Source organism: Pseudomonas sp. 210_17 TE3656, assembly GCF_054821965.1.
Genome location: NZ_JBTRBC010000001.1, coordinates 5,293,264 through 5,350,125 on the forward strand (window position 1 = coordinate 5,293,264; position 56,862 = coordinate 5,350,125).

Annotated in this window: 52 protein-coding genes (1 of these 52 only partly in view); 37 read left to right on the forward strand and 15 right to left on the reverse strand. The window is 62.2% G+C overall.

Features of this window, described 5'->3' with window-relative positions; all coding sequences use genetic code 11:
* The 4 genes from ACVI9W_RS24350 to ACVI9W_RS24365 all read left to right on the forward strand — a co-directional run.
* On the forward strand, window positions 1-162 hold the final stretch of the coding sequence (locus tag ACVI9W_RS24350) for a glycosyltransferase (protein WP_461531541.1). Its footprint begins 1,041 nt before the window's first position; 162 of the gene's 1,203 nt are visible here — the last part of the coding sequence; the start codon falls outside the window, past its left edge; the stop codon is at window positions 160-162.
* Window positions 159-1,346: a glycosyltransferase family 2 protein gene (locus tag ACVI9W_RS24355; RefSeq protein ID WP_461531542.1), complete on the forward strand. Its 1,188-nt coding sequence runs from the start codon at window positions 159-161 to the stop codon at window positions 1,344-1,346. The genes ACVI9W_RS24350 and ACVI9W_RS24355 overlap by 4 nt, the downstream gene beginning before the upstream one ends.
* Window positions 1,346-2,116 carry a WecB/TagA/CpsF family glycosyltransferase gene (locus ACVI9W_RS24360; RefSeq protein WP_461531543.1) on the forward strand — a complete coding sequence of 257 codons (771 nt, stop codon included), beginning with the start codon at window positions 1,346-1,348 and terminating at the stop codon, window positions 2,114-2,116. Before ACVI9W_RS24355 ends, ACVI9W_RS24360 begins: the two co-directional genes overlap by 1 nt.
* Before the next feature lie 162 nt (window positions 2,117-2,278).
* A complete protein-coding gene (locus tag ACVI9W_RS24365; RefSeq protein WP_422419001.1) occupies window positions 2,279-3,697 on the forward strand; it encodes an undecaprenyl-phosphate glucose phosphotransferase in 1,419 nt (472 codons plus the stop codon).
* Between the two features lie 4 nt (window positions 3,698-3,701).
* Here the strand turns inward: ACVI9W_RS24365 and ACVI9W_RS24370 are convergent, their stop codons facing one another.
* Window positions 3,702-4,640, reverse strand: a complete 939-nt coding sequence (locus ACVI9W_RS24370; RefSeq protein WP_461531544.1) for a LysR substrate-binding domain-containing protein — start codon at window positions 4,638-4,640, stop codon at window positions 3,702-3,704.
* Window positions 4,641-4,786: 146 nt separating this feature from the next.
* On the opposite strand from ACVI9W_RS24370, the gene ACVI9W_RS24375 reads away from it, so the two are divergent.
* The 3 genes from ACVI9W_RS24375 (at window position 4,787) to ACVI9W_RS24385 (ending at window position 8,141) form a co-directional block, all read left to right on the forward strand.
* The gene (locus ACVI9W_RS24375; protein WP_461531545.1) at window positions 4,787-6,163 is read left to right on the forward strand and encodes an L-serine ammonia-lyase; all 1,377 of its coding nucleotides are present in this window, start codon (window positions 4,787-4,789) and stop codon (window positions 6,161-6,163) included.
* Window positions 6,164-6,307: 144 nt separating this feature from the next.
* Window positions 6,308-7,606, forward strand: coding sequence for a serine/threonine transporter (locus ACVI9W_RS24380; protein WP_461531546.1), 1,299 nt, complete (start codon window positions 6,308-6,310; stop codon window positions 7,604-7,606).
* 127 nt (window positions 7,607-7,733) lie between these two features.
* A complete protein-coding gene (locus tag ACVI9W_RS24385) occupies window positions 7,734-8,141 on the forward strand; it encodes an OsmC family protein (RefSeq protein ID WP_461531547.1) in 408 nt (135 codons plus the stop codon).
* Here the strand turns inward: ACVI9W_RS24385 and ACVI9W_RS24390 are convergent.
* From ACVI9W_RS24390 to ACVI9W_RS24405, 4 genes are all read right to left on the reverse strand, one after another.
* On the reverse strand, window positions 8,138-8,815 hold the full coding sequence (locus ACVI9W_RS24390) for a DUF3313 domain-containing protein (RefSeq protein ID WP_461531548.1): 678 nt from the start codon (window positions 8,813-8,815) through the stop codon (window positions 8,138-8,140). The two genes, ACVI9W_RS24385 and ACVI9W_RS24390, sit on opposite strands and share 4 nt — an antisense overlap.
* Before the next feature lie 124 nt (window positions 8,816-8,939).
* Window positions 8,940-9,686 (reverse strand): enoyl-CoA hydratase, encoded by a 747-nt coding sequence (locus ACVI9W_RS24395; RefSeq protein ID WP_461531549.1) that lies wholly within the window; start codon window positions 9,684-9,686, stop codon window positions 8,940-8,942.
* A 30-nt stretch (window positions 9,687-9,716) separates the two neighbouring features.
* Window positions 9,717-10,313, reverse strand: coding sequence for a cupin domain-containing protein (locus tag ACVI9W_RS24400; protein WP_461531867.1), 597 nt, complete (start codon window positions 10,311-10,313; stop codon window positions 9,717-9,719).
* Between the two features lie 65 nt (window positions 10,314-10,378).
* Window positions 10,379-12,328: an oxidoreductase gene (locus ACVI9W_RS24405; protein WP_461531550.1), complete on the reverse strand. Its 1,950-nt coding sequence runs from the start codon at window positions 12,326-12,328 to the stop codon at window positions 10,379-10,381.
* A 184-nt stretch (window positions 12,329-12,512) separates the two neighbouring features.
* Here ACVI9W_RS24405 and ACVI9W_RS24410 point away from each other — a divergent pair, with 184 nt between their 5' ends.
* From ACVI9W_RS24410 to ACVI9W_RS24470, 13 genes are all read left to right on the forward strand, one after another.
* Window positions 12,513-13,550, forward strand: a complete 1,038-nt coding sequence (locus tag ACVI9W_RS24410; RefSeq protein WP_038610542.1) for an ABC transporter substrate-binding protein — start codon at window positions 12,513-12,515, stop codon at window positions 13,548-13,550.
* Between the two features lie 71 nt (window positions 13,551-13,621).
* Window positions 13,622-14,383 carry a class II aldolase/adducin family protein gene (locus tag ACVI9W_RS24415; RefSeq protein ID WP_191831725.1) on the forward strand — a complete coding sequence of 254 codons (762 nt, stop codon included), beginning with the start codon at window positions 13,622-13,624 and terminating at the stop codon, window positions 14,381-14,383.
* A gap of 124 nt (window positions 14,384-14,507) precedes the next feature.
* Window positions 14,508-15,152, forward strand: a complete 645-nt coding sequence (locus ACVI9W_RS24420; protein WP_038610546.1) for a TetR family transcriptional regulator C-terminal domain-containing protein — start codon at window positions 14,508-14,510, stop codon at window positions 15,150-15,152.
* Between the two features lie 69 nt (window positions 15,153-15,221).
* A complete protein-coding gene (locus ACVI9W_RS24425) occupies window positions 15,222-15,938 on the forward strand; it encodes a response regulator (protein ID WP_461531551.1) in 717 nt (238 codons plus the stop codon).
* A 5-nt stretch (window positions 15,939-15,943) separates the two neighbouring features.
* The gene (locus tag ACVI9W_RS24430; RefSeq protein ID WP_461531552.1) at window positions 15,944-16,717 is read left to right on the forward strand and encodes a substrate-binding periplasmic protein; all 774 of its coding nucleotides are present in this window, start codon (window positions 15,944-15,946) and stop codon (window positions 16,715-16,717) included.
* A complete protein-coding gene (locus ACVI9W_RS24435; protein WP_461531553.1) occupies window positions 16,714-18,969 on the forward strand; it encodes an ATP-binding protein in 2,256 nt (751 codons plus the stop codon). Before ACVI9W_RS24430 ends, ACVI9W_RS24435 begins: the two co-directional genes overlap by 4 nt.
* A gap of 204 nt (window positions 18,970-19,173) precedes the next feature.
* Window positions 19,174-20,577: an amino acid permease gene (locus tag ACVI9W_RS24440; RefSeq protein ID WP_191831721.1), complete on the forward strand. Its 1,404-nt coding sequence runs from the start codon at window positions 19,174-19,176 to the stop codon at window positions 20,575-20,577.
* A gap of 603 nt (window positions 20,578-21,180) precedes the next feature.
* A complete protein-coding gene (locus tag ACVI9W_RS24445) occupies window positions 21,181-21,972 on the forward strand; it encodes an enoyl-CoA hydratase/isomerase family protein (protein WP_461531554.1) in 792 nt (263 codons plus the stop codon).
* A 31-nt stretch (window positions 21,973-22,003) separates the two neighbouring features.
* Window positions 22,004-23,164, forward strand: coding sequence for an acyl-CoA dehydrogenase family protein (locus ACVI9W_RS24450; protein ID WP_038610556.1), 1,161 nt, complete (start codon window positions 22,004-22,006; stop codon window positions 23,162-23,164).
* Window positions 23,165-23,182: 18 nt separating this feature from the next.
* Entirely contained in the window at window positions 23,183-25,282 is a 2,100-nt protein-coding gene (locus ACVI9W_RS24455) for an acetate--CoA ligase family protein (protein ID WP_461531555.1), read from the forward strand.
* A gap of 10 nt (window positions 25,283-25,292) precedes the next feature.
* A complete protein-coding gene (locus ACVI9W_RS24460) occupies window positions 25,293-26,900 on the forward strand; it encodes a 5-guanidino-2-oxopentanoate decarboxylase (protein WP_461531556.1) in 1,608 nt (535 codons plus the stop codon).
* A 27-nt stretch (window positions 26,901-26,927) separates the two neighbouring features.
* Complete coding sequence (locus ACVI9W_RS24465; protein ID WP_461531557.1) at window positions 26,928-28,118, forward strand: pyridoxal phosphate-dependent aminotransferase; 1,191 nt, start codon at window positions 26,928-26,930, stop codon at window positions 28,116-28,118.
* Window positions 28,111-29,526: an aldehyde dehydrogenase family protein gene (locus ACVI9W_RS24470; protein WP_461531558.1), complete on the forward strand. Its 1,416-nt coding sequence runs from the start codon at window positions 28,111-28,113 to the stop codon at window positions 29,524-29,526. The genes ACVI9W_RS24465 and ACVI9W_RS24470 overlap by 8 nt, the downstream gene beginning before the upstream one ends.
* Window positions 29,527-29,547: 21 nt before the next feature.
* On the opposite strand, the gene ACVI9W_RS24475 is transcribed toward ACVI9W_RS24470, so the two are convergent.
* Entirely contained in the window at window positions 29,548-29,988 is a 441-nt protein-coding gene (locus ACVI9W_RS24475; protein ID WP_133213102.1) for an Rrf2 family transcriptional regulator, read from the reverse strand.
* A gap of 262 nt (window positions 29,989-30,250) precedes the next feature.
* Here ACVI9W_RS24475 and ACVI9W_RS24480 point away from each other — a divergent pair, with 262 nt between their 5' ends.
* From ACVI9W_RS24480 to ACVI9W_RS24525, 10 genes are all read left to right on the forward strand, one after another.
* The gene (locus ACVI9W_RS24480; protein ID WP_461531559.1) at window positions 30,251-31,852 is read left to right on the forward strand and encodes an ABC transporter substrate-binding protein; all 1,602 of its coding nucleotides are present in this window, start codon (window positions 30,251-30,253) and stop codon (window positions 31,850-31,852) included.
* A 52-nt stretch (window positions 31,853-31,904) separates the two neighbouring features.
* Entirely contained in the window at window positions 31,905-32,864 is a 960-nt protein-coding gene (locus ACVI9W_RS24485) for an ABC transporter permease (RefSeq protein WP_157192460.1), read from the forward strand.
* 3 nt (window positions 32,865-32,867) lie between these two features.
* Window positions 32,868-33,695: an ABC transporter permease gene (locus ACVI9W_RS24490; protein WP_461531560.1), complete on the forward strand. Its 828-nt coding sequence runs from the start codon at window positions 32,868-32,870 to the stop codon at window positions 33,693-33,695.
* 2 nt (window positions 33,696-33,697) lie between these two features.
* On the forward strand, window positions 33,698-35,344 hold the full coding sequence (locus ACVI9W_RS24495) for an ABC transporter ATP-binding protein (protein WP_461531561.1): 1,647 nt from the start codon (window positions 33,698-33,700) through the stop codon (window positions 35,342-35,344).
* Between the two features lie 11 nt (window positions 35,345-35,355).
* On the forward strand, window positions 35,356-36,057 hold the full coding sequence (locus ACVI9W_RS24500) for an NAD(P)H-dependent oxidoreductase (protein ID WP_461531562.1): 702 nt from the start codon (window positions 35,356-35,358) through the stop codon (window positions 36,055-36,057).
* A 183-nt stretch (window positions 36,058-36,240) separates the two neighbouring features.
* A complete protein-coding gene (locus tag ACVI9W_RS24505; protein ID WP_461531563.1) occupies window positions 36,241-37,344 on the forward strand; it encodes a polyamine ABC transporter substrate-binding protein in 1,104 nt (367 codons plus the stop codon).
* A gap of 33 nt (window positions 37,345-37,377) precedes the next feature.
* Complete coding sequence (locus tag ACVI9W_RS24510; protein ID WP_422422110.1) at window positions 37,378-38,796, forward strand: aminotransferase; 1,419 nt, start codon at window positions 37,378-37,380, stop codon at window positions 38,794-38,796.
* Between the two features lie 47 nt (window positions 38,797-38,843).
* Window positions 38,844-39,665: a helix-turn-helix transcriptional regulator gene (locus ACVI9W_RS24515; RefSeq protein ID WP_461531564.1), complete on the forward strand. Its 822-nt coding sequence runs from the start codon at window positions 38,844-38,846 to the stop codon at window positions 39,663-39,665.
* Between the two features lie 79 nt (window positions 39,666-39,744).
* Window positions 39,745-40,200, forward strand: coding sequence for a carboxypeptidase regulatory-like domain-containing protein (locus tag ACVI9W_RS24520; protein WP_461531565.1), 456 nt, complete (start codon window positions 39,745-39,747; stop codon window positions 40,198-40,200).
* Between the two features lie 9 nt (window positions 40,201-40,209).
* The gene (locus tag ACVI9W_RS24525; RefSeq protein WP_461531566.1) at window positions 40,210-40,968 is read left to right on the forward strand and encodes a phytanoyl-CoA dioxygenase family protein; all 759 of its coding nucleotides are present in this window, start codon (window positions 40,210-40,212) and stop codon (window positions 40,966-40,968) included.
* A gap of 3 nt (window positions 40,969-40,971) precedes the next feature.
* On the opposite strand, the gene ACVI9W_RS24530 is transcribed toward ACVI9W_RS24525, so the two are convergent.
* Together ACVI9W_RS24530 and ACVI9W_RS24535 are read right to left on the reverse strand one after the other, a co-directional pair.
* Window positions 40,972-41,868 (reverse strand): universal stress protein, encoded by an 897-nt coding sequence (locus ACVI9W_RS24530; RefSeq protein ID WP_461531567.1) that lies wholly within the window; start codon window positions 41,866-41,868, stop codon window positions 40,972-40,974.
* A gap of 105 nt (window positions 41,869-41,973) precedes the next feature.
* Complete coding sequence (locus tag ACVI9W_RS24535) at window positions 41,974-43,368, reverse strand: aldehyde dehydrogenase family protein (RefSeq protein WP_461531568.1); 1,395 nt, start codon at window positions 43,366-43,368, stop codon at window positions 41,974-41,976.
* A 103-nt stretch (window positions 43,369-43,471) separates the two neighbouring features.
* On the opposite strand from ACVI9W_RS24535, the gene ptrR reads away from it, so the two are divergent.
* The 3 genes from ptrR (at window position 43,472) to ACVI9W_RS24550 (ending at window position 45,755) form a co-directional block, all read left to right on the forward strand.
* Window positions 43,472-44,356, forward strand: a complete 885-nt coding sequence (gene ptrR, locus ACVI9W_RS24540) for a putrescine utilization regulator PtrR (RefSeq protein WP_038610608.1) — start codon at window positions 43,472-43,474, stop codon at window positions 44,354-44,356.
* Window positions 44,357-44,429: 73 nt separating this feature from the next.
* Window positions 44,430-44,792, forward strand: a complete 363-nt coding sequence (locus ACVI9W_RS24545) for a DUF3302 domain-containing protein (RefSeq protein ID WP_461531569.1) — start codon at window positions 44,430-44,432, stop codon at window positions 44,790-44,792.
* Window positions 44,793-44,795: 3 nt separating this feature from the next.
* On the forward strand, window positions 44,796-45,755 hold the full coding sequence (locus ACVI9W_RS24550; RefSeq protein WP_461531570.1) for an HlyD family secretion protein: 960 nt from the start codon (window positions 44,796-44,798) through the stop codon (window positions 45,753-45,755).
* A gap of 82 nt (window positions 45,756-45,837) precedes the next feature.
* Here the strand turns inward: ACVI9W_RS24550 and ACVI9W_RS24555 are convergent, their stop codons facing one another.
* From ACVI9W_RS24555 to ACVI9W_RS24575, 5 genes are read right to left on the reverse strand one after another with little or no spacing between them, the layout of a single operon-like run.
* Window positions 45,838-46,947, reverse strand: a complete 1,110-nt coding sequence (locus ACVI9W_RS24555) for an AI-2E family transporter (protein WP_461531571.1) — start codon at window positions 46,945-46,947, stop codon at window positions 45,838-45,840.
* 25 nt (window positions 46,948-46,972) lie between these two features.
* Complete coding sequence (locus ACVI9W_RS24560) at window positions 46,973-47,536, reverse strand: PqiC family protein (protein WP_461531572.1); 564 nt, start codon at window positions 47,534-47,536, stop codon at window positions 46,973-46,975.
* 17 nt (window positions 47,537-47,553) lie between these two features.
* Window positions 47,554-49,209 (reverse strand): PqiB family protein, encoded by a 1,656-nt coding sequence (locus tag ACVI9W_RS24565; RefSeq protein ID WP_461531573.1) that lies wholly within the window; start codon window positions 49,207-49,209, stop codon window positions 47,554-47,556.
* Window positions 49,190-49,834 (reverse strand): paraquat-inducible protein A, encoded by a 645-nt coding sequence (locus ACVI9W_RS24570; RefSeq protein WP_461531574.1) that lies wholly within the window; start codon window positions 49,832-49,834, stop codon window positions 49,190-49,192. Before ACVI9W_RS24570 ends, ACVI9W_RS24565 begins: the two co-directional genes overlap by 20 nt.
* Complete coding sequence (locus tag ACVI9W_RS24575) at window positions 49,831-50,430, reverse strand: paraquat-inducible protein A (protein WP_038610625.1); 600 nt, start codon at window positions 50,428-50,430, stop codon at window positions 49,831-49,833. The genes ACVI9W_RS24570 and ACVI9W_RS24575 overlap by 4 nt, the downstream gene beginning before the upstream one ends.
* 183 nt (window positions 50,431-50,613) lie before the next feature.
* Between ACVI9W_RS24575 and ACVI9W_RS24580 the strand changes: the two genes are divergently transcribed.
* Both ACVI9W_RS24580 and ACVI9W_RS24585 read left to right on the forward strand, forming a co-directional pair.
* Entirely contained in the window at window positions 50,614-51,531 is a 918-nt protein-coding gene (locus ACVI9W_RS24580) for an aldo/keto reductase (protein ID WP_461531575.1), read from the forward strand.
* Between the two features lie 6 nt (window positions 51,532-51,537).
* A complete protein-coding gene (locus tag ACVI9W_RS24585; RefSeq protein ID WP_461531576.1) occupies window positions 51,538-52,806 on the forward strand; it encodes an NTP/NDP exchange transporter in 1,269 nt (422 codons plus the stop codon).
* 766 nt (window positions 52,807-53,572) lie between these two features.
* Here the strand turns inward: ACVI9W_RS24585 and ACVI9W_RS24590 are convergent.
* Together ACVI9W_RS24590 and potE are read right to left on the reverse strand one after the other, a co-directional pair.
* Window positions 53,573-54,466, reverse strand: a complete 894-nt coding sequence (locus tag ACVI9W_RS24590) for an amino acid ABC transporter substrate-binding protein (RefSeq protein WP_461531577.1) — start codon at window positions 54,464-54,466, stop codon at window positions 53,573-53,575.
* Window positions 54,456-55,799, reverse strand: a complete 1,344-nt coding sequence (potE, locus tag ACVI9W_RS24595) for a putrescine-ornithine antiporter (protein ID WP_461531578.1) — start codon at window positions 55,797-55,799, stop codon at window positions 54,456-54,458. The genes ACVI9W_RS24590 and potE overlap by 11 nt, the downstream gene beginning before the upstream one ends.
* Before the next feature lie 201 nt (window positions 55,800-56,000).
* On the opposite strand from potE, the gene ACVI9W_RS24600 reads away from it, so the two are divergent.
* Both ACVI9W_RS24600 and ACVI9W_RS24605 read left to right on the forward strand, forming a co-directional pair.
* Entirely contained in the window at window positions 56,001-56,318 is a 318-nt protein-coding gene (locus ACVI9W_RS24600) for a DUF2388 domain-containing protein (protein WP_422422015.1), read from the forward strand.
* A gap of 89 nt (window positions 56,319-56,407) precedes the next feature.
* Window positions 56,408-56,857: a hypothetical protein gene (locus ACVI9W_RS24605; RefSeq protein WP_461531579.1), complete on the forward strand. Its 450-nt coding sequence runs from the start codon at window positions 56,408-56,410 to the stop codon at window positions 56,855-56,857.
* Window positions 56,858-56,862 lie beyond the last annotated feature (5 nt).

Consider the following 56,862-nt stretch of genomic DNA (forward strand, 5'->3'; position numbering starts at 1 on the left):
GGGGCTGTGGAGGAGTTGGCCGCAGCCATGGCCGATTGCCTTGCGCAACCTGTCGACACCTTGCAGCGCATGGGGGAGGCGGCCTATCAGCGCGTGCTGCAACGCCACGATATCGACACTGAAGCGGCCAGGCTGGCCGGCTACTTTAAGGCATCCGCATGATTACTTTACTGGCTTGGCTGCTGGGAGCAGTGGCGCTACTCGCTCTGCTGCCGGTGTTGGTGCTGTTCGCCCAGGTGCTGCTGGCCTGCTTGCCTGCGCGACCTGGGTTGCAGCTGAACGGCGCGCGGCCGCGCGTGGCGGTGTTGGTACCCGCGCACAACGAATCCTCGGGCATCGTGTCGACGCTCAACAGCATTCTCCCGCAGCTGCTGGAAGGTGACCGGCTGTTGGTGGTCGCCGACAACTGTAACGACGACACTGCCGCGCTGGCCCGCTCGGCTGGCGCAGAGGTGGTGGAGCGCCGGGATGAGCAACGACGTGGCAAGGGCTACGCGCTGGATTGTGGTGTGCGTCATCTGGCCGGGGCGGCGCCTGAGGTGGTGATTATCATCGACGCCGATTGTCAGGTAAGTGAGCGCGGCATTGATCATCTGGCGCGTAGCTGCGCCAGTGCCGGGCGGCCAGTGCAGGCCCTCGATCTGATGTGTGCACCTGCAGGCGCGGGGCTGAAAGTCCAGGTCGCCGAGTTCGCCTGGCGGGTCAAGAACCTGGTACGGCCAAGCGGGTGGGCGCGAGTGGGTTTGCCTTGCCAATTGATGGGAACGGGAATGGCGATCGACTGGCGAGACCTGGCACTGGTCGATCTGGCCAGCGGTCACCTGGTCGAAGACTTGAAAATGGGCCTGGATTTCTGCCGCAACGGCAAGCCGCCGTTGTTTTGTCCGGATGCGCAGGTCACCAGCTTCTTCCCACGTAGCGCTGAAGGGCTGACTAGCCAGCGCGCACGCTGGGAGCGTGGTCATCTGGGGGTGCTGCTGGGCGATGCGCCGAAGTTGCTGGGAGCATCGATCACCCGGCGCAATTGGAACCTGCTGGCGATGACGGTGGATCTGATGGTCCCGCCGCTGGCCTTGCTGACCTTGACCTTGCTGGCTGTGTTCAGTGCCTCATGGTTGGCATTTCTGCTGTTCGCTGTATGGGTGCCGGCGTTGATCAGCACGGGCGCGATGGTCCTGTTGGTTGCCGCTGTGCTGTTGGCGTGGAAGCGGTTCTGCCGTGAGCTGATCGGGTTTTCCGTGCTGCTGTATGCACCGTTCTATGCGGTGAAAAAGATACCGCTGTATCTGGGCTTTCTGATCAAGCGCCAGGTCGAATGGGTGCGTTCGAAACGGGATGACAGCTAATGGATGAAGGCGCTGCGCAGAAAAGCTGGAAAACGATTATCGGCAAATTGCGGGTGGTCGATAGCGCAGGTGACAAACAGGGATTGCTACAAGCGTTGTCCGCACCCGAAGCACCGACCGTGCTGGGGTTCGTCAATGCCCATGCCATGAACCTGGTGGCCGGCGATGCGGAATACTTCAAGGCCCTGTCGGCGGCTGATGTGCTGTTACGCGATGGTATCGGTATGGCGCTTCTGTACCGTCGCCTGGGCCTGGATCCCGGGTTGAACATGAATGGCACGGACTTCATTCCGCAACTGCTGGCGACATTCAAGGGCCGCCGTGTAGCGTTCTGGGGGACAGAAGAGCCGTTTCTGAGCCAGGCGGCGCAGCGTAGCGAAGCCCTGTCCGGTGTGCAGGTGGTATCGGTTCATCATGGCTTTGCCGAGGTGCAGACCTACATCGACCTGGCACGGCAAACCCAGCCTGAGCTGATTGTGCTGGGTATGGGCATGCCCAGGCAGGAAGCCGTTGCCGCACAACTCAAAGCCGTTGGCGTGCCCTGCCTGATCATCTGCGGCGGGGCGATCCTGGATTTTCTCGGCGGCAAGGTAACGCGGGCGCCACAGTGGCTGCGCAGGCTAGGGTGCGAGTGGGTCTACAGGTTGCTCAGAGAACCAAAGCGGCTATTTCTGCGCTATGTGGTGGGCAATCCATTGTTTCTGTTACGGATGCTTTTCTGCACCAGGGTTGCGGTAGGGAATTCACAGAACACGCCCCGGCCTTCCTAGGAAATACCCTGACCAGCGGATCGTCCGATTCAGCCAAAATCAACGGCAGGGATGACTCGGTCAGCGGTGATGGCTTGGTACTGCTACAGTGATATCACAAGCTTCTTCAGGGCTGGGAAATATTGGGAAAGCGTGTGGTATCTCAATTGACGAGGTCTAGTAATGGTTTTCGAACCCAGAAGCAGCCGCTCCCTACTCCAGCGCAGAAGCAGTGTCAGTAACGCCATTCAGGCGGGTCTCGACGGTATTGCGGTGACCGGCGTTGCCTGGTACCTGATCAATGACCAGATCGGTTACATCACCTCTGATTACGTCATCATGATGTTGCTGTTGATTGGTGCATTGGCCGTCATTTACGACCACTACGCCATTTACCGCAGCAATGTCGGGCTGTCCATCAAGGCCTTCAGACTGTTTAAAGCATGGTCGGCCACCTTTTGTTTTCTTGTGGTCATGGCGTTCCTGACCAAGCAGAGCGAGAGTTATTCGCGCATGCTGGTGGGGGAGCTGTTTGTCATCGGCTATTTTGTTCAGCTATTCCTGCACTTTGCCGTGCGCGAGGTGCAAAAGCGCTTTTTTGCGCACGCCTATCGCCTGGAAAATGCCCTGATTATTGGTGCTGGTGACCTCGCTCATTTTCTGCATCAGAAGATAAGCAACAACCCCTGGTTCGGTGAGCGGATTGTTGGTTGTGTCTTGACCGGTGAGGGGGATAGCGGCGATTACGCAGAAGGGAAGAATCGCCTGTCAGTGTTGGGGCATATCTCCGATCTGGATGAGATCGTCGTGCAGCATGCGATCAGGACTGTCTATCTGGTCACGCCGCTAAGCGGTTCTGCGGTCATTAATGACGTGTACTTGAAGTTGCTCGACAAGTGCATTGCGGTTAACTGGGTGCCCGACATCTTTTCCCTGCGTTTGATCAATCACAGTGTCCGTGAAATTTCCGGCATTCCCGTGCTGACCTTGTCTGAAACGCCGTTGACGGGGACGAGCCTGTTCCTGAAAAACCTGGAAGACAAAGTCCTCGCAGCCCTTATCCTGCTGTTTGCGTCACCGGTGCTGCTGGCTGTTGCCCTGGCGATCAAACTCGACAGCCCGGGCCCGGTGTTCTTCAGGCAGGAACGCATGGGCTGGACCGGGGAGTCCTTCCGTATCTGGAAATTCAGAAGCATGGTTGTTCATGAGCCGGAAGATGGCGTGGTCAAACAAGCGCAGAAAAATGATGCGCGGCTGACCCGGGTTGGCGCCTTCATCCGCCGCACCAGCCTCGACGAACTGCCCCAGCTGTTCAATGTGCTGATGGGCGAAATGTCCCTGGTGGGGCCGCGCCCGCACGCCCGGCAACACGATACGCAGTACTCTCAGGACATCGTCGACTACTTTGCCCGGCACAACATCAAACCCGGCATGACCGGCCTGGCGCAGGTCCGTGGTTTCAGAGGTGAGACCAAAGACATCGAGCAAATGATCCAGCGTGTCGACTCTGACATCGAGTACATCAACAACTGGTCGCTGTGGCTCGATTTCGTGATCCTGGTGCGTACGCTCAATGCCTTCACTGGCAAGCATGCTTACTAGCGATTCACTGTGCCTGGGCGTGTAAAGAGCGGAAGCTCTCGGCTTCCTCAACCAGCCAGTCATGCACCGCGCGGGCGCTTGGATGCGCCAGGCCACCGGGCGGATAGAGCAGCACGTAGCGCTTGTGGTTGGCGATTGGCAGGCCGAACGGCACGATCAGGGTGCCGCGCTCCAGCTCGTCATTGAGCAGGGTACGTCGGGCGATGGCCACGCCGATGCCGGCGATTGCCGCTTCAATGGTCAGGTGGTTGCGGTTGAAGGTGTGCCCGCGGCGCACATCCAGGCCACTGGCACCAATGCCTTCCAGATAAAACTCCCATTCCGCGTATTCCGAGCTGCCACGCCAGGCGGTGATGTCGTGCAGCAACGGATAGTGCGCAAGATCGCCAGGGCCATGCAGGGGCGGGCGGCCACGCAGCAGGTTCGGCGAACACACCGGGAAGATCTGTTCATCGAGCAACGGTGTTGAGTGCATGCCCGGGTAGCTGCCGTCGTTGAGGTCGATGGCCAGGTCGAAGTCGCCTTCATGCAAGGCCTGACTGCTGTCTTCGGCCACCAGGCGCAGCTGGATGTCCGGGTAGCGTTGCTGCAGGCGGGGCAGGCGCGGGGTCAGCCATTTGGCCAGAAACGAGGGGATCGAACGCAGGCGCAGGGTGCCGCGAATTTCGCCGGCGTCCAGGCGCAGCAGTTCGGCATCGATGCTGCCGTAGGCTTCGCTGACCGTCTGTGCCAGGCGCTGGCCTTCGGCGCTCAGTTCCACGCCACGGGCGCGGCGCAGGAACAGACGAAAACCCAGGCGCTCTTCCAGCTGACGAATCTGCTGGCTCACGGCACCTGGGGTGATGTGCAGTTCTTCGGCGCAGCGGGTGAACGACAGGTGCCGCGCCGCACAGGAAAACACGTGCAGCCAGACATACATCTGGCCATTCATCTGTCGTCTCATCGTTTAGTTCTGCTAAAGGCTTGCTTAGAAAGTTTCGTTGGTCAATGCCACGGTGACCGGGCAGTATCGCGCAACTTCGCGAAACCCTTCAATTTTTTCATAACGCCGCAGGGCGACATTCGTCGCTTGAGCGTGCAGGCATTAGCATGGCTATCAGTGTTTTCGACCTTTTCAAGATTGGCATCGGGCCCTCCAGCTCCCATACCGTGGGCCCGATGCGGGCGGCTGCGACCTTTGCCCAGACCTTGCGTGAGCAGGGCGTGCTGGAGCAAGTCAGTCGGGTAGAGGTTCGTCTGTATGGCTCGCTGTCGGCCACCGGTGTCGGCCACGCCACTGACCGTGCCACCTTGCTCGGGCTGATGGGCGAATGGCCCGACCAGATCGATCCGCAGCGTATCGAACCGCTGATCACGCAGTTGCAGGACAGCCAGGTGCTGCAGCTCGATGGTCGTCATGCCGTGGCCTTTGATTGCAGTCGCGACCTGCTGCTGCTCGACGAAAGCCTGCCGTACCACCCCAATGCCATGACCCTGGAGGCCAGCAGCGCAAGCGGTTCATTGCTGCAGCAGACCTACTATTCGGTCGGCGGTGGTTTTATTGTCGAGGCTGCGCAGATTGGCGCTGGCGGCGACAGCAGCGAGCAGGTCAGGTTGCCCTACGACTTCGACAGTGCCGCTGAGCTTCTGGCGCTGTGCAAACAGCACCAGTTGCGCGTCAGCGAGCTGATGATGGCCAACGAACTGGCCTGGCGCCCGGAAGCAGAAGTGCGCAGTGGTTTGCTCAAGCTGTGGGCTGCCATGCGCGAGTGCGTCGACAATGGTTTGCGCAACGAAGGCATCCTGCCCGGTGGGCTCAAGGTCAAGCGCCGCGCCGCCAAGCTGCACCGCAGCCTGCAGGAGCTGGGCAAGCCCAATGTGATCGGCTCGACATTGAGCGCGATGGAGTGGGTCAACCTGTTCGCCCTGGCGGTCAACGAAGAGAACGCTGCGGGCGGGCGCATGGTCACCGCGCCCACCAACGGTGCTGCCGGGATTATTCCGGCGGTGCTGCATTACTACATGAAGTTCAACCCTGATGCCTGCGACAACGATGTTGTCGATTTCCTGCTCAGTGCTGCCGCCGTGGGCATCCTGTGCAAGAAGAACGCCTCGATCTCCGGTGCTGAAGTGGGGTGTCAGGGTGAGGTGGGCTCGGCGTGTTCCATGGCTGCGGCGGGGCTCGCCGAAGTGCTGGGGGCGACGCCGATGCAGCTGGAGAACGCTGCCGAAATCGCCCTTGAGCATAACCTCGGCCTGACCTGCGACCCGGTTGGCGGTCTGGTTCAGGTGCCGTGCATCGAGCGCAACGCCATCGCGGCGGTCAAGGCCATCAACGCTGTGCAGATGGCCTTGCGCGGTGATGGCGAGCACTTCATTTCCCTGGACCGGGTGATCCGCACCATGCGCGATACCGGTGCCGACATGCATGCCAACTACAAGGAGACTTCGCGCGGCGGCCTGGCTGTCGCTTTTGTCGAGTGTTGAAGCCTGTAGGAGCGGATTCATCCGCGATGGACTGCGCAGCAGTCCCTCTTATGGGGCCGCTCCGCGACCCTTCGCGGATGAATCCGCTCCTACAATCGTTCCAAGTTATTCATAAGCAACAAAAACAACTACAAGGCAATATCGATGACTGATGTAAACACCACCACCCACCTGGGTGCGAGCACGGCTGCGCCGGCGCAAAGCAAAACCTGGAATCGCCACGACACCACCTGGGTCCTGGGCCTGTACGGCACCGCCATTGGCGCCGGTACCCTGTTCCTGCCGATCAACGCCGGGGTAGGGGGCTTCTGGCCGCTGCTGGTGCTGGCACTGCTGGCATTCCCGATGACCTATTACGCGCACCGTGGCCTGACCCGCTTTGTGCTGTCCGGCAAGCGCGGCGCCAGCGAAGACATCACCGAGGTAGTAGAAGAGCACTTCGGTGTCGGCGCCGGCAAGCTGATCACCTTGCTGTACTTCCTGGCCATTTTCCCCATCCTTTTGGTCTACAGCGTGGCGCTGACCAATACCCTGGGCAGTTTCATGGAGCACCAGTTGCACATGACTCCGCCACCGCGAGCCTTGCTGGCCTTGCTGTTGATCTGTGGCCTGATGATCGTGGTGCGCAGCGGCCAGGGCATCATCGTCAAGGTCATGAGCCTGCTGGTCTACCCCTTTGTGGCCGCACTGTTGCTGCTGGCCCTGAGCCTGATCCCCAACTGGAACGGCGCGTTCTTCGCCCAGGCATCCGAAGGCATGCCGCTGGACCTGTTCTTCAAGACCCTGTGGCTGGCGATCCCGGTGATGGTCTTCTCGTTCAACCATTCGCCGATCATCTCGGCCTTCGCCGTTGACCAGAAGCACCGCTACGGCGAACAGGCCGACCAGAAGAGCAGCCGCATCCTGGCCAGCGCTCATGTGATGATGGTGCTGACGGTGATGTTCTTCTGCTTCAGCTGCGTACTGGCCCTGAGCCCGGCCGATCTGGCGGCGGCCAAGCAACAGAACATCTCGATCCTCTCGTACCTGGCCAACCACTTCCAGACACCGGTCATTGCCTTTGTCGCGCCGTTGATTGCCCTGGTGGCGATTACCAAATCGTTCCTCGGTCATTACATCGGTGCCAGCGAAGGCTTCCAGGGCATGATCGTGAAAAGCCTGCGCAGCCGCGGCAAGCAACTGCCGGCCAAGCGCCTGGAACAACTGACCGCGCTGTTCATGGTGCTGACCTGCTGGGCCGTGGCCACCCTCAATCCGAGCATCCTGGGGATGATCGAGAACCTTGGCGGGCCGATTATTGCCTGCCTGTTGTTCCTGATGCCGATGTACGCCATCCACAAGGTGCCGTCGCTGCGCAAATATTCGGGCAAGGTGTCGAATGTCTTCGTGGTGCTGATCGGCCTGATTACCCTGTCGGCGATTCTTTACTCGTTCTTCGCCTGAGTCGCGTTCCAGGGACAGGACGCTGCGGTTCGTTGCCGTGACTTCCCTTGCAAGGGGCCTGACGTTAGTGTGAACGCACTCGCGTCAGGCCCTTTTGGCTTGACCCTCGCAAAGGAAGCCACTGCAGATGACCGATTCGACCGTTCACGCCGAGCTGGGTGAGATCCCTTATACCGTCAACTTGTCCGCGGGTGTGAACCAGTGGCTGGCGGATGAAAACCAGGCCCTCGGTGGCCGCGACGCCGGCCCCAATCCTCACCAGCTGCTGCTCTCGGCACTGGGGGCGTGCACCGCAATCACCTTGTCGATGTATGCCCGGCGCAAGGAATGGCCGCTGCAGCATGTGCATGTGCGGCTGGATATCGTCAAGGAAGAGAAAACCACACCGATGAGCACCGAGATCAAGCGTGTCATTGAACTGCACGGTGATCTCGATGCGGCCCAGCGTGAGCGTCTGCTGGGCGTGGCCAACGCCTGTCCGGTGCACAAGCTGCTCAGTGGCAGCATTGCGATCGACAGTCAGTTGAGTGACTAACGCGACTCGCTCCTGAATTTGACCAGGCTGCGGCGCATGTCTGAGGCCCAGCCGTCGAGTACTGGCTGGACGTCTTTTACGGTCAGCTTGGTGGTCTTGTTCTCAAGCTCCGTGCCGGCGCCTTTGCGTACCACCTGGGCGACCACCGTGTTGTTGCCGCCATCGAGAATTGCCGCTTCGGTGGCGATGTCGACATCCTGGTCACGACCACCGGCAGCAGTCATGACGGCTGCCGTCACCAGGGCGATCGGGATCACCTCATAAGGCTTGAGCCCTTCGGTGTGGGTTGCCACCGCGGTAATCGCCGGGCGCACCACCAGCACGTTCGGGCCCGGACCTGTGGCCAGCGGTACGACCGCACCCAGTTCGCGCTTGAGCGCGGTGTCGTAGTAGTGGGTGATCTGCTGCAGTGTTTGTGGGGTGATCACGTCGGTGGGCTGCGGTTTGGGATAGAACTGGCTCGGCTCGATGTACACCTGTTTGTAGTTGGCGGCCTTGAAATTGGGGGAGATCCAGCGCATTACCGGTGCGCCGGAGATACTTTCGGCCTCTTTCAGGCGGCTGTAGTCCTTGAGAAAACCGGAGTATTCACTGGGGTCGACCCTGGAGCTGGCGCATCCGGCCAGTACGATAAGTGCGGAGCAGAGTAAGGTTGAACGCAGTGCAGATTTCATCGGCTTTCGTTCCTTGGCAATGATTGCGATGACACGTGTGAGATGACTTCAACAAAGCTAGCAGCTCCCGGCTTGCGCGCCAGAGCGTCCTGTTGTTTTTCAGGGAGGGATCGATGCGCGCGGGTCAATCCTTCACCAGCGCACGCAACGCCGCCTTCGCCTCGGGTGTATGCAGACGTTCGATAAACAGCAGACCCTCGCGACTCACGCAGGCTTCCAGTTCTGCCCGATGCGTATCCTTGAGTAACCGTTTGCTGACCCGCAGCGCTTCCTGCGGCAGGCTTTGCAGGCGCTGCGCCAATTGCCGGGCGGCGCTCAGGCACTGTTCGCCGTCCTCATGCAGCTCATTGGCCAGGCCCCATTGTACGGCCTGCTCACCTGTCAGCAGCTCATTGCACAACAGCAGCCGGGCCGCCCGGGCGTGTCCCAGCAAGCGTGGCAACAACAGGCTGGAACCAAACTCCGGGCACAAGCCCAGAGGTACGAACGGCATGCGCAGTTTGGCCGAGCGGCTCACCAGTACCTGATCGCAGTGCAGCAGCAAAGTAGTGCCGATGCCGATGGCAGCGCCGCAGACGGCGGCAATCAGCGGCTTGTCCAGGGCCATGACAATACGCATCAGGCGAAACACCGGGCTGTCCATGTCGACGGGCGGGTTGTCGAGAAAATCCTTGAGGTCGTTACCGGCGCTGAAGCACTGGGCGCCACCGGTGATGACGATGACCTCGACCTGCGGGTCATCGGTGGCCGCCAGCAGCAAATCGCCAAGCGCGCTGTACATGGCACTGTTCAGGGCATTGAGCTTGTCTGGCCGGTTGAAGGTCAGGGTCAGCAAGCCGTTGTTCAGGTCACGGATAATCAGGTCGGTCATGGCAAGCCTTTATTGTTCTTGTCTTGGGGTTCAGAAGGTCGGTGGCGTGATCACCCAGATGACCACGGCATCGACCTCGCCAGGGTTGCCGTAGCGGTGCGGTTCCTGGCTGGAAAAACTGAAGCTGTCGCCTTCGCTCAACTGAAAGTAGCGATCGCCCACCCACAGCTCGAAACTGCCGGACAGCAGGTAACCGGCTTCTTCGCCTTCATGGCTGTAGCTCTGCTGGCTGTAGGTGCCAGGCGGGAAGCGCGAGTGGAGCATTTCCAGCTCACGGTTTGGCTGCGGAGTCAGTAGCTGGTCAACGATGCCATCTTCGTAGTGGACACTCAGGCGGCTGTTTTTGCGTACCACGTAGCCGTTGTCTTCAGGGTCGGTACTGGTTTCGCTGGCGAAAAACCACTGGATGGTCACGCCCAGGCTGCGGGCGATGTTGAACAGCGCCGGAATCGACGGGTAGGACAGGTTGCGTTCCAGCTGGCTGATGTAGCCAGCGGTCAGCTCGCTCTGCTGGGCCAGTTCGGCCAGGGTCATGCCCCGGCGTTTGCGCAGGCCGCGAATACGCGTACCGAGAAACTGCGGGGCGGCGGCGCCTTCCTGGCTGGGAACGGCGCCGGCGGGCGGCATCTTGATGCTGTTGCTCATGGGGTGCTCCGAACCGCACGCTGCAAAGCCCCGGAGTATAAACAGGCTCAGAGCGTCCAGGCGACCTTCAATCCTTCGTAAATGGCTTCTTCGGCGGTGCGTGGGGCCAGACAATCGCCGATCCGCTTCACTTGCACCAGGCCGCTGAGCTCGTCTACCAGGGTATCGACCGGTTGATGACCCTGGCACAACACCAGGGTGTCGATGTCCTCGAAGATCATCGGCTCGCCGCTGGCGGTGTGTTGCAGGTACACGGTGTTGTCATCGCAGCCGTAGAGGCGGGCGTAGGGGGTGATGGGGATGCCGAGTTTATGCAGTTCACCGGCCAGCTGGTCGCGTACATACAACGGCAGGTTTTCGCCGCAGTGGGTGCCATTGACCGCCAGCTGCACCTGGTGCCCGGCGCGCACCAGCCGTTCGGCGATGCCCGGGCCGATCCAGTCGCAGCGCCAGTCCACCACCAGTACCGAACGCCCGAGGGTGACCTCATCGCGCAGCACCTGCCAGGCATCGACGACCTGCAGTTCTCCCCCACGCTCGAAGGCCGGCCAGTAAGGCTCGGCCCCGGTGGCGACGATCACCAGGTCGGGCTGTTCACGTTCCACCAGAGCGCGATCGACCCGGGTGTTGCGCACTACCTCGACGCCGGCCAGTTGCATTTCGCGCTGCAGGTTGGTGCTGGCGCCGCCGAATTCGGCACGGCGCGGCAGCAATTGCGCCAGCAGTACCTGGCCGCCCAGTTGCGAACTGGCTTCGTACAGGGTTACCTCATGCCCGCGTGCTGCCGCCACTGCGGCAGCCTTCATGCCAGCCGGGCCGCCACCGGCGACCATGATGCGCTTGCGTTGCGGCGCTTTCTGAAGCTGGCCGAACTGCTGTTCACGCCCGGTTTCCGGGTGCTGGATGCAGGAGATCGGCAGGCCGCGATGGAAATGGCCGATGCAGGCCTGGTTGCAGGCGATGCACGCACGCACATCCTCGGCGCGGCCGCTGTCGGTCTTGTTGGGCATCTCTGGGTCGCAGATCAGCGCGCGGGTCATGCCGCAGACATCGGCCTGGCCACGGGCGAGGATCAGTTCGGCTTCCTGGGGCTGGTTGATGCGTCCGGTGACGAACAGCGGAATCGACAGGCTGGCCTTGAAGGTCCCGGCTTCGCGCGCCAGGTACGCCGCTTCGATGGCCATGGGCGGGACGATATGCACCGCGCCGCCGAGCGAGGCCGAGGTGCCGGCGACGATATGTACATAGTCGAGCGCCGACTGCAGCGCCTGTACCGCCGCCAGTGATTCGTCCTCGGTCAGGCCCTCGGCATCACGCTCGTCGGCGCTGATGCGCAGGCCGATGATGAAGTCGGGTGCGGTGGCGGCGCGTACCGCCGCAATCACTTCGCGCAGAAAGCGCAAGCGCTGTTCCAGCTCACCGTTGTAACCATCGGTGCGGCGGTTTACCCGTGGGTTGATGAACTGCGCCGGCAGATAGCCGTGGCTGGCAACCACTTCGACGCCGTCGATCCCGGCCTGATACAGGCGTCGGGCGGCATCGGCATAGCCCTGCACAATCTCGTCGATCATCGCCTGGTCGAGGGCTCGCGGCATTACCCGGAAGCGTTCGTTGGGCACCGCCGAGGCCGAGTAAGCCACCGCCAGCAGGCCGTCGCTGGACTCCATGATTTCCCGGCCGGGGTGAAAAATCTGCGACAGCACCACCGTGCCATGGGCATGACAGGTCTCGGCCAGTTGGCGGTAACCCTCGATGCAGGCATCGTCGGTGGCCATCAGCACATGCGAGGTGTAGCGCGCACTGTCGTGCACCCCGGCGACCTGCAGCACGATCAGACCGACGCCGCCTTCGGCGCGGGCCTTGTGGTAGGCGATCAGGCGGTCGTTGACCAGGTTGTCGGTGGGGATCGAGGTGTCGTGGCCGCTGGACATGATGCGGTTCTTCAGGCGTTTGCCCCGGATTTGCAGCGGTTCGAACAGGTGCGTGAAGGTCGACATGCTGTGCAGGCTCCAGCGGGTTGTTGTTTTTATTTTTCTATAGAAGTGTACCGCCAGTAAAAAATCAACTTGTTTTTTTACTTGGCATTGACTAGTTTTCGATTCACCCCGAGTCCTGGGGCACACCTCACAACAACAAGAAAACGGACTGCGCCTGGCGCGGTACCAGCATGAGGAACCACGAATGAAAGCGAACCTGCTCAAACTCTCGCCCTGGCTGCTTGCCCTTGGCCTTGGCAGTGCCCAGGCAGCACCGGACATGGTGGTCGTCGCCTACGGCGGCGCCGGTCAGAAAGCCCAGGATGCGGCGATCTTCCAGCCTTTCAGCGCCCAGGACGGCAGCAAACTGATCCAGAGTGAATACAACGGCGAAATGGCCCGGATCAAGGTGATGGTCGACACCGGTAACGTCGACTGGGACCTGGTCATGATCGAGGCCCCGGACTTGATGCGCGGCTGCGAGGAGGGCATGTATGAACGCCTCGACTGGGCGCAGATCGGCCGCGCCGAGCAGCTTATTCCCGATGCCGCGCAGGAATGTGGTTCGGCGGTGCTGGTGTGGAGCGTGGCGATTGCCTACGACAAGAACAAACTGGCCCAGGCGCCGGCATCATGGTCGGATTTCTGGGACGTGCAGAAGATCCCCGGCAAGCGCGGACTGCGCAAACGTGCGGTGTACAACCTGGAGTTCGCCCTGATGGCTGACGGCGTCAAAGCCGAAGATGTCTACAAGGTGCTGGCGACCCCGCAAGGCGTCGACCGCGCCTTCGCCAAACTCACCGAACTCAAGCCCTACATCCAGTGGTGGGAAGCCGGTGCGCAACCGGCGCAATGGCTGAGCGCCGGCGACGTGGTGATGACCTCGACCTACAGCGGCCGGATTGCCGTCGCGGCGCAGGAGGGTAGTTCATTGGCCGTGGTCTGGCCGGGCAGCCTGTACGGTATGGACTACTGGGCAATCATCAAAGGTTCCAAGCATGTCGACCAGGCCAAGCGCCTGATCGCCTTCGCCAACCAGCCCGACACCCAGGTGCGCTACGTCAATGCGATTCCTTATGGGCCAACCAACACCGAGGCGGCCGCCGAGCTTGATCCGAAGCTGGCCAACTGGGTGCCGACCTCCAAGCAGAACCTTGAAGGCGCCTTGGCGATGAACGTCGAGTTCTGGGTCGACCACGGCGATGAACTCGAAGAGCGCTTCAACGCCTGGGCCAGTAAGTAATTCCCATGGCTGGACACCGCCGGGTGTCCAGCCCTATTGTCTGGCCAGCCATTTGCCTGAGAACAACAACAATGAATCCGACTGAAACCGAACTGCGCCTGCGCCAGGAACTGGCCGCCTGCTACCGGCTGATCGCGCACTTCCGTATGACCGATCTGATCTTCACCCATATTTCGGTGCGCATTCCTGGCCCCGAGCACCACTTTCTGATCAATCCCTACGGCTTGATGTTCGATGAAATCACCGCCTCCAACCTGGTGAAGATCGACCTGCAAGGCAATGCCGTCGAGCCGTCGCCGTATCCGGTCAACCCTGCAGGCTTCGTGATCCATAGCGCCATTCACGGCGCCCGTGAAGATGCCCAGTGCGTGCTGCACACCCACACCAAGGCCGGTTGTGCGGTGGCCGCGCTCAAGTGCGGGTTGCTGCCGGTCAACCAGATCTCCATGGAGTTCTACGGCAAGGTCGCTTACCACGACTACGAAGGCGTGGCCCTGGACATGGACGAGCAGCAGCGTCTGGTTGCCGACCTTGGCGACAAGCCGGTATTGATGCTGCGTAACCATGGTTTGCTGACCGTGGGCGAGAATGTCAGCGAAGCCTTCCTGCGCATGTATTACCTGGAAAAAGCCTGTGAAATCCAGCTGGCAGCGCAAGCGGCCGGTGAGATTGTGCTGCCGTCGGATGCGGTCTGTGCCCATACCGAGCGCCAGTTCAACGATCACGCGCGGCAGCTGAAAGAAGGCGAGCTGACCGATAGCGGCGCGATGCAGCTGGCGTGGAAGGCCTTGTTGAGGATGCTGGAACGGGTGGCACCGGACTATCGCGACTGAACGGAACTTGTTGTACAGTCGTTCAATAGCATCGCGGGGCAAGCCCGCTCCCACCGGGAGAAGTGCAATCTCGGTGGGAGCGGGCTTGCCCCGCGAAAAGGCCCCCACCCGAAGAGAACCGCCAATGAGCCAGGAAGCCCGTTACAGCCGTATGGTCCCGGAGTTGCGCAAGGCCAACCTGGTCGAAGCAACGCTGGTGTGTCTGAAGCGGCACGGCTTCCAGGGCGCCTCGATTCGCAAGATCTCGGCCGAGGCGGGGGTCTCGGTGGGGTTGATCAGCCACCACTATTCGGGCAAGGACGAACTGGTGGCAGAAGCCTACATGGCGGTCACCGGGCGGGTCATGGGCCTGATCCGCGAAGCCATGGCCCAGGCTGCCCCCAATGCCCGCGAGCGCCTGTCGGCATTCTTTCGCGCCTCGTTCTGCGCCGAACTGCTCGACCCGCAACTGCTCGATGCCTGGCTGGCGTTCTGGGGCGCGGTGAAAACCGCCGAGGCGATCAACCAGGTGCACGATCACTCCTACGGGGAATACCGCAATGAACTGGGCCGCCTGCTCAGCGAGCTGGCCCGGGAGGAGGACTGGCAAGCCTTCGATGCGGACCTTGCGGCGATCAGCCTGAGCGCCTTGCTCGACGGTTTGTGGCTGGAATCCGGGCTTAATCCCGGCACCTTCACTCCCGAGCAGGGCGTGCAGATCTGTGAGGCCTGGGTCGATGGCCTGCAAGCCGGTGGACGGCGGCGCTTCACCCTGACCGAGGGCTGTTGATCGGTCGTTCAGTAATGGGTAGGCTGCTGTCGCGAGTTACATAACAACGACTATAAGAGACAACACGCAATGACGCCTCGGGTACTGATCGTCGACGACGATCCGCTTATTCGCGACTTGCTGCACGCCTACCTGTCCCAGGAAGGCTACGACGTTCACTGCGCCGACACCGCCGAACAGGCCGACAGTTTTCTGGCCAGCCACAACGTCGACCTGGTGATGCTCGACATCCGCCTGCCGGGCAAAGACGGCCTGACCCTGACCCGCGAGCTGCGGGTGCGCTCGGAAGTCGGGATCATCCTCATCACCGGTCGAAACGACGACATCGACCGTATCGTTGGCCTGGAGTGTGGCGCCGACGACTATGTGATCAAACCCCTCAATCCCCGTGAACTGGTGTCCCGGGCGAAAAACCTGATACGCCGCGTGCGCCATGCCCAAGCCTCGAAACCAGCAGCGGCCAGTACCCAGGCCCTCAAGCAGTTCGCCGACTGGGCACTGGACACTGACCGCCGGCGCCTGATCGATCCGCAAGGCGGCGAAACCCTGCTGACCCATGGCGAATTCCAGTTGCTCAGTGTGTTCCTGCGCAACAGTGGCCACACCCTCAGCCGCGACCAGTTGATGGACCAGATCCGCAACCGTGAATGGGTGCCCAACGACCGCTCCATCGACGTGCTGGTCGGTCGCCTGCGGCGCAAGCTGCACGACGACCCGGCCGAGCCGCAGCTGATCATCACCATTCACGGCGCCGGTTACCTGTTTACCGCCAGCGTGGCGGCCTGATCGCCATGGGCCGCTGGCTGGGCCTGCTGATGCTGGTGCTAGCCCCGTGGCTGCAGGCCGCCGAGCGCATCCGCTATTGCGACTATCCGGTGTACCCGCCAGTGTCCTGGAGCGATGGCAAGCAGGTGCGCGGCCTGGCGCCAACCGTGGTGCGCGAGCTGTTCGGGCGTCTGGGCTACGAGGTCGAGATGGTTGTGCTGGGCAACTGGAAGCGCTGTTTGCTCGACGCCGCCGAAGGCCGGGTAGACGTGGTGCTGGCCTACAACAGTGACCAGCGTGATCAGGGCATGCGCTTTTCCCGCGTGCCGGTGCTGCGCGAAGAAGTGGCGGTGTTCGTCAATCGCCAGCGGCCGGTGAAATTCGAGCGCCTGCAAGACCTGGCCGGCTATCGCGGCGGCTTGCTGTTTGGTGAAAGCTACGGCCCGGCGTTCGACCAGTTTGTTGCCAAACACCAGAACATCGAATGGGTGTCGTCCAGCCAGCAGAACTTCGGCAAGCTGATTCGCGGCCGTATCGACTTCGTCATTCAGGAGCGACGCACCGGTCAGCTGTTTGTTGAACGCCTGCCCGGTGGCGAGGATATCCAGGCGTTGCCTGCGGCCCTCAGCGTGGATTACCTGCGTGTCGCCGTTTCGCGTCACTCCAGATTGAGTCAGCACATGGCGCAAATAGACGAGCAACTGCAACGCATGACCGACACCGGTGAGATCGAGCGTTGGTTGCACCAGAGCGAAGTGACCTACCGCGACATGATCAACCTGCCGGCAGACGCGCGATGATCCGCCTGCACGCTGATGGCCTGCTGCGCCGCCTGTTGCTGTTCATTCTGCTGTTCAGTCTGTGCTTCACGGTGTTGGCCAGCACCGTGCAGCTGTATTTCGAGTACCGCCGGGAAATGCGCGATATCGATGCGCGCATGGCGCTGATCCGGGTTGGTTACCTCGCCAGCCTTGAGCGCAGCCTCTGGGATCTGAACCAGGAGCAGATCAGCGTGCAACTGCGCGGTCTGGTGGACTTCTCCGATGTCGCCCGGGTGCGTCTGAGCAGCGCCGACTTCAACCTGTTGCAGGGTGAGGCCAACCCGCCGGGGCCGCTGCGCATTGAGCGATTCCCCCTGGATTTCCAGCCGCCGTCGGGGCCGCTGCGCCATCTCGGTGAACTTGAGGTGAGCATCGATCTGGGTGCGGTGCATCGGCGTCTGTTCGCCACCGGGCTGACCAGCCTGTTATGGATGAGCGTGTTTCTTTGTGGCTTGGCGGTGGCCTTGTCGGGCCTGTTCTATCGCCTGGTCACCCGTCATTTGCAGGTCATGGCCGAATTTGCCCGGCGCATTGGTGCCGGCGACTGGCAGGAGCCGCTGCGCCTGCATAAGCGTCGCTCAGCCCGATTAGATGAGATCGACACCGTGGCCCATGCCCTGGATGACATGCGCCGGGCGATTCTCAGCGATATCGAGCGGCGCGAAGTGGACCGCCTGGCCTTGCAGGACAAACGCGACGAGCTGCAAAAGATGGTCGAACGGCGTACCGCCAGCCTGATGCGCGCCAAGGATGAGGCCGAGGCGGCGAACCTGGCCAAATCGCGTTTTCTGGCGACCATGAGCCATGAACTGCGCACGCCGCTCAACGGCATTCTCGGCATGGCTGAACTGCTGCGCGGCGCCGGACTCAATGTGCAGGACGGCAAGCGTCTGGATGCCTTGTACAAGGCCGGGGAAGGGCTGCTGACCATCCTCAACGAAGTGCTGTATTTCGCCCGCCTGGAAGAAGGTGAAACCCATCCCGAAGCCGTGGTTTTTTCCCTGCGTCAGCTGTGCGACGAAGTCATCACCCTGCTTGAACCCAAGGCGACGGCCAATGGCAGTACGCTGACGTGCCATATCGATCCGCAGTTGGCCGAGCGTCAGCAGGGCGCCGAGCAGTTTCTGCGCCAGGTGCTGAGCAACTTGCTGGCCAACGCGATCAAGTTCACCGAAGGCGGACAGGTCAATGTCGAGGTTAAGGTGCTGGGCGAGCAGGACGGCCAGCAGCAGGTGCGGGTGAGCGTCACCGACAACGGCATCGGCATCGCCGAGGCGGTGCAGGCGAAAATCTTCGACCGCTTCACCCAGGCCAGCGAAGCTGTGGCACGGCGCTATGGCGGGACCGGTCTGGGGTTGGCGATCAGCAAGCATCTGGTGGAAAAACTGGGGGGACGGATTGGCCTGCAAAGCACCGAGGGGCAGGGCAGTTGTTTCTGGTTCGAACTGAGCCTCGCACCCGGACAGCAACGCACCCTGACACTGGCACCGACACAGGTGGTCGCGTCCCTGGACATCCTCGTGGTCGAGGATGTGGCGTTGAACCGTGAAGTGGTGCAAGGCCTGCTCAAGCGTGATGGTCACCGGGTCTGGTTGGCCGAAGAAGCCGGGCAGGGCATGGCGCTGTGCAGTGAACGGCGTTTCGACCTGATCCTGCTCGATGTGCATTTACCGGGCATCAGCGGCGTTGAGCTGTGCCGTCAGATTCGCAGCAGCCCCGGGCTTAACCAACACACGCGGATTCTGGCGCTGACCGCCAGTGTCCAGCCGGCACTGGTGCAGGGTTTTCTCGAAGCGGGTATGCACGGGGTGCTGGCCAAGCCGTTGAAACTGGAAAGCCTGCGTCAGGCCCTGGCCGCAGAGCGGCCGCTAGCGGAGGCCTCAGCAGATGACTCGGAACTTGACCACGCACTGCTGAACACCCATCGCCAGTTGCTGGGCGAACAGAAAGTGCAAGGGTTGCTGGAGGTCTTGCAGACGCTGGTTGCCCAGCACCGCAGTGCCTTGGCCGAGGCCATCGCGGCGCATGACTGCACCGAAATAGTCCACCTGGCCCATCGTTTGGCCGGTAGCAGCGACTCCCTTGGTTTCTGTGGTCTGGCCCGGGTGTTGCGGGCCCTGGAGGCGGCGGCGATGGCGCGCGACCTGACCGCCATCGACGGCGTGCGGGAGGCTTTACAGGTGCAGATGCAACGGGCGCAGCAGACGCTGGAACGCCTGATCCAGCGCTGACGTACAAAAATCTTACGACTTTTTACATCTTCGATCTTTACGTACAACTGCACCTTACATCGCTTTCCAATAATCGACGCTAACCGCACTGCACGCGGTCTTCGAAGCTTATTGGAGATAATAATAATGAACTGCCGTAAAGCTCAGCCGTCCCCGCGTTATCGCCTGTCCCTTTCGCCCCTGCGCCACTGTTGAGGTGCCGACATGAGCGAATCTACCGAACGTAAAGGCATTCACCTCACCCGCGCGCTGAAGAGCCGGCATATTTTCATGCTGTCGCTGGGCGGTGTGATCGGTACCGGCTTGTTCATGGGCTCGGGGGTGACCATCAACCAGGGCGGGCCGGTCGGTGCGATCCTGGCTTACCTGGTGGCGGGCTTCCTGATGTACCTGGTGATGGTCTGCCTGGGCGAGCTGTCGGTGCAGATGCCGGTGTCTGGCTCGTTCCAGGCCCATGCCACCAAGTACATCGGCCCGGCGACCGGCTTCATGATCGGCTGGGTGTACTGGATGAGCTGGGCCACCACCGTCGGCCTGGAATTCACCGCGGCGGGCATGCTGATGGTGCGCTGGTTCCCCGAAGTGCCGATCTGGTACTGGTCGGCGCTGTTCGTGGTGGTGCTGTTCGGCCTCAACGCCCTGGCCACCCGTGCCTTTGGTGAGGCCGAGTACTGGTTCTCGGGGATCAAGGTGGCGGCGATCCTCGGTTTCATCATTGTTGGCGTGCTGGTGATCTTCGGTGCCATCCCGCTGAGCAGCGGTGCGCCGGCGCCGATGATGAGCAACCTGATTGGCGATTCGCTGTTCCCCAACGGCTTGTCGGCGGTGTTCGCGGTGATGATGACCGTGGTCTATGCCTTCCAGGGCTGCGAGATCATGGGCGTGGCGGCGGGTGAAACCGACCAGCCGGAAAAGAGCATCCCGCGTGCGGTGCGCAACGTGGTGTTCCGCGTGCTGATCTTCTATGTGCTGGCGATCGTGGTGCTCTCGGCCATCGTTCCGTGGCAGCAGGCCGGCTTGATGGAAAGCCCGTTTGTGCAGGTGTTCGACATGGTCGGCATTCCCTATGCGGCGGACCTGATGAACTTCGTCATCCTCACGGCGATTCTGTCGGTGGGCAACTCCGGGCTGTATGCCTCGACGCGGATTCTCTGGGCGATGTCCAAGACCGGCATGGCGCCCAAGAGCCTGTCGCCGCTGAGCAAGCGTGGCGTGCCACTGCGGGCGCTGAGCATTACCCTGTGCTTTGCCCTGGTGTCGTTGATGACCAGCTTCGTTGCTGCCGACACGCTGTTCATGGTGTTGATGGCGGTGAGCGGGATGTCCGGGACGGTGACCTGGATCGTGATTGCCCTGGCGCAGTATCGCTTTCGCAAGGCGTTCTTGCGTGAGGGCGGCAAGCTTAGCGAGCTCAAGTACCGTGCGCCGTTGTATCCGCTGGTGCCGCTGCTGTGCATCACCCTGTGCAGCTCGCTGTTTGTGTTCCTGGCGCTGGATGAGACGCAGCGGCCTTCGCTGTACTGGGGTTTTGGTTTTATTGCAGTGTGTTATGCGGCGTACTTCATCATCAATCGCAAGCGGCAGGTGGTGTTGGCTCCGTCGGTTTAACGCATCCCGCTCCCACCCAGGCCCGGTGGGAGCGGGCTTGCCCCGCGATGAGGCCCCTCGGTTTGTGGACATATCCATTTGCCAGTGTGGCGTTGAGTCACCTTTCCGCCCTTACGGCGGCTTACTTTTTCAGTCGAAAAAAAGTAAGCAAAATTCTCGCCCCACCAGGGGCCCTACGCTGCGCTTCGGGTTCCTTCGCTCCGGTGCCGCTACGGGGCATTGCGAGCTACGAGTTGCAAGCAACTCTACGCTTCGCAACTTCGGCTACGCCGAAGGCGCTGCGCGCTAGCCCCTCCACGACACCTCCACTCAGCCCTACTGGTTAACGGGGCCGGTGGATCAAGATCAAAAGCAGATCAAGATCAAAAGCACAATTCGCTTCGCTCTTGCTTTCGCGACGGGGATGGCAGTTGTGCGAAGTTGTAACAGCGCTCAAGTCGCTTTGTGTTTCTGTAAGTATTTATTCAATAAAAACAGTTAATTAAGCGTGTAATTTCATCTGTTACATCACTATTTTTTCCCGATTGTCTCCTTGTTGAACACTCGTTTAGTATGGCCTCAAGTCCTACCCCTCACGCCAACCACAATAATTCGAGGCCTCCCATGACTACTTCTCCGTCAATGCTGAGCAAAGTCGAAGCCGGCGTTGCCTGGATCACCCTCAACCGTCCCGAGCAGCGCAACGCTCTGGACATCCCTAGCCTGCAAAAGCTCCATGCCTTGCTCGATGATTGCAACGCCGACCCTGCGGTGCGCGTGGTGGTGCTGACCGGCAGCGGGCGTAGCTTCTGTGCCGGGGCGGATCTGGCCGAATGGGCTGAGGCCGAAGCCCGTGGCGCGCTGGAAAGCTATGGCTGGACCGAGACCGCTCACGCTCTGATGCAACGCCTGCACAGCCTCGACAAACCAACCATCGCCGCCATCAACGGCACCGCCGTCGGCGCCGGGATGGACCTGACCTTGTGCTGTGACCTGCGTGTGGCCGCCGCCTCGGCGCGTTTCAAGGCGGGCTACACCAGCATGGCCTACAGCCCCGACGCCGGTGCCAGCTGGCATCTGCCACGACTGATCGGCAGCGAACAGGCCAAGCGCCTGCTGTTCCTCGATGAACTCTGGGGCGCCGAACGAGCGCTGGCCGCCGGGCTGGTGGGTGAGGTGTGCGCCGATGACCAGTTGTTGGCAGTCACCGCAGAACTGGCCGGACGCTTGGCCAACGGCCCGACCTTCGCCTTCGCCCAGACCAAAACCCTGATCCGTGACGGCGCCCAGCGCACCCTCGGCGAGCAGTTGCAGGCCGAGCTTGCCGCCGGGTTGCTGTGTGGGCGCAGCGAGGACGGCGCCGAAGCCTTGCGTGCAGCGGTCGAGAAGCGCGCGGCAAAATTCGTTGGTAAATAAACACTTACACGACTTTCTTCAGGAACATTCCATGAATTTCCAACTGACCCAAGAACAAGAAATGTTGGTGGAAGCGGTACGCAGTTTCGTCGCCAAAGAGTTGCTGCCCCATGAGGAGGCCGTGGACCGCGCCGACGAGGTGTCGCCGGAACTGGCTGCACAGATTCGTGGCAAGGCCATCGCTGCGGGCTTTTATGCGTTCAACATGCCCGAGGAAGTCGGCGGTGGCGGTCTCGATTACCTGTCCCAGGCGCTGATCGAGCGTGAGCTGTCCAAGGTGTCGTGGGCGGTGCATGTGTTTGTTGCGCGTCCGTCGAAGATTCTCATGGCCTGCAAGGATGAGCAGATCAACGATTACCTGCTGCCGTGCATCCAGGGCGAGAAGGTCGACTGCTTCGCCTTGACCGAGCCGGGTGCAGGCTCCGACGCCAATGCGATCAAGACCCGCGCGGTGCGCGAAGGCGACGACTTCGTCCTCAATGGCAGCAAGCATTTCATCAGTCACGCCGGGCACGCCGATTTCGCCATTGTCTTCGCCGTGACCGACACCTATGAGCACAACGGCCGCAAGCGCAACGCGGTCACCGCGTTTCTGGTCGACCGTGGCACTCCCGGCATGACCATCCGCCGCGGTCCCAAGTGCGTGAGCAACCGCGGTTATCACACCTACGAGATGTTCTTCGACGATTGCCGGGTGCCGGCCAGCAAAGTGCTCGGTGAAGTGGGCAAGGGCTGGGAAGTGGCCAACGCCTGGCTCACTGCCGGGCGGGTGATGGTCGCCGCCAACTGCGTCGGCCAGGCCCAGCGCGCGCTGGATGTTTCGCTGCAATGGGCCGCCGACCGCAAGCAGTTCGGCCAGCCGATCGGTACCTATCAGGGCGTGTCGTTCAAACTTGCCGACATGGCCACGCAGATCCGCGCCGCTGAGCTTTTGACCCTGCACACCGCCTGGAAGATGGACCAGGGCAGCATGACCGATGGCGAGGCCGGCATGGCCAAGCTGTTTGCCAGTGAAGTGCTGGGCAAGGTCGCCGACGAAGCCGTGCAGATTTTCGGCGGCATGGGCCTGATGGATGAAGGCCCGGTCGAGCGGATCTGGCGCAATGCGCGGATCGAGCGGATTTGGGAGGGCACCTCGGAGATCCAGCGGCACATTATTTCCCGCGAACTGTTGCGCCCTCTGTTGCGTTGATCGGGTTGGAGAATGCATATGTCGCAGTCGATTCGTGACAACCTCAAACGCCTGCTGGCGCCGCGTCACCTGGCCTTTGTCGGTGGACGCAGCATGGCGCGCGCGTTCAAACGCTGTGCCGAAGGCGGTTATCAAGGCCAGATGTGGCTGGTTAACCCGCAGCACGACAGCATTGATGGCATTCCTTGCGTGCGCAGCGTGGCTGAACTGCCTTGTGGCCCGGACGCAGTGTTCATCGCCACCAACCGCGAGCTGACCCTGACCTGCGTCGCCGAGCTGGCCGCCATCGATGCCGGCGGGGCGATCTGCTATGCCTCGGGCTTTGCCGAAGCCGGCGCCGAAGGCCTGGCGTTGCAACAGCAACTGCTCAAGGCCGCCGGCAACATGGCCTTGCTCGGCCCCAACTGCTACGGGCTGCTCGACTACCTGCACAACAGCGCCCTGTGGCCGGTGGCGCACGGCGGCAAGGCAGTCGAGAAGGGCGTGGCGATCCTGACCCAGAGCGGCAACTTCGCCTACAACCTGTCGATGAGCGACCGCTCCTTGCCGGTGGCCTACATGGCCTCGGTCGGTAACCAGGCGCAGTTGGGTATCGCCGAGCTGATGGATGTGCTCCTGGATGAACCGCGGGTGACCGCCATCGGCCTGCACCTGGAAGGGCTGAAGAACGTTCCGGGCTTTGCCCGCGCCGCACACAAGGCGCTGGAGAAGGGCATTCCGATCATTGCCCTGAAAACCGGGGTGTCGCAGATCGGTGCCGAGCTGGCCCTGAGTCATACCAGCTCGCTGTCCGGTTCCGATGCGCTCTATGACAGCCTGTTCCAGCGCCTGGGGGTGATCCGCGTCAGCGGCCCGGTGAGTTTTGCCGAAACCCTCAAGGCTGCCGCCTGCGGCAACCTGCCCAAAGGCCGCAGCCTGATAGCCCTGGCCTGTTCCGGAGGCGACGCCGGGCTGATCGCCGACTACGCCGAACGTAACGACTTGAGCCTACCCAAGCTCGACATCAGCCAGGTCGACGAATTGGCCCAGGTGCTGCCCGCGTACGCCAACCTGGTCAACCCGCTGGATTTCACCACGGCCATCTGGGGTGACGGCGCGGCCCTTGAACGCATGCTCGACAGCGCCCTGCGCAGCGATGCCGACGCGGCCATGCTGGTGCTCGACTATCCGGCCGAATTCACCGGCGAGCGCAAGGAATGCGACCTGCTGCTGGAGCTGTACAGCGCTGCGCTCAAGCGCCACGGCAAGATCGGTTTTGTCACCTCGGCGTTCCCCGAGTTACTCCCGGCCAGTGCTCGCGAGCGTCTGCATGGCCATGGCATTGCGGCGCTGCAGGGGGTTGAGGACGGGCTGGCGGCCTGGGGGCGGATCGCGGCCTACCAGAGCAACCGTCAGGCCTTGCTGGATCTCGGCGAATCGGCGCTGGTGCCGCTGTGCCCGCAGGCGCTTGCAGGCGACAGCGAACTGCTCAATGAGTGGGACTCCAAGCAGGCATTGAAGGACTTCGGCTTGCCGGTTCCCGCTGGCGTACTGAGTACAGCCGATCAGGCGGTCAAGGCTGCAGAAGCCGTGGGTTTTCCATTGGTACTCAAGGCCGTGAGCGCGCAGTTGCCGCACAAGACCGAAGCCGGAGCGGTGGCGCTCAACCTGCGTGATGCGCAAGCGCTGGACAGCGCCGTGCAACAGATGCGCGCACGGATTGGTGCCTATGCGCCGCATGTACCGTTTGACCAGGTGCTGCTCGAACCCATGGCCAGCGCGCCGCTTGCCGAGCTGATCGTCGGCATCAAGCGTGAAAACGACTTCGGCCTGGCCCTTGTGATCGGGGCGGGCGGCATCCTCGTCGAGCTGCTCAAGGACAGCAAGACCTTGCTGTTGCCGACCACCGACGGCGCCATTCGCGCGGCCGTGCTCGGCTTGCGCAGCGCCAGTCTGCTGCAGGGCTTCCGTGGCCGCGAGCACGCCGACCTCGATGCACTGGTCGCGGCAATTCGCGCCGTGGCCGACTACGCCTGCGAAAACGCCGGGCAACTACTGGAACTGGATGTGAACCCATTAATGGTCGGTGCCCAGGGCACCACCGCGGTCGATGCGTTGATTCGCCTCGGCCAGGCGTAAGGAGCACAGCATGCACAACACTCCCTTGACCGGCGGCCAGGCGCTGGTCCGCCTGTTGGCCAACTACGGCGTCGACACGGTGTTCGGTATTCCCGGGGTGCATACCCTGGAGCTGTACCGCGGCTTGCCCGGCAGCGGCATCCGCCACGTCCTCACCCGTCATGAGCAGGGTGCGGGCTTTATGGCCGACGGCTATGCCCGGGTCAGCGGCAAGCCCGGCGTGTGCTTTGTCATCACCGGTCCGGGTGTCACCAACGCCGCTACCGCTATTGGCCAGGCGTACGCCGACTCGATCCCGATGCTGGTGATTTCCAGCGTCAACCACACGGCGAGCCTGGGCAAAGGCTGGGGCTGCCTGCACGAGACCCAGGACCAGCGCGCCATGACCGCACCGATCACGGCGTTTTCTGCCGTGGCCTTGAGCGCTGAGGATTTGCCGGAACTGATTGCCCGCGCCTATGCGGTGTTCGACAGTGAGCGGCCACGCCCGGTGCACATTTCCGTGCCACTGGATGTGCTGGCGGCGCCGGTCAAGCGTGACTGGAGCAATGAAGTGGTCCGCCGCCCAAGCCGTGGCTTGCCGGCGAGTAGCCTGCTGGAAGAGGCAGCGGCCAAGCTGGCAGCGGCGAAACGACCGATGATCATCGCCGGTGGCGGCGCGTTGCAGGCTGCCGATGCGCTGCAACAGTTGAGTACCCGCTTGGCGGCGCCGCTGTTTACCAGCGTTGCAGGTAAAGGCCTGCTGGCCCCGGCAGCACCGCTCAATGCCGGAGCAAGCCTTTGCGTCGAGCCCGGTTGGAAACTGATCGCCGAAGCCGATGTGATCCTCGCCGTGGGCACCGAGATGGCCGACACCGACTTCTGGCGTGAACGCCTGGAGCTCAATGGCGAGCTGCTGCGGGTGGATATCGACCCCCGCAAGTTCAACGATTTCTACCCGTGCGCGCTGGCTTTGCAGGGTGATGCACGGTTAACCGTAGGCGCCTTGCTGGAGCACTTGCCGGACATCAAGCGCAACCCCGAGGCGGCCATCGCTTCGGTCGCAGCCTTGCGTCAGGCGCTCAAGGCCGGGCATGGCCCGCTGCAGACGATCCACCAGGCGATTCTTGACCGGATTGCGGCCGAGCTGCCGGACAACGCTTTTATCAGCACCGACATGACTCAATTGGCCTACACCGGCAACTATGCCTTTGCCAGCCGCGCGCCGCGCAGTTGGTTGCATCCTACCGGCTACGGCACCCTGGGCTACGGCGTGCCTGCGGGCATCGGCGGCATGTTCGCCACCGAGGATCGTCCGGGGTTGGTGCTGGTCGGTGACGGCGGCTTCCTTTACACCGCTCAGGAACTGGCCACGGCCGTCGAAGAGCTGGACCGCCCGCTGGTTGTGCTGTTGTGGAACAACGACGCGCTGGGGCAGATCCGCGACGACATGCTCAACCTGGATATCGAGCCCATCGGCGTGCTGCCGCGCAACCCCGATTTTTCCGGGCTCGGCCGGGCGTTCGGCTGCACCGTGGCGCAGCCAGGCAGCCTCGATGAACTGCAACAGGAACTGCGCGCCGGCTTCGCCCGCAACAGCGTGACCCTGATCGAGCTCAAGCACGCCTGCGCTCGCTGACGTCCAACCCTATTCAGGAAGATTGCCATGCGCTTTTCCGATCTGACCCAACGCATTGCCGGTGACGGCGCTGCCGCCTGGGATATTCACTACCGCGCCCTCGAACTGCAGGCGCAAGGCCAGGACATCCTCTTGCTGTCGGTCGGCGATCCGGATTTCGACACCCCGGCGCCCATCGTCCAGGCCGCTATCGAAAGCCTGCAGAACGGCCATACCCACTATTCGGACGTACGCGGCAAACTGGCCCTGCGCCAGGCCATTGCCCGGCGTCACCAGCAGCGCAGCGGCCAGACGGTCAGCGCCGATCAGGTGACGGTGCTGGCCGGTGCCCAGTGCGCGCTGTTCTGCGTTGCCCAATGCGTACTCAACCCTGGTGATGAGGTGATTGTCGCCGAGCCGATGTATGTCACCTACGAAGCCGTGTTCGGCGCCTGTGGCGCGACGGTGGTGCCGGTGCCGGTGCGTTCCGAGAACGGTTTTCGTGTGTGCCCCGAAGATGTTGCCGCACGTATCACCCCGCGCACCCGCGCGCTGGCCTTGAACAGCCCGCACAACCCCTCGGGTGCAAGCCTGCCGCGTTCGACCTGGGAGGCCTTGGCCGAACTGTGCATCGGTCATGACCTGTGGCTGATTTCCGATGAGGTCTACAGCGAACTGTTATACGAAGGCGAGCACATCAGCCCCGGCAGCCTGCCGGGCATGGCCGAGCGCACGGCGACCTTGAACAGCCTGTCCAAGTCCCATGCCATGACGGGTTGGCGGGTGGGCTGGGTGGTCGGCTCGACAGCCCTGGCCACGCATCTGGAAAACCTGGCGCTGTGCATGCTCTACGGCTCGCCGGACTTCATTCAGGACGCCGCCGTAGTGGCGCTGGAGCAACAGTTGCCAGAGCTGGTGGCGATGCGCGACGCCTACCGCCAGCGCCGTGACCTGGTCTGCCAGTGCCTGGCCGATTGCCCGGGGCTCAAGGCGCTCAAGCCGGATGGCGGCATGTTCGTTATGGTCGATATCCGCGAAACCGGCCTCAGTGCTCAGGACTTTTCGAACCGTTTGCTGGACCGTCATGGTGTATCGGTGCTGGCCGGTGAAGCCTTCGGCCCGAGTGCGGCGGGGCATATCCGTCTGGGTCTGGTACTGAGTGACGAGCCGCTGCGCGATGCCTGCCAGCGCATTGCCCGCTGCGCGGCTGAACTGATGGAGGCCAAGGTCCATGCGTGAATACTCCCGGCTGTTTATCGATGGCACCTGGCAGGTGCCATCCGGGCAGGGCATGGCCGAGGTGATCGACCCGGCCAGCGAGACGGTCACCGGTCGCGTACCACTGGGTAACGAAGAGGACGTCAACTGCGCCGTAGCGGCAGCGCGCCGGGCATTTGCCGACTGGTCGTGCACACCGTCGAGCGTACGCGCAGGTTACATCCGCGCCTTGGTCGAGCAACTGACGGCACGTGCCGAGGAAATGGCCAGCGTCATCACCGCCGAGCTGGGCATGCCGGTGCAGTGGTGCCGTAGTGTTCAGGTGGACGGGCCGATCGCCGGGCTTGAGCAGTACGTTGAACTGACCGGCCTGATGGATGAAGTGCGCGAGGTCGGTAATTCTCTGGTGTACCGCGAAGCTGTTGGTGTCTGTGCGTTCATCAACCCATGGAATTACCCGCTGCACCAGTTGATCGGCAAACTCGCCCCAGCCTTGGCAGCAGGCTGCACCGTGGTGGTCAAGCCAAGCCAGGAAACACCGTTGCATGCTTTCTTGCTGGCCGAGATGATAGAAGCCATCGGTTTGCCGGCTGGGGTATTCAACCTGGTCAGCGGGCCCGGCTCGAAAGTCGGTGAGGCGCTGGCCCGGCATCCGCAGGTCGACATGGTCTCGTTCACCGGGTCCACCGGTGCCGGTGTGCGTGTCGCGCAAACCGCCGCGCCGACGGTGAAACGTGTGTGTCTGGAACTGGGCGGCAAGTCGCCGTTGCTGATTACTGCCGACGCCGACCTTGACGCCGCCGTGCGCTATGGCGTGCAGGACGTGATGATCAACTCCGGGCAGACCTGCACCGCCTTGACCCGCATGCTGCTGCCTGCCAGCCGCTATGCCGAGGCCGTGGAGATCGCTCTGGATGAAACCCGCAAACTGGTCATGGGCGATCCGCAAGATCCGCAGAGCTTCCTCGGACCGATGTGTTCGGCGGCGCAGCGGCGCACGGTGCAGGATTACATCCGCATTGGCCAGGAGGAGGGCGCGCGATTGCTCTGTGGCGGTGACAGTACAGCGGGCTTTGAACGGGGCTTCTATGTGCAGCCAACCCTGTTTGCCGACGTCGATAACCGCATGCGTATTGCCCAGGAGGAGATTTTCGGCCCGGTGCTGTGCCTGATTCCTTATGCCGATGAGACCCAGGCGATTGCCCTGGCTAACGACTCACCCTTTGGTTTGTCCAGCGCCGTCTGGGCGGCTGATCGCGAGCGCGCCTTGCAGCTGGGCCGGCAACTGCGTGCCGGGCAGTGCTTTATCAATGGCGCAGCCTTCAACTACCAGGCGCCGTTTGGCGGCTACAAGCAGTCGGGCAACGGTCGGGAGTGGGGCGAGGAGGGGCTGGCCGAGTTCGTCGAGATCAAGGCCGTGCAGATCTGATCTGAGGTACTCCGGGCAGGCTCAGGCCTGCTCGGCTTTTTCCAGCGGCTTGTCGAAGGCAACAAACAACTGGTCAGCGGTGATCGCACCGAGGTCCAGACGCATGTTGGCCTCCAGCATGGCGAACAGCCGGGTGAACACCTCGAACACCTTGCAGTGGTCTTCCAGACCGGAGAAGGGGTTGTCGATCTTCTCGGCGATCAACGAGCTTTCCTGCACCGCGTCATACACCTCGCGCAAGGTGATTTCGCTGGCCGGGCGGGCCAGGGTCAAGCCGCCGTGGGCACCGCGCCAGGATTTGAGGATGTTGGCCTTGACCATCAGCGAGACCAGGCTGCGCACGCGCGTAGGGTGGGTCTTGACCCATTTGGCGATGGTCTCGGTACGCAGCTTCTGCGGGGCGTTGGCGGCCACGAACGACAGTATGTACGAGGCGGTGATCAGGCGGGTGGACTGGCTCATGGTCTGCAGAATCCTTTGAAAAACACTGTTGTAGGAGCGGATTTATCCGCGATGGACTGCGTAGCAGGCCCGGCTGCCGGGGCCGCTCCGCGCCCCATCGCGGATAAATCCGCTCCTACAAAAAGTTAGCCTATCGGGGCTTGGCAGCGGTGTGTGATTGAGTCTAATGTAATTGTCACGATGACAAATACAAATATTTGCAGCATCGATGCGTGCGAAGTCGGCTGAATCCTTTTCTCTGCGCTTCAACAGGGGCAATGCCATGAGCGATAACAACAACAAAATTACTCAAGCGATGCACGACGGCGGCTTGCCGCGTCGCGATTTTCTCAAGTACAGCGCCACTGCAGCCGCGGTGGCCGGCGCCTTCAGCCTTGGCCTGCCGATGCGCGGCTGGGCCGAGGAGGCCACGCCCAAAGCCGGTGGCGTGCTGCGTATGGGCCTGGCCGGTGGCAGTACCACCGACTCGCGCGATCCGGGCACCTGGGCCGATACCTTCACCTTTGTCGGCTTCTCGGCGGTGTACAACACCCTCAGCGAGATCGCCGTGGATGGCAGCGCCATTCCGGAGCTGGCCGAGCGCTGGGAGCTGAGCCCCGATGCACGGATCTGGACCTTCACCCTGCGCAAGGGCGTGACTTTCCACAACGGCAAGACCCTGGACGCCAACGATGTCGTCGCTTCGATCCAGCATCACCTCGGCGACAAGTCCACCTCGGCAGCCAAGACCGTGCTCGGTGACGTCGCCCAGGTGCGCGCCGAGGGCAACGATACCGTGGTATTCGAGCTGCATTCGGGCAACGTCGACTTTGCCTATGTGGTCGCCGACTATCACCTGGCGATCATGCCGGCCAAGGACGGTGCCGCCGACTGGCAGTCTGGCGTGGGCACCGGCGGCTACCGCCTCAAGGGCTTCGAGCCCGGCGTGCGCATGGACCTGGAGCGCAGCCCGGATTACTGGAAAGCGGGCAGGGCGCATTTCGCCAGTGCCGAGCTGCTGGCCATCGCCGATGGCGCGGCGCGGGTCAATGCGCTGGTCACCGGTCAAGTCGATGTGATCAACAAGGTCGACCTGAAAACCGTGGCTTTGCTCAAGCGCAATCCGAACCTGGCCATCGAGGAAACCAAAGGCGCCCAGCACTACACCTTCCCGATGCTGACCGACAGCACGCAGTTCCAGGACAACAACATCCGCCTGGCCCTCAAGCACGCGATCAACCGCGAGACCTTGCTCGCCTCGGTGCTCTACGGCTACGGGCAGATCGGCAACGATCACCCGATCCAGCCCGGCAGCCGCTTTATAAACAGCGCGCTGGAGCAGCGCGCGTATGACCCGGACAAGGCGCGCTTCTACCTGCGTCAGGCGGGTGTCGACTCGCTCAAGGTGCGCCTGCAAGCCTCCGATGCCGCGTACACCGGCGCCGTGGACGCTTCGGTGTTGTTCAAGGAGCAGGCGCGCCAAGCCGGTATCGACATCGACGTGGTGCGCGAGCCGGCCGATGGCTTCTTCAGCAACGTGTGGATGAAGCAACCTTTCACCACCTCGTTCTTCTACAGCAGCCTGACCGCCGACCGCATGTTCAGCATCGGTTACGCCAAGGGCGCGGCCTGGAACGAAACGCACTGGGACAACCCACGTTTCAACCAGCTGCTCAATGCCGCCCGTGGCGAGATGAACGCGCCGCTGCGCCAGGAGATGTACAACGAAATGCAGGCCCTGTGCCGCGACGAAGGCGGGGCGATCGTGCCGCTGTTCGCCAGCTCCGTGGCTGCCCGCTCCAGGCGCGTCACCCATGGCGGGGTGACTGCTCCTTACGGTGAGCTGGACGGTCTGCGCCTGATCGAGCGCTGGTGGCAGGCCTGAGGGCTGAACCCGCAGTGCCACCTTTCGTTGTGTCTGTTCGAGGAACTGTCCGGTGAATAGTCTTTACAAACTGCTTGTGCAGCGCCTGGCCCTGGGCCTGTTGTCGCTGTTTGCGGTGGCGGTGATCATCTTCCTGGCCGTGGGCATGCTGCCGGGCGACGTTGCCGAGGCCATGCTCGGCCAGGCCGCCACCCCGGAAACCGTAGCGGCGCTGCGCATCCAGCTGGGCCTGGATGTACCGGCACTGACCCGCTTCGGCCAGTGGGCCTGGCAACTGCTGCACGGTGATCTCGGCTTGTCGCTGGCTAACCAGCGACCGATTGCCGAACTGATCGGCAGCCGTCTGGCCAACACTTTCAGCCTGGCGGCGCTGGCGGCGTTGGTCTCGGTGCCGGTGGCGCTGTTGCTGGGCATGCTCGCGGCGCTGTACCGCAACAGCTGGTTCGACCGCCTGCTCAATACCAGTGCCCTGAGCGCGGTGTCGTTCCCCGAGTTCTTCGTCGCCTACATCCTGATCCTGGTGTTCGCGGTGAAGCTCAACTGGTTGCCGAGCATCTCCAACCTGGCCCCGGGAGCGAGTTTCGCCGAAGTGCTGGAACGTTCGCTGTTGCCGGTGCTGACCCTGAGCCTGGTGGTGATCGCGCAGATGATGCGCATGACCCGCGCGGCGCTGATCAACCTGCTGGCCAGTCCCTATATCGAGATGGCCCGGCTCAAGGGCATCAGCCCGGCGCGGATCATCTTCCGCCACGCCTTGCCCAATGCCCTGGCGCCGATCATCAACGTCGTCGCGCTGAACCTGGCTTACCTGGTGGTGGGCGTGGTGGTGGTCGAGGTGGTGTTCGTGTATCCCGGCCTCGGCCAGTTGCTGGTCGATTCGGTGGCCAAGCGTGACATCCCGGTGGTGCAGGCCTGCAGCCTGATCTTCGCCGCGACCTACATCCTGCTCAATACCACGGCCGATGTGCTGTCGATTGCCAGCAATCCACGCCTGATGCATCCGAAGGGGTAAGCCATGAGCCTGATCAAACAACTGCTGCGCGCGCCGTTGAGCGCCAAGTTCGGCCTGCTGGTGATCGCCCTGTATGTGCTGGTGGCGCTGTTCGCCCCGTTATTGGCGCCCTATGGCGAGACCCAGGTGGTCGGCGAGGGCTTCGCGCCGTGGGGTGGCGAGTTCCTGCTGGGCACCGATAACCTCGGGCGCGACATGTTCAGCCGCCTGGTCTACGGCGCTCGCAACACCCTGGGCATTGCCTTTCTGACCACCGTACTGGCCTTTGCCCTGGGCGGCTTCTGCGGGCTGGTGGCGGCGATCAAGGGCGGCTGGATCGATCAGGGCCTGTCGCGGGTGGTGGACATTCTCATGGCCATCCCGCAGCTGATCTTCGCCTTGCTGATCCTCAGTGTGGTTGGCACCACGGCCACTTCGCTGGTGCTGGTGATTGCGCTGCTCGATGCCACGCGGGTGTTTCGCCTGTCACGGGCGGTGGCCATGACCGTGGTGGTTCAGGACTTTGTCGAAGCGGCGCGGTTGCGCGGGGAAGGGCTGTGGTGGCTGGTCAGCCGCGAAGTGCTGCCCAACGCCGCAGCGCCCTTGATCGCCGAGTTCGGCCTGCGCTTCTGCTTTGTCTTCTTGTTCATCAGCGCGCTGTCGTTCCTCGGCCTGGGTATCCAGCCGCCAACCGCCGACTGGGGCAGCATGGTGCGCGACAACGCGGTACTGATCACCTTCGGTGATATCAGCCCGCTGTTGCCGGCGCTGGCAGTGGCGTTGATCACGGTCAGTGTCAATTTCGTCGTGGATTGGGTGCTGCACGCATCCAGCGGCCTCAAGGAGTGCTGAGCATGACCCAAGTGAATAATCAAAAGCCGCTGCTGGAAATCCGCGATCTGCGTATCGAAGGGCACTATGAAGACGCCTGGCATCCGCTGATCAAAGGCATCGACCTGACTCTGCAACGCGGTGAGGTGTTGGGGCTGATCGGCGAGTCGGGGGCCGGCAAGTCGACGCTGGGCCTGGCCTCGATGGGCTATGTGCGCGATGGCTGCCGGATCATCGGCGGTTCGGTGCGGTTCGACGGCATGGAACTGGTCGGCGCCCGCGCCGAAACCTTGCGCAAGCTGCGTGGCCTGCGTATCGCCTATGTGGCGCAAAGTGCTGCAGCGTCGTTCAACCCGGCCCACCGCCTGATCGACCAGCATGTTGAAACCGCAGTGAAGAACGGCGGTATCGACCGCGCCCAGGCCGAAGCCGAAGCAGTGGAGCTGTACCGCGTGCTGCGCCTGCCCAACCCCGAACAGATCGGCCAGCGCTATCCGCACCAGGTCTCCGGCGGCCAGCTGCAACGGGTGATGACCGCCATGGCCATGGCGTGTCATCCGGACCTGATCATCTTCGACGAACCGACCACCGCGCTGGACGTCACCACCCAGATCGAAGTGCTGGCGGCGATTCGCGATGCGGTCAAGACCTACGGCAGCGCAGCGTTGTACATCAGCCACGACCTGGCGGTGGTGGCGCAGATGGCCGACCGCATCATGGTCCTGCGCCACGGCAAGCTGGTGGAGGAGGCCGACACCCGCAGCATGCTCGACGCGCCGCAGCAGGATTACACCAAGTCGCTGTGGGCGGTGCGCAGCTTTCGCACCGAACCCAAGCCTTGTCCGGCGCAGCAACGGCCATTGCTCGAAGTGCGCCAGGCCTGCGCCAGTTACGGCCAGCAGCCGGTGTTGCATGATGTCTCGCTCAAGCTCCACCGGGGTCAGACCCTGGCGGTGATCGGTGAGTCCGGCAGTGGCAAGAGCTCCACCGCGCGGCTGATCACCGGCCTGCTGCCACCGACGGCGGGGCAGGTGCTGTATGACGGTGAAGCCTTGCCGGCCGACTTCCGCCAGCGCAGCAAGGAGCAGCTGCGGCGGGTCCAGATGATCTACCAGATCCCCGACACCGCACTGAACCCGCGCCAGCGCATTGTCGACATCATCGGTCGGCCACTGACCTTCTACCTCGGGCTCAAGGGCCAGGCCATGCGCAAACGGGTGGCCGAACTGCTGGAGATGATCGAGCTGGACCCGGCGCAGTACATGGAGCGCCAGCCCCGCGAGCTGTCCGGCGGGCAGAAGCAGCGCATCTGCATTGCCCGGGCGCTGGCCGCCGATCCGCAGTTGATCATCTGCGACGAGGTGACTTCGGCGCTGGACCAGCTGGTGGCCGAAGGCGTGCTCAAACTGCTCAACCGCATCCAGCAACAGCTGGGTGTGGCTTACCTGTTCATTACCCACGACGTGGCCACGGTGCGCGCCATCGCCGACGAAGTACTGGTGATGCAGCGCGGGCGGGTGGTGGATCACGGCAGCCGCGATGCCATCTTCAGCCCGCCGTATCGCGACTACACCGGACTGTTGTTCTCCTCCGAGCCGGAGATGGACCCTGACTGGCTCAATCGCCTGCTGGCCAGCCGCGCCGCTCCTTCTACGCTGCAACCTGTTTAAGGAAAACCCTGATGAATGTATTGATCGTTCACGCTCATCCCGAGCCGCAATCCTTCACCGCCGCGCTGCGTGACACAGCCGTGGAAACCTTCCAGGCCCAGGGCCATCAGGTGCAGGTCAGTGACCTGTATGCGATGAACTGGAACCCGGTGGCCAGTGCCGATGACTTTGCCACGCGGGAGAATCCCGAGTACCTGGTCTATGCCCTGGAGCAGCGCCTGGGGGTCAAGAGCGGCTCGATTGCCGCGGATATCCAGGGAGAGCTGGACAAGCTGTTGTGGGCAGATCTTGTGGTGCTGAACTTCCCGGTCTTCTGGTTCTCGGCCCCGGCCATCCTCAAAGGCTGGATCGACCGGGTGTTGGTGTCCGGTGTCTGCTATGGCGGCAAGCGCTTCTACGACCAGGGCGGCCTGGTCGGCAAAAAAGCGTTGGTGACCGTGACCCTTGGCGGGCGCGAGCACATGTTCGGCGAAGGGGCGATCCACGGGCCGCTGGAGGATATGCTGCGGCCGATACTGCGTGGCACTCTGGCGTATGTCGGTTTTGACGTGCTTGAGCCGTTTGTGGCCTGGCATGTGCCGTATATCAGCGAGGAGGCGCGCAAAGACTTCCTGCACAGTTACCAGCAGCGTCTGCAGCACTTGTCGGATGACCAGCCGCTGGTGTTTCCGCGTTTGTCGCAGTTTGATGAGGCGTTGTATCCGTTGGCTTGATGTACAGGTGATAGTTTTTCGCGGGGCAAGCCCGCTCCCACCGAAGGGATGTGGATCCTGTGGGAGCGGGCTTGCCCCGCGATGTTTTTAGCCACCCACCCATTCGGGTTATGGTCGCCACCCGCGAATCACCTGATAGTAAGTCCATCGGCTCACCCTGAGCAGTCACACGACGGAGTTGCTATGCGCAAGGCACTGAAGGTGATGTGCAGTCTGTTGCTGGCGTCCACTGCCACGGCCACCCTGGCCGCTGAAGTGGACACCGGCAACACACTCAGGTTGTACAACTGGACGGACTACATCGGCGAAACCACCCTGGCCGATTTCGAGAAAGCCACGGGGATCAAGGTGATCTACGACACCTTCGATGGCTACGAAACCGTACAGACCAAACTGCTCACTGGCCGCTCCGGCTACGACCTGGTCATGCTCAACGCCTCCCTGGTGCCGCCACTGATCAAAGCTGGGGTGTTCCAGCCGCTGGACAAGCAACAGTTGCCGAGCTGGCACAACCTCGACGCCCAGGTGGTGCAGGCGCTGCAAGGCTATGACCCCGGCCTGAAATACTCGGCGCCTTATACCTGGGGCAGTAACGGCGTCACCTACAACGTCGAAAAGATCAAAGCGCGCATGCCCGATGCGCCGATCGGTTCGCTGGCCATGCTGTTCGACCCGAAGATCGTCTCGCGCTTTGCCGACTGCGGTGTAACCCTGATGGACGCACCCACCGAGGTGATCCCGCTGGCGCTCAAATACCTGGGCAAAGACCCACGCAGTGCGGCGCCGGCTGATCTCAAGGCGGTCGAAAAGCTGCTGCTGGATATCCGCCCCTATATCAAGAAATTCGACTCGGTGAACTACCTCACCAGCCTGCCCAACGGTGATGTGTGCATGGCCCTGACCTGGTCGGGTGACTACGCCATCGCCCAGGCCCGCGCCGAGGAAGCGAAAAAAGACATCAAATTGTCGTTCTTCATCCCCAAGGAAGGCTCGCTGATCTGGTTCGACAACCTTTACCTGCCCAAAGATGCCCCGCACAGCGCCAACGCCCATCGTTTCGTCGAGTTTCTGTTGCAGCCGCAGACCATGGCCGAGGTGACCAACTACATCCGCTACGCGAACAGCAACGCAGCGGCCACGACCTTGGTGCAGGCGGACATCCGCAACGATCCGGCGATCTACCCCGATGACGCTACCCGCGAACGCCTGTTTGCCCAGAAAACCCAGGACGCCCGCGATATGCGCGCCATCACCCGGGTCTGGAGCACGGTCAAGACCGGTTTCTGACTAACCTCAATTCCCATTGCCAAGGAACAGACCATGGCTACGTCAAACAACGCTGTCGCAACTGCTTTTGCCCATGATCCGCTGGTGGAGGCCGACAAGGCTCACTACATGCACGGCTATCACATGTTCGACGAGCACCGCGAGCAGGGTGCGCTGAACATTGTTGCCGGGGAGGGCGCCTATATCCGTGACACCGAGGGCAACCGCTTCCTCGATGCGGTAGGTGGCATGTGGTGTACCAACATCGGCCTGGGCCGCGAGGAAATGGCCCTGGCCATCGCCGACCAGGTGCGCAAGCTGGCTTATTCCAACCCGTTTTCCGACATGGCCAACACCGTTGCCATCGAACTGTGCGAAAAGCTCGCCCAGCTGGCACCGGGTGATCTTGACCATGTGTTCCTCACTACCGGTGGCTCGACCGCAGTCGATACCGCCTACCGCCTGATCCAGTACTACCAGAACTGCCGCGGCAAGCCGCACAAGAAACACATCATTGCGCGCTACAACGCCTATCACGGCTCGACCACCCTGACCATGTCGATCGGCAACAAGGCGGCCGACCGTGTGCCGGAGTTCGATTACGCCCACGATCTGATCCACCACGTTTCCAACCCCAACCCGTACCGGGCACCGGATGACATGGACGAGGCCGAGTTCCTCGACTTCCTGGTGGCTGAGTTCGAAGACAAGATTCTCTCGCTGGGCGCCGACAATGTCGCGGCGTTCTTTGCCGAGCCGATCATGGGGTCGGGCGGGGTGATCATCCCGCCCAAGGATTACTTCCTGCGCATGTGGCAGGTCTGCCAGACCTACGACATCCTCTTCGTCGCCGACGAGGTGGTGACGTCCTTCGGCCGCCTCGGCACTTTCTTCGCCAGCGAAGAACTGTTCGGCGTGCAGCCGGATATCATCACCACCGCCAAAGGCCTGACCTCGGCCTACCTGCCGCTGGGCGCATGCATCTTCTCCGATCGCATCTGGAAGGTGATTGCCGAGCCGGGCAAGGGCCGTTGTTTCACCCACGGCTTTACCTACAGTGGCCACCCGGTGTGCTGCACGGCGGCGCTGAAGAATATCGAGATCATCGAGCGGGAAAACCTGCTGGCCCACGTCAATGATGTCGGCGGCTACCTGGAGCAGCGCCTGCAAAGCCTGCGTGAGCTGCCGCTGGTGGGCGACGTGCGTTGCATGAAGCTGATGGCCTGCGTCGAGTTCGTCGCCGACAAGCGCAGCAAGGCGTTGTTCGCCGATGAGGTGAACATCGGCGAGCGCATCCACCGTCGCGCCCAGGACAAAGGTTTGCTGGTACGGCCGATCATGCACCTGAACGTGATGTCACCGCCGTTGATCATCACCCATGCGCAGGTGGACGAGATTGTCGAGGTGCTGCGTCAGTGCATTGTCGAGACCGCCACCGAGTTGCGCCGTGAAGGGCTGTACAGCGGCACATGAGTGGCCCACAGGTGCAGGCTCGTGCTCCAGCCGTTAGACTGCGGAGCATGAGCCACGCATCTCCTGAAACCCCGATCTGTCTGTCTTTTGGCGCCCTGCAGCAATGGCATGCAGCGCTGCAGAACGCTTTTGCCCATAGCGAAGCGCCGGATGCCCTCGGGTATCTGGCCGCGGCCATCAGCCAGCTGGTGGCGGTCGAGTCGATGATGATCAGCCTCGAGTGCCAGGGCCAGGCGCCGCAGCTGCTGTACCAGCAGGGCATTCCCGAGCAGCACCGCGACGCCATCCTCAATCGCTACTTCGCCGCGGGCTACCTGCTCGATCCCTTTTGTCTGGCGGTGGAGAGCGGTCTGGCGCAAGGCTTCTACCATCTCGAAGACATCGCCCCGGACCACTTCTTCGACAGTGACTATTACAAGACCTATTACCTGGGCACCGGCTGCAGTGAAGACAGCTATTTCATTGCCGATATCGGTGATGCGCGGAAGATTTCCCTGAGCCTGTTCCAGGGCTGCAGCGGTTCGCGCTTGGGCACCGAGCAGGTCCATCTGTTGCGCGCCGTCGAGCCGATGGTCCGCGAGCTGCTGGCGCGCTTCGCCCGTCATGGCCTGGCGCAAACCGGCAATGCCGGCGGGCACAACAGTCTCCAGGCCGCATTCGACAGTTTTGGCTGCCAGGTGCTGACCGATCGCGAGCGCGAAGTGGCGCACATGATCTTGCGCGGTCACTCGGCCAAGTCCACGGCCAGCGAACTGGGTATTTCCCCGGAAACCGTGCGCATGCACCGCAAGAATCTCTACCAGAAGCTGCAGATCAACTCGCAATCGGAGCTTTTTGCGCGTTTTATCGACTGGTTGCGCGAGGGCTGAGCCGCGTGTCAGGCGCAGGGCTGCGACACTGGAATGCACGGGATAATAAGGGGGCCAGATACTGTTTGGAGGTCTCGCCATGAACCGTTACCAGAACAGCCTTCTGAATGGCCTCGCCCTGGCGCTGGCCCTGTCTTGCGTGGCACCGGCAGTGGTTGCCCAACCGAGCGCCGAAGAGCCCATCGATATGTCTGCGGTGCACCTGCAGCCCAAGGAGCAGAACGGCATCAGCTACCTGGAGGGCGGCATTGGCATCGATGAGTCCCGCGCCCTGCAACAGACGCGCGGCTACAACCTGCAAATCACCCTGTCGTCCGGGCCGGAAAACAAGTACCAGAGCGGTGCCGAACTGCGCATCGAATCCGCCAACGGCCAGCCGGTACTGACCCTGCAGGATATCGGACCGATGCTCTATGCCAAGGTCCCGGCCGGTCATTACCAGGTGATTGCCAGCCTCAACGGGCAACAGATGCGTCAGCAGGTGCTGATCGACGGTACTGCGCCGGTCAAGGTCAACTTGCACTGGCCTGAGTAGAGCGCCAGCATGGACGATCAACCCTTGCTGAGCCTGGGCCTCAGCGCTCTGCGGGGTGACGGCTTCCTGCTGTTGCCCGGGGTGCTGGCGCCCTCGCAGGTTGCTCAGTTGCAAGCCGCGATCAGTAGCCTTGTGCCCCAGCACTGGGACTACAACGGCCTGCTGGAACACTACAAATGCGTGTTCAACCGCGACCCGTTGTGGCTGGCCTATCTCGACCTGCCTGGGGTCATCGAACTGGCCGAAGCGGCGCTGGGCGAGGATTGCCACATCATCGGCCAGACCGCCTGGCGCAGCCATCCCGGCTACCAGGGCATGCCGTTGCACCTGGATTATCTGGTGATGGAGTTACCGCCAGCCCTGTTGGCCGACCCCGCTTTCGAGCTGCCTATGCAGATCTGTACCGTGCAGTTTTACCTGGACGATATCGACGCCGAACTCTGCCCGACCCAAGTGTTGCCGGGCAGCCACAGGGCAGGGCGCAAGCCGGCGCCGGGTGAGCAGCAGTGGCAGGGACAGTCAGCGCAGAGCATTCTCTGCCGCGCGGGCGATGCTTTGATGTTTCGCAGCGAACTCTGGCACGGTGGCAGCGACAACCGCAGCACCGATCGCACGCGCTCGATGCTGCAGGTGCACTATGGCCGGCGCATGGTTGCGCAGAAGTTCTCGCCGTACCTGCACTGGCAATTCAACCCCGACGTGCTCGCCGCTGCGACGCCACGCCAGCGCCGCCTGCTCGGCGAGCATGCCGAAGCCGAATACGACTGACACTCAGGCCACGGCCTTGACCGCCAGGACATTGCACAGGTTGTGATCGATGACATGCTCGGTGGTGCTGCCGGTCAGGCGCTCCAGCAGTTTGCGCGGATGATTGCCCATCACCAGCACGTCGGTGCGGTTGTGGGCGACGAAGTCGGCGATGCTGCGGGTAATCGGTGCCGACAGGAAGTGCTGACGTTCCTCTGGTACGTTGTGAAGCTTGGCCAGGTGTTCGAAGGCTTTGTGGATCGACTTGCGCACATCACTGCCGAAGCCGGGCATGGTAATCGTGCCGGCACCGAAGTCGGCCATATGGGTATGGGCGCTGTCGCACACATGCAGTAAGTGCAGTTCGGCGTTGCACTGGCGTGCCAGATCGCTGGCGGCTTGAATCACTGTTTCATTGAGGTCGTTATGGGGGTGTTCAGGGTGGGTCGGGTCGACGGCAGCCACCACCACGCGCGGCAGCGGGCAGTGCACTGCCGAGACGAGGTGCACCGGGCACGGGCATTCGCGCAGCAGCTGCCAGTCCAGCGGGGTGAACAGCAGGCGCTTGTAGGCGGGTTCGTGCAGCACATCCTTGATTAGCAGGTCCGGCTCGATCTCCGCTACCTGGTCCAGGGTCGCGCCCAGCAGATCACGGGTCAGGACCACCTCGGTGCTGACCCGGATACCGTTTTCATGCAGCAACGTGGCTTCATCGGCGAGCCACTGGCGGCTGTCTTCTACGCGGGTCTGGTTGCGGTGTTCATCGCCGCTGAGCAGGCCGAGGGTGTCGAGCTCCTCGACAATCGCGCAGATATGCAGGGTGGCACCGGTGGCGTGGGCCAGCGCGGCGGCGCGCTCCAGCGCCGGGGTGTGGCGCATGTCGTCGCCGACCATCAGGAACAGGCGTTGGTACTGGCTCATGGTGCACCTCCGGTCGCGTTGCATTGCCAGCCCCCGAGCTAGAGTTTAGCCCATTGCCTGCAACGCTCCCGGAGCCAGTACCGATGCGAACCGACCGCTGGTCACTCAGCCGCGGCGGTCCAGCCAGACAGTCTGGGCGTTGCAGAACTCACGCACGCCGAAGTGCGAGAGTTCGCGGCCGAAACCACTCTTCTTGACCCCACCGAAGGTGACGCGCGGGTCGCTGGCGCAGTAGCCGTTGATGAACACGCCGCCGGTGTCCAGCTCCTCGGTGAGCTGGGCGGCCAGTTCCAGGTTCTGGGTGTAGATCGTCGAGGCCAGGCCGAACTCGCTGTCGTTGGCCAGTTCCAGGGCGTGGCGGGCGTCGCGGGCGGTGATGATCGAGGCCACCGGGCCGAACAGCTCCTGGCGGAACGAGGTCATCTGGTCGGTCACATCGGCCAGCACCGTCGGCGCGTAGTAATTGCCCGCGCCTTCGGCCTTGTGCCCGCCCAGCAGCAGGGTTGCGCCTTCAGCCAGGGTGGCCTGGACCTGTTCATCGAGCTCGTCGCGCAGGTCGAAACGCGCCATCGGGCCCAGATAGGTCTGCTCCGACAGCGGATCGCCCATGACCAGCTGACGGGTGGCTTCGACGAACTTCTCGGTAAAGGCTTCGACCACGCCTTGCTCGACGATCAGACGCTTGGCCGCAGCGCAGACCTGGCCGGTATTGGCGTAGCGGCCGATTACCGCGGCCTTGACCGCTTCGTCGAGGTTGGCGTCGTTAAGCACGATGAACGGATCGGAACCGCCCAGCTCCAGCACGCATTTTTTCAGCGCGGCGCCGGCCTGGGCACCGATGGCCATGCCGGCGCGCACGCTGCCGGTCAGGGTCACCGCGGCGATGCGCGGGTCCTTGATGGCCTGGGACACACCGTCGGGGGTGACGTTGATGACTTCGAACACACCCTCAGGCAGGCCGGCCTGTTTGATTACGTCGAGCAGCAGGTAGGCGCTGCCCATCACGTTCGGCGCGTGCTTGAGGACGTAGGTGTTGCCGGCGATCAGCGCCGGGACGGCACCGCGCAGTACCTGCCAGACCGGGAAGTTCCACGGCATTACCGCCAGGATCGGGCCCAGTGGCCGGTATTCGATGCGCGCCTTGCCGTTTTCCACCAGGGTCGATTCGGCGCTGAGCATGCCCGGGCCCTGGGCGGCGTACCACTCGCACAGTTGTGCGCATTTCTCCACTTCGCCACGGGCCTGGGCCAGCGGCTTGCCCATTTCCAGGGTGATCATCCGCGCCATGGCCGCTGCGTTGGCACGGATGGCGCTGGCCAGGCCAAGGATCAGCCCGGCGCGCTCGGACACGGCGGTACGCCGCCAGTGCGCGAAACCGCCTGCAGCCCGCGTCAGCGCTGCATCGAGGTCAGCCTCGGACTGGTAAGGGTAATGACCAATGGCTTCGCCGTTGGCGGGGTTGATCGACACGGCATGGGTATGGCTGGAGAACGCGGTCATGGCACTGTCCTGCAAAAATTAGGGAACGACGCCAGCGTAGAGGGCTATTCATGTTTTGAAAACTGAATAATAATGAGTCTTTCGTTCATGATTGGAGAATGATGTGGACCTGGTTCAGCTGGAAATATTCAGGGCGGTGGCTGAGCACGGCAGTATCAGCGTTGCCGCTCAGCATATGCACCGCGTGCCTTCGAACCTGACGACGCGGATCAAGCAACTGGAAGCCGATCTTGGGGTCGAGTTGTTCATCCGCGAGAAGAGCCGCCTGCGCCTGTCACCGGCAGGCTGGACCTTCCTCGATTACACCTGGCGCATCCTTGGCCTGGTCGAAGAGGCACGCTTGACCGTGGCCGGTGAAGAGCCACGCGGGCCGTTTTCCCTGGGCTCGCTGGAGAGCACTGCCGCCGTGCGTATCCCGGCCTTGCTCGCTGCCTACAACCAGCAATACAGCAAGGTCGAGCTGGACCTTTCCACCGGGCCGTCCGGGGCAATGATTGATGGCGTGCTGTCCGGGCGGCTGGTGGCGGCGTTTGTCGACGGCCCGGTGCTGCATCCGGCGCTGGACGGGGTGCCGGTGTTCGAGGAAGAGATGGTGCTGATTGCGCCGCTGAACCATGGGCCGATCAATCGCGCCCAGGATGTCAACGGCGAGAACATTTATGCCTTCAGGTCGAACTGCTCGTACCGTCATCACTTCGAACGTTGGTTCAACACCGATGGCGCGGTGCCGGGGAAGATCTTCGAGATCGAGTCCTATCACGGCATGCTCGCCTGCGTCAGTGCCGGCGCAGGCCTGGCGTTGATGCCGCGCAGCATGCTGCAGAGCATGCCAGGTTGCGCCACGGTGAGTGTCTGGCCGTTGTCCGAAGACTTCCGTTACCTCAACACCTGGCTGGTCTGGCGGCGCGGCACCGTGTCCCAGAGCCTGTCGAGTTTCGTCACGCTGCTTGAGTCCCGGCGCAGTATCCCGAGTGCTGATAGCGATTAAATTCGCAGTGAAACAGCAATGTTTGATTAGACTTCAACAACCACATCTCGCAATTTCGCTTATTGGAGCAGCCATGCTTGATTACTTTGCACTAGGGGTGTTGATCTTTGCCGGGCTGGTGCTGTTCTACGGCATCATCGTCCTGCATGACATCCCCTATGAAATCGCGGTTCATCGCAATCACCCGCATCAGGATGCGATCCATGCCACCGGTTGGGTCAGCCTGTTCACCCTGCACGCGCTGTGGCCGTTCCTGTGGATCTGGGCAATGCTCTATCGCGAGGATCGCGGTTGGGGGATTGGCGGATTGGGCGACAAGAGCGCCATTGGCGATCTCGAACGCCAGGTGTTCGAGTTGCAGCAACGGGTGGCTCATCTGGAGGAAGACCGGGCCAAGGCGAGTGCTGCGCGACCTGATTCCGGCGGGGGAGTGTAAGCCATGGACTTGTTACTGATCCTGACCTACGCCGCCATCTGTATTGCGATTTTCAAGATTTTTCGCATTCCGCTGAACAAGTGGACTGTGCCTACTGCTGTACTGGGTGGGGTGATTTTGATCGGTGCGCTGATCTTCACCATGAACTACAACCATCCTTATTCAGAGGTGGCGCGTACCTATTTCGTCTCGGTGCCGGTGATTCCGGTGGTCACCGGCAAGGTGATCGACGTGCCGGTGAAAGGCAACGAATCGTTGAAGGCGGGCGATGTCCTGTTCCGCCTCGACCCGGCACCCTTTGAGTACAAGCTCAAATCACTCCAGGCCCAGCATCTGGCGGCAAAGGGTGACCTGTACCGGATCAATGAGCTGATCAAACGCAACTTCGGCACCCGTCGTGAGCTTGAAACAGCGATCGCCCGCGTCGACGACCTGCAGGCGCAGATCGACAACGCCCAGTTCGAGCTGGACAACACCGTAGTGCGTGCCCCCAGCAATGGCTTCGTCACCCATGTGTCGTTGCGCGCAGGCATGATGGCGAGCAAGCTGCCGCTACGACCGTCGATGGTCTTCATTCCTGAGGAAGGTCACTACTTTGCCGCCTGGATGCGCCAGAACAGTTTGCTGCGTCTGGTGGCCGGTGATGAGGCCGAGGTCGCCTTTGACGGTATTCCCGGCAAGGTATTCAAGGGCCAGGTGAAGAACGTGATTACGGTGATTGCCGAAGGTCAGGTACAGCCTTCCGGCACCTTGATCGGCTACACCGGCTCACCGCCGGCCGGACGGGTGCCGGTGATCATCGAAATCACTGACCCTGAGTACGCCCAGTACAGTGCGCAGGTGCCGGGCGGGGCCTACGGGCAGGCGGCCATCTATAGCAAGCACTTCGAGCATATCGGCATGATGCGCAAGATCCTCCTGCGCATGGCAGCCTGGATGAACTACATCTTCCCGTTCCATTGATGTAGGCAGAGATCAATCGCGGGGCAAGCCCGCTCCCACAGAGGATGATGTCCAGTGGGAGCGGGCTTGCCCCGCGATGCATTCAACGATCGTCCCCTGGAAGCGGCTGAGCATTATCCTCAACCAATGGCTGCGCCACCCAGGACATGAACAGCTCATAACCTACCGCCAGCAGCACCGGGCCGATGAACAGGCCGATGATGCCGTTGGTGAGCATCCCGCCCAACGCACCGATCAACACCACCGGCATCGGTACGGCCACGCCACGCCCCAGCAACAGGGGTTTGAGGACGTTGTCGGAGAGGCCGGCAAGGATGGTCCAGATCGCGAAAATGATGGTGCTGACACCGACGCCGTCGTGGGCAAACACGTAGATGACCACCGGCAGGGTGATCAGCAGGATAGGCAACTGGGTGATCCCCAGCAGCAGTACCAGCAAGGCCAGCACCCCGGCAGCGGGTACGCCCATCACCACCAGACCGATGCCCACCAGCAGCATCTGGATGAAAGCAATGCCGACCACGCCTTGCGCCACCGCACGGATAGTCGCGGTGCACAGCGCCGCCAGTTGCGGGCCACGTTGCGGGCCGGAGATGCGGGTAGCGATGGCAACGCCGGTGCGGTGGCCGGTTTCACCTTTGGCCATGATCACGCCGCCGACTATCAGTGCCAGAACAAACACCAGGATGCCCGAACCAATGCCGGCCAGTTGGGTCAGCAAGGTCTTGCTCACGCCTTTGAGGTGCGGGGCTACTTGTGACAGTGCCCAGCTCAGGTCACCGCTGGCATGCGCCCAGATCTTGTAAAGCGGAGCGCCGATAATCGGCCAGTCGCTGACACTCAACGGCGGCGCGGGGATTTCGATGGCTTGATCCTCGAAGCCCTGGATCCCCAGCCGGACCGATTCGGCCACCGAGGTGCCGAGTAGGCTCAAGGGGCCGATCAGGCAGGCCAGGCCAACAATCACCAACAGCACCGCAGACCAGCCGGGGCGGTTGCCGAGCCAGCCAGCCAGGCGCTGGTTCAAGGGGTAGAGGGTGATGGCCAGGATCACCGCCCACAACATCAGGCTCAGAAAGGGTTTGAAAATCTCGAAGCAGGACATCACCAGCACGGCGATCAATCCCGCGCGGATCAACACGTCCAGCAGTTCTCTGCCGTTTCCAAACTGTATCGGTCGAGGGTCGGCCATGACAGATTCCTTGTACGTGGATGAGCTAGCGCACCGATGGACACCGCGTGGCACCGCTGCTGGCCGTTCGGCTGACCAGTTCGGTGAAGCGCTTGAGGTTCTGCTGATGGGCCAGCACCAGATCATCGATGCTCGGCCCGGCCGGGGTCTGGATCACGCTGCGACAGTTGAGTGCCGCGCCGTTTTTGCCATTGCCGTTGCCATTGACCGCACGCAGGCGCCAGCTGGCGTCGAACAAGGCGTACTGCCCGGGCACCGAGTCAAAGCGTTGCACGTCAACCCGCAAGCTCAGGTGCGACTGGGTGCTGCCGGTGGCGAACTGATTGACCAGGGCATTGTGCAACTCGTCCGCCAGGCTTGCGCCCCACCATTCGGTTTCAAGGATCGCCAGGCCACTATTGCCCTCGCGGATCACTACCTGCGGGCGGTCGACCTGCGGCGGTACGCTGACCCGCTCCAGCTCTAAATCGACCGTGCTGGCAGGTGTCGGTTGTTGCGGTGTCAGGGTGTGGTAGTGGATCGGATCGCTGCGACAAGCTGCCAGCAGCAAGGCCAGGCCCAGCAGTGCGAATTTTGCGGCGTGCGCCATAGTCGATGCTCCTGCGGTCAATTGCGCGACGAGGGTTTGAGGTTGTCCGCTGGTGCATCCTTGGGTCTGCCACGCAGCAACGATTCGGGGTTGCGGCCCAGGTAGTCGGCCAACTCACGCAACGAGCGCGACATGCGCCCCAGCTCGTCCAGGGTCTGGGTCAGCTGTTCACGTTGCGGCGAGTCGTCGGCCAGGGTCGAGTTGGCCGATTGCAGGGTCTTGCTGACCTCCTGCAAGGTGCCCTGGACACCCGGCAAGGTGCGGCTGTTGAACTGCGCCAGACCTTTGCGCATTTCCACCAGGTTGGCATCGAGGTTGTTGGCGATGCGCTCGATCGGCAGGCGATTGATGCGCTCGACCATGGCCTGGAACTGTTCCTGCAACTGTTCCAGGCTGCCTGGGACAGTAGGGATGGTGATAGGCCGCGCGTTCGGGTCGAAGACCACCTTTGGTGCTTTCGGGTCGAAATCCAGCGCGATGTACAGCTGGCCGGTCAGCAGGTTGCCGCTGCGGGCCTGGGCGCGCAGGCCATTGTCGATAAAGGTCCCCAGCACCTGGGCTGCGGCGTTTTCATCGTCGGGGTTGTGCCTGAGTGCCTTGAGCAGTTTGGTGTGGGCCCGGCCCAGGCGCTGCGGATAGATGACGATACCGACGTTGACCGGGAACGAGCGCTGCTCGACATCGAAGTCCAGGTTGACCGAGACCACCCGGCCGATTTCCACCCCGAGAAACTCCACTGGTGCGCCGACTTTCAGGCCGCGCAAGGCCTGGTCGAAGCGCAAGGCCAGGTACTGGGGTTTGCCGCTGGGCGGGGCGAGGGCGGTCTTCTCGTCTTCGAACAGCTCGAACACCTTGTCTTCGCTAGCCACCTGATCATCGGGGTTGAATTGCGGGGCACGGAAGGCGATGCCGCCCACCAGCAGGGACGACAGCGACTCGGTACGTACCGCAAAGCCATTGGCGCCGACCTCGACGTCGATACCGCTGGCATTCCAGAAACGGGTGTTGTCGGTGACAAATTCGTCGTTGGGCGAGTGCACGAAGACTTCGATGTCCACGCCCTTGCCGTCCTTGGACAGCTCGTAAGCCACCACCTGGCCCACTGGAATCTTGCGGTAATACACCGGTGAGCCGACGCCCAGCGAGCCAAGATCATCGGTGTGCAGGGTAAAACGCTTGCCAGGTTCGCCGTAAGTGATGGGGGGCGGCATCTCCAGCCCTTTGAAGACCTTGGCGCGGCTATTCGATTGCCCGGCATCGGCGCCGATGAAATCGCCGGAAAGCAGGGTGTCGATGCCGGAGATGCCGCCGGCGCCAATGCGCGGGCGCACCACCCAGAAGGTCGAGTCTTCGCGGGTGAAGTTATCGGCCTGTTTGACCAGGTTCACCGTGGCCGTCACGCTCTTCTGGTCATGGCTCAACTCCACCGTCGTCACATGGCCGATCACCACGTTGCGGTACTTGACCTCGGTTTTATTGGCGGTCAGGCCTTCGCCGGTCTTGAAGGTGATCTGGATGGTCGGCCCCTGTTGCAACCAGTTGTGCACCACCAGTGAAATGCCCACCAGCACGGCGACAATCGGCACAATCCACACCAGCGAGACGTTGAATCGTCGGGTCTTGACCGTCGACGGGCCTGGTACTGGCGGCTCTTCAGTGGCTGCTGACTTCATCCGTGCGCTCCTCGGGTTGACGGCTTTCCCAGATCATCCGGGGGTCGAAACTCATGGCGGCGAGCATGGTGAACACCACCACCAGGCCGAAAAACAGGATGCCCGGGCGCGGTTCGATATCACCCAGGGCCTGGAACTTGACCAGGGCTGCGACCAAGGCCACGACGATCACATCGAGCATCGACCAGTAGCCGATCAACTCGACGAAGCGATAGAGCTTGGAGCGCTCTCTCTGCGCCCAGTTGCTGCCGCGCTGCACGGTCACCAGCAGCAGGCCAAGGGCGACGAATTTGGTCGCAGGTACGGCGATACTGGCGATAAAGATGATCAGGGCGATGTCCCAGGCTCCGTGCGACCAGAATTCGATCACCCCGCTCATGATCGTGCTGTCGTCGCCACTGCCGAGCATTTTCGTGTTCATCACCGGCAGCAGGTTGGCTGGGACGTAGAACACCAGCGAGGCGATCAGGTAAGCCCAGGTGCGGGTCAAAGAGTCGGGTTTGCGCGCATGCAGCGGGGCGCCGCAGCGGTCGCAGTGGTGTACTGCCACACGGGCATCGCAGGCTTTGCCGCAAGCATGGCACAGCACCAGATTGAGTTCCGAGGCCAATGGCGGGCGGTTCATGGCAGGGCATCCCATAGCTCGCGGATATCACGGCCAGCGATGCGGATCATCAACAGGCTCAGCACCGCCAGGGCCACCAGGCCGATACCGGGCAGCACATCGAGCAGACCGGCCAGCTTGAATACCGCGACCATCGCACCGAGCAGGCAGACTTCGAGCATGCTCCAGGGGCGCAGGGTTTCCAGCCAGCGCATGCACAGGCTGAAGGCCGGCGAACGCTGGCCGGCCAGGGCAAAGCCCAGCACCCAGATCAGCAACAGCAGCTGGAACATCGGGGCGATGATCATCGAGATTGCCGCCACCAGGGCGATGAAGGTAATCGGCCCGTTGGCCAGGGCGCGTACCGAGTCCCAGAGCGTGGCGCTGTTGGAAAAGCCCTGCAGGCTGATACTCATCACCGGGTAGAAATTGGCCAGCAGCCACAGCACCCCGGCAGTGATGCTCAAGGCCAGGCGATGTTGCAGGGTGAGACCGTTGTAACGTTGCAGCACGGCGCCGCAGCGCAGGCACAAGGCCTTCTGGTGTTTGCCGAGGGAGACCTTGTGGTACACGCAGTCGCAATGTTCGCAAATGATCAGCTGATCGGTATCCAGCATGGGGCGCGCTCAGGCTGCGGGCGGTGACTAGGTCAATATAGTCGGCGTGGGAAGATGTTCGCGGATTTTTCGGTAATCCAAGGGCCGGTGATGCACATCGGCTATACCTAACTGGCTCGACACACCCGTATGGAGTGCGCGGAGTACAAATGTACTCCGCTGCAATATTACAGGAGCGCAGCCATGCTCATCCGTCGTGACTTGCTTAAGGCCAGTGCCACACTTGCCGCCGGGCTGGGTTGCCTGAGCGTGACGGGCCGCGGGTTTGCCCAGAGTAGCGCGATGCTGACACGCAAAATTGCGTCCAGCGGCGAGGCGCTGGCGGTGATAGGCGCGGGTACTTCAGGCAGTTTCGAGACCGATGTTGGTTCGCCGCAATTCCAGCAGTTGAGGCAGGTGCTCAAGGTGTTCTTCGACGGTGGCGGTCAAGTCATCGACACCTCGCCCAATTACGGCGGTGCCGACGCCGTGCTGGGCCAGTTGCTGGAGGAGGGTGGTTGGCGCGGCAAAACCTTCCTGGCTACCAAGATCGCCGCTGACAGCCGTGCCGCCGCCGAGGCGCAATGGGCCGGAACGCTGCGCAGCCTGCGCACCGACAAGGTTGATCTGCTGCAGGTCCACAACCTGCGCGACTGGCAGCGCCAGTTACCCTATGCCCGCGAGCTCAAGGCTCAGGGTCTGACCCGTTATGTCGGTGTCACCCACTATGTAGACAGTGGCCTGGACGAACTTGAACGCATCTTGCGCCAGGAGCAACTGGACTTCATCCAGATCCATTACTCGGTCAATTCGCCTGCAGCGGCGCGTACAGTCTTGCCGTTGGCCGAGGACAAGGGCGTGGCGGTGTTGATCAACCGTGCCTTCGATGATGGCCGGTTGTTTGCCAGGGTCAAAGACCAGGCGTTGCCCGCTTGGGCAGCAGAGATGGGCATCGGCAGTTGGGCACAACTGTTCCTCAAGTTCGCCATCAGCCATCCGGCGGTGACCACAGTGATCCCGGCCACCAGCCGCCCGGAGCGGCAGCTCGATCAGCTCAAGGCAGGTAGCGGCCCCTTGCTCAGCGACGCCCAGCGCAAACAGCTGATCGAACAGTTCGCCTGAACGTCCATGGACACTCCCGGAACACGCCTGTTCAATGTCCGCGAAGGTGAAACACCGATCGTCGTGGCGGGGCTGGCATTGTTCTTCCTGCTGTTTACCGGCTACTTCATGCTGCGCCCGGTGCGAGAGACCATGGGCGTGGCCGGCGGTGTCGAGAACCTACAGTGGTTGTTCACCGGCACCTTTGTGCTGACCCTGGTCGCTTTGCCGTTGTTTGGCTGGTTGGCGTCGAAGGTGCAGCGTCGACGTATCCTGCCCTGGACCTATGGTTTTCTGGCCAGCAACCTGCTGGTGTTCGCGGCGCTGTTTGCGCTGCAACCAGACAACCTGTGGGGTGCGCGGGCGTTCTACATCTGGTTGTCGATGTTCAATCTGTTGAGCATTTCCCTGGCCTGGAGCGTGCTGGCTGATCTGTTTTCCAGCGAGCAGGCCAAGCGCCTGTTCGGGTTGTTGGCGGCTGGCGCGAGCCTGGGTGGGTTACTCGGGCCGCTACTGGGCACTTTACTGGTCGGGGTGATTGGCCATGCCGGGCTGGTGCTGCTGGCCACGGCCTGCCTGTTGGGCAGTGTGGTTGCCGTTGCGTTTCTGCAGCGTTTCCGGGATCGCCATCCGCTGCCGGCAGACACCGAATTGCCGCGCTCGCGGCCGCTGGGTGGCAATCCTTTCGCGGGGGCCAGTGAGGTGTTTCGCTCGCCCTATCTGTTGATGATTGCGGTGTTTGTGGTGCTGTTGGCCAGTGTCAGTACGTTCCTGTATTTCGAGCAGGCGCGGTTGGTGGCCGAGCATTTCAGCAGCCGTACCGAGCAGACCCAGGTGTTCGGGTTGATCGACACGCTGGTGCAGTTTTTGTCGATCCTGACTCAGGTGTTCATCACCGGGCATCTGGCTCGCAAGCTGGGTGTCGGTGTTTTGCTGGTGGCGGTGCCGTTGGTGATGGTGGTCGGTTTTGTCTGGCTGGCGATGGCGCCGTTGTTTGCGGTGTTTGTGGTGGTGATGGTGGTGCGCAGGGTCGGGGAGTATGCGTTGGTGCGGCCAGGGCGGGAGATGCTCTATACCGTGGTGGTGCCGGAGCATAAGTACAAGGCGAAGAATTTTACCGATACGGTGGTGTATCGCGGTGGGGATGCGCTCAGTGGCTGGGTCAAGCGCGGGCTGGATCTGTTGGGGGATCATCCGGGGCTGGCGATGGTGATCGGGGCGGGGATTGCGTTGGTCTGGGCGTTGACTGGGGGGTGGTTGGGGCGGGAGCAGATTCGGCGTGAGGCTGGTAGGTGATTGTTGGCGCTGTGGTTTGTGGGCATATCCATTGGCGATGGTGGCGCTGATTCACCTTTCCGCCCTTACGGCGGGTTACTTTGGCAAACGCCCCAAAGTAACGCAAAGGTCTCGCCCCACCAGGGGCCCTACGCTGCGCTGCGGGTTCCCTCCTTCCGGTGTCGCTACGGGGCATTGCGAGCTACGAGTTGCAAGCAACTCTACGCTTCGCAACTTCGGCTACGCCGAAGGCGCTGCGCGCTAGCCCCTCCACGACACCTCCACTCGGCCCTACTGGTTAACGGGGCCGGTGGATCAAGATCAAAAGCAGATCAAGATCAAGAGCACAATTCGCTTCGCTCTTGCTTTTGGGGGGAGGGCTACGTTTTGTATTGAGTCAGCTGTCTTTCTCGGAGCGGTAGCCACACAGATTGTCGGCACACCTGCGATAGGCAAGAGCGAAGCGAATTGTGCTTTTGATCTTGATCTACTGCCCCGTTAACCAGAAGGGCCGAGCGGAGGCGTTGCGAAGGGGTGAGTGCGCAGCACCTTCGGCGTAGCCGAAGTCGCGAAGCGTAGAGTTGCTTGCAACTCGTAGCTCGCGATACCCCGTAGCGACGCCGCAGCGAGGGGACCCGGAGCGCAGCGTAGGGCCCCTGGTGGGGCAAGCCCTTTGTGTTCCTTTGGGGCGTTTGCCAAAGGGACCCGCCGTAAGGGCGGAAAGGTGACTCAAAGCCGCCATGGCAAATGGATCAGCTCACAAACCGCAAAGCCCCCCCAAAAAAACCTACAACGGCACAGCATACAACTTGAACAACCGCCTGGCCCCCTCACTCACCCCGCCAAGATAAACCCCATAAGCCTGCTCAATCTCCCCAGACCGATACATCCCGCTGATCACCGAATCCACCAGCAAGCGAAAATCCTCATCCCCCCGGGGCAGTACCATCGACACTGGCGCGTACTCGTAAATCCGCTCGACCAGCATCAAAGCCCCTGCCTCAGCATGCCGCGCCAACAGATTCTTCAACAACATGCGCTCAGAAAAGAACGCATCCGCCTGCCCGTGGACAACCGCCGCGAACCCCGCATCATTGTTCTCAACCGCCACCACCGTCGCGATCACCCCAAGCATCTGTAGTTGCCGCCGAACCCACTGCTCAGTCACCCCACCGGCGACCACCGCAAAGGTCTGGTTGGCCAGCCCACGATTGACCGTCGCCCGCCAGGTCGGGCCACTGTTAGCCTGCTTGCCATTGAGCACATTGAGCAAAGCCCCCGGAGCGTCCCTGCGCACCACCGCCGTCACCCCGGCGGTATACACCGGCACGGAAAAACTCACCTGCTTGCGCCGTTCCAGACTGGCAACAGTAGGCGTGCAGAGAAGATCTACCCGCCCTGAACTGACCGCCGCAATCTCATCAGCCAGCACCACCGGCTGAAACCGCACCTGCAGGTCGGGCAACGCCAAATCCGTTTTCACCTGGTCGGCAACCTTGCGGCACAGGTCGATGGCGTAGCCGCTGGCCTGTTCGCCATCCTGCACACTGAAGGGCGCAAAGTCCGGCAGGTAACCGAGGGTCAAGGTATTGCTGGCCCGCACTTGCTCCAGCGTTGTGGCCTGAGCGAGGGCGGGAAGCAGGATCAACAGGCTGGCAATTCGCCGCAGGCTAGCCCTCATAGCCAGCCCCCCGTTCACTCCTGGCCTGTTCGATGATGAAACGCTTGGCCAGGAAACCATAGAGCAGATAACCGAAAGCCAGCACCAGCGCGCCACCGAGCACTGCCTCCATGCCGCATGCATACAAGGCATACAGCGAGTAACCCACCGCCACCAGCAGCACCAGGGTATTGCGGCTGTACACCGCCGGGCCGACCCTGGCCTTGTGCATGATCGCCAACAGCCCGGTCAGGGCCGTCACGTAGGGGATCAAGTTGGTCACCGCAGCCAGGCTCACCAGCTTGCTGAACTGGGCGCTGGCATTGGGCGAGATGGTCGACAGGGCCATCGCCGTTTGCAGCACACCGCAAACCAGCATGCCGAGAATCGGCGCGTTCAGCGCACTGACTTTGGAAAACAGGTGCGGGAACAGTCCTTGGTCGGCAGTCATTTTCGCCGTTTGCGCCAGGGTGAATTGCCAACCCAGGAGCGAGCCGACACACGCCATCACCGCCAGCACCATGATGATTGTGCCGATCAGCGGGTTGAACATCTTCGCATAGACCAAAGCGAACGGTGCCGAGGCATTGGCCAGCTCCAGGTTGGGCACGATGCCCTGGATCACGGTGGTCGACAGCACATAGACCACCGCCGCGCCGAGGGTGCCGAACAGGCAGGCAAGGGGCACGTTGCGCTTGGGGTTTTCCACTGCGTCGAAGGCTTGTGCCGCCGACTCCATACCCAGAAAGGCCCAGAGGGTCAGGGGAATGGTCTTGCCGATGGCTTCCCCGATCGGCAGCCCGTTCGGATTCCACGCCTGGGAGAACACCGCGGGATCAAACCAGAACCAGCCGATCACGCTTAATCCGGCTACCGGAATGATCACCCCCCAGACCGTGATCGCACCGATCCTGCCGGTAATCGCCGGCCCGCCGAAGTTGGCCACGATGGTCAACCAGATCAGCCCGATGGTACCGACGCACAGCGCCATCGCGCTGCTGCCCAGCCAGGGCATGAAGGCGGTCATGTAGCCCACGGCAGAAATGGCCACGGCCACATTGGCGATCGCCAGCGAGAGAAAATACAGATAGGAGCAGAGAAAGAATCCCGATTTGGCATGGGCTTCTTCGGTATAGGCCGACAGGCCCCCGGAGCGAGAACAGTACACCCCGCACTGGGTGAAGCTGTAAGCGATTGCCATCGAGCCGATGGCGGTCACCACCCAGGACAACAACGATACCGCCCCCAACTGCGCCATGCTGGTCGGCAACATGATGATGCCAGACCCCATCATGTTGACCGTCACCAGGGTGGTGAGCCCGATGAGCGTCATTTTCTTGCCTGAGCCCGCCATACTCGCCCCCGATGTTGTGATCCATGGCTTATTGGGTATAGGTCATTTGTGCGCCGAGCGGAGGGCTGGCAGGGCCGTGCAATGGCTTTTTTGCGTTTCACCTGGATGGCACGACTATTTTGCGGTTGCAGTTGCCGGGAACTTGGGCGTTGCGGCGAGCATCCTAGTTCACGTAGGTACTCGATTTCCGGAGGCACTACCATGCGTCGTTTACTGATCGCTTCTTCGCTTGTTCTCTGCTTGCCCATGGGCGCTGCGCTGGCTGATGTGGACGCCGGTGATGTGGCCACTTCGGCGGGGGTTTCCGCTTCGCTGTACTCCACCTTCAAGGACGACAAGCGCATCATTCCGGCCCGCGACGATGCTTCCTCGTTCATCGCCAGTGGCGGCGCTATTCGTGGTGTTTACCTGGAGTCGATGATGCGGCGTATTCGCCAGGACAATCCCGACTTGCAGGCCAGCGACGAAGACATCGCCAGGGCGATCCTGATCGAAGATGAACCCGGCAGTGCACGCTGATCCTGATCAGGGACAAGGCCGACTCCCGGGATGTAAACTGAAATCGTCTGCTTCATCTCCAGAGGCAGGTTCAGCTTGCGGAGTTCATCATGTGCAGATTTTCGCCACTCGGCCTTTGCCTGGCCGTGTCATTGCTCAGCGTGCCGGTACTGGCCGAAACCGTGGTACCGCTCAAGGGCCAAAGCTCGCAGCAGGTCCAGCTGGATATCAACGACTGTCACAATATCGCCAATAGCGCCTCGACCGCGCCGCCTGTAACGGGTGGCCGGGTCAGAGGCGCGGCGGTCGGCGCCGCGGCCGGTGCGGTAGGGGCTCAGGTGCGTGGTAATCAACACGACGAAGTCTATGACCGTGTCGACGACGATGTGAAGCAGGAGTATCGGCAGACTCGCGCCAAGGAAACTGCGGCCGCCGGCGCCGTGGTCGGTGGCGCGCGTCAGCGCCAGGAGCGGCGCGAGCAGCGCCGGACCAGTGAGTCGACCAATGCCTCGGCCTACACCAGTTGCTTGCAAGGCAAGGGCTATCAGGTTTCACCCTGATCGCG

Coding starts and splice junctions, on each gene's coding strand:
- ACVI9W_RS24515 (WP_461531564.1), top strand. CDS start 38,844: ATGAGCCACGCATCTCCTGAAACCCCGATCTGTCTGTCTTTTGGCGCC.
- ACVI9W_RS24405 (WP_461531550.1), bottom strand. CDS start 12,328: ATGTCGACCTTCACGCACCTGTTCGAACCGCTGCAAATCCGGGGCAAA.
- ACVI9W_RS24525 (WP_461531566.1), top strand. CDS start 40,210: ATGGACGATCAACCCTTGCTGAGCCTGGGCCTCAGCGCTCTGCGGGGT.
- ACVI9W_RS24585 (WP_461531576.1), top strand. CDS start 51,538: ATGGACACTCCCGGAACACGCCTGTTCAATGTCCGCGAAGGTGAAACA.
- ACVI9W_RS24415 (WP_191831725.1), top strand. CDS start 13,622: ATGAATCCGACTGAAACCGAACTGCGCCTGCGCCAGGAACTGGCCGCC.
- ACVI9W_RS24550 (WP_461531570.1), top strand. CDS start 44,796: ATGGACTTGTTACTGATCCTGACCTACGCCGCCATCTGTATTGCGATT.
- ACVI9W_RS24565 (WP_461531573.1), bottom strand. CDS start 49,209: ATGAAGTCAGCAGCCACTGAAGAGCCGCCAGTACCAGGCCCGTCGACG.
- ACVI9W_RS24475 (WP_133213102.1), bottom strand. CDS start 29,988: ATGAGCCAGTCCACCCGCCTGATCACCGCCTCGTACATACTGTCGTTC.
- ACVI9W_RS24440 (WP_191831721.1), top strand. CDS start 19,174: ATGAGCGAATCTACCGAACGTAAAGGCATTCACCTCACCCGCGCGCTG.
- ACVI9W_RS24590 (WP_461531577.1), bottom strand. CDS start 54,466: ATGAGGGCTAGCCTGCGGCGAATTGCCAGCCTGTTGATCCTGCTTCCC.
- ACVI9W_RS24555 (WP_461531571.1), bottom strand. CDS start 46,947: ATGGCCGACCCTCGACCGATACAGTTTGGAAACGGCAGAGAACTGCTG.
- ACVI9W_RS24530 (WP_461531567.1), bottom strand. CDS start 41,868: ATGAGCCAGTACCAACGCCTGTTCCTGATGGTCGGCGACGACATGCGC.
- ACVI9W_RS24500 (WP_461531562.1), top strand. CDS start 35,356: ATGAATGTATTGATCGTTCACGCTCATCCCGAGCCGCAATCCTTCACC.
- ACVI9W_RS24395 (WP_461531549.1), bottom strand. CDS start 9,686: ATGACCGACCTGATTATCCGTGACCTGAACAACGGCTTGCTGACCCTG.
- ACVI9W_RS24420 (WP_038610546.1), top strand. CDS start 14,508: ATGAGCCAGGAAGCCCGTTACAGCCGTATGGTCCCGGAGTTGCGCAAG.
- ACVI9W_RS24445 (WP_461531554.1), top strand. CDS start 21,181: ATGACTACTTCTCCGTCAATGCTGAGCAAAGTCGAAGCCGGCGTTGCC.
- ACVI9W_RS24600 (WP_422422015.1), top strand. CDS start 56,001: ATGCGTCGTTTACTGATCGCTTCTTCGCTTGTTCTCTGCTTGCCCATG.
- ACVI9W_RS24605 (WP_461531579.1), top strand. CDS start 56,408: ATGTGCAGATTTTCGCCACTCGGCCTTTGCCTGGCCGTGTCATTGCTC.
- ACVI9W_RS24410 (WP_038610542.1), top strand. CDS start 12,513: ATGAAAGCGAACCTGCTCAAACTCTCGCCCTGGCTGCTTGCCCTTGGC.
- ACVI9W_RS24360 (WP_461531543.1), top strand. CDS start 1,346: ATGGATGAAGGCGCTGCGCAGAAAAGCTGGAAAACGATTATCGGCAAA.
- ACVI9W_RS24425 (WP_461531551.1), top strand. CDS start 15,222: ATGACGCCTCGGGTACTGATCGTCGACGACGATCCGCTTATTCGCGAC.
- ACVI9W_RS24365 (WP_422419001.1), top strand. CDS start 2,279: ATGGTTTTCGAACCCAGAAGCAGCCGCTCCCTACTCCAGCGCAGAAGC.
- ACVI9W_RS24580 (WP_461531575.1), top strand. CDS start 50,614: ATGCTCATCCGTCGTGACTTGCTTAAGGCCAGTGCCACACTTGCCGCC.
- ACVI9W_RS24455 (WP_461531555.1), top strand. CDS start 23,183: ATGTCGCAGTCGATTCGTGACAACCTCAAACGCCTGCTGGCGCCGCGT.
- ACVI9W_RS24380 (WP_461531546.1), top strand. CDS start 6,308: ATGACTGATGTAAACACCACCACCCACCTGGGTGCGAGCACGGCTGCG.
- ACVI9W_RS24390 (WP_461531548.1), bottom strand. CDS start 8,815: ATGAAATCTGCACTGCGTTCAACCTTACTCTGCTCCGCACTTATCGTA.
- ACVI9W_RS24465 (WP_461531557.1), top strand. CDS start 26,928: ATGCGCTTTTCCGATCTGACCCAACGCATTGCCGGTGACGGCGCTGCC.
- ACVI9W_RS24520 (WP_461531565.1), top strand. CDS start 39,745: ATGAACCGTTACCAGAACAGCCTTCTGAATGGCCTCGCCCTGGCGCTG.
- ACVI9W_RS24370 (WP_461531544.1), bottom strand. CDS start 4,640: ATGAGACGACAGATGAATGGCCAGATGTATGTCTGGCTGCACGTGTTT.
- ACVI9W_RS24560 (WP_461531572.1), bottom strand. CDS start 47,536: ATGGCGCACGCCGCAAAATTCGCACTGCTGGGCCTGGCCTTGCTGCTG.
- ACVI9W_RS24430 (WP_461531552.1), top strand. CDS start 15,944: ATGGGCCGCTGGCTGGGCCTGCTGATGCTGGTGCTAGCCCCGTGGCTG.
- ACVI9W_RS24355 (WP_461531542.1), top strand. CDS start 159: ATGATTACTTTACTGGCTTGGCTGCTGGGAGCAGTGGCGCTACTCGCT.
- ACVI9W_RS24480 (WP_461531559.1), top strand. CDS start 30,251: ATGAGCGATAACAACAACAAAATTACTCAAGCGATGCACGACGGCGGC.
- ACVI9W_RS24535 (WP_461531568.1), bottom strand. CDS start 43,368: ATGACCGCGTTCTCCAGCCATACCCATGCCGTGTCGATCAACCCCGCC.
- ACVI9W_RS24385 (WP_461531547.1), top strand. CDS start 7,734: ATGACCGATTCGACCGTTCACGCCGAGCTGGGTGAGATCCCTTATACC.
- ACVI9W_RS24490 (WP_461531560.1), top strand. CDS start 32,868: ATGAGCCTGATCAAACAACTGCTGCGCGCGCCGTTGAGCGCCAAGTTC.
- ACVI9W_RS24375 (WP_461531545.1), top strand. CDS start 4,787: ATGGCTATCAGTGTTTTCGACCTTTTCAAGATTGGCATCGGGCCCTCC.
- ACVI9W_RS24495 (WP_461531561.1), top strand. CDS start 33,698: ATGACCCAAGTGAATAATCAAAAGCCGCTGCTGGAAATCCGCGATCTG.
- ACVI9W_RS24545 (WP_461531569.1), top strand. CDS start 44,430: ATGCTTGATTACTTTGCACTAGGGGTGTTGATCTTTGCCGGGCTGGTG.
- ACVI9W_RS24510 (WP_422422110.1), top strand. CDS start 37,378: ATGGCTACGTCAAACAACGCTGTCGCAACTGCTTTTGCCCATGATCCG.
- ACVI9W_RS24450 (WP_038610556.1), top strand. CDS start 22,004: ATGAATTTCCAACTGACCCAAGAACAAGAAATGTTGGTGGAAGCGGTA.
- ACVI9W_RS24470 (WP_461531558.1), top strand. CDS start 28,111: ATGCGTGAATACTCCCGGCTGTTTATCGATGGCACCTGGCAGGTGCCA.
- potE (WP_461531578.1), bottom strand. CDS start 55,799: ATGGCGGGCTCAGGCAAGAAAATGACGCTCATCGGGCTCACCACCCTG.
- ACVI9W_RS24460 (WP_461531556.1), top strand. CDS start 25,293: ATGCACAACACTCCCTTGACCGGCGGCCAGGCGCTGGTCCGCCTGTTG.
- ACVI9W_RS24400 (WP_461531867.1), bottom strand. CDS start 10,313: ATGCCGCCCGCCGGCGCCGTTCCCAGCCAGGAAGGCGCCGCCGCCCCG.
- ACVI9W_RS24435 (WP_461531553.1), top strand. CDS start 16,714: ATGATCCGCCTGCACGCTGATGGCCTGCTGCGCCGCCTGTTGCTGTTC.
- ACVI9W_RS24505 (WP_461531563.1), top strand. CDS start 36,241: ATGCGCAAGGCACTGAAGGTGATGTGCAGTCTGTTGCTGGCGTCCACT.
- ACVI9W_RS24570 (WP_461531574.1), bottom strand. CDS start 49,834: ATGAACCGCCCGCCATTGGCCTCGGAACTCAATCTGGTGCTGTGCCAT.
- ACVI9W_RS24575 (WP_038610625.1), bottom strand. CDS start 50,430: ATGCTGGATACCGATCAGCTGATCATTTGCGAACATTGCGACTGCGTG.